This window comes from Ancylobacter polymorphus (assembly GCF_022836935.1).
GTDB classification, from domain to species: Bacteria; Pseudomonadota; Alphaproteobacteria; order Rhizobiales; family Xanthobacteraceae; genus Ancylobacter; species Ancylobacter polymorphus_A.
Genome location: NZ_CP083239.1, coordinates 1,861,806 through 1,919,232, shown reverse-complemented (window position 1 = coordinate 1,919,232; position 57,427 = coordinate 1,861,806). Strand labels below are relative to the sequence as shown.

Below are 57,427 nucleotides of genomic sequence, written 5' to 3'. Positions count from 1 at the left end.
GACCGGTGGACCGGCGGCCCTGACCACGGGCAGCGACACCACCGGCGTGACCTACACCACGCTTGGCCTGCGGAGCTCGACCAGCTTCGCGCTCGGCTCGGCGCTGGCGACCGCCAAGGGCATGTTCGGCTGGCGCCACGCCTTCGGTGACGTTACCCCGCTTGCCACCTATGCCGTCGCCGCGGGCAGCGACCTGTTCACCGTGGCGGGTCTACCCATCGCCGAGAATTCCTTCCTCGTAGATCTTGGCCTCGATGTTGCGGTCTCCGACGGCGTGACGCTGGGCCTCGCCTATGGTGGCCAGTTCGGCGATGACTCGCAGGACCAGAGCGTGCGTGGCACGCTCGACTGGAAGTTCTAACCCGCACTCCGTCCGGCGGCCACTTTTTTCTCGGTCGCCTGCCAGGGCTAGAGTGGATTTGCCAGGGCTCGACTGGCCATATGTTCTTGAGACAGGCCTCCGCCAGCTTCGCGCTGCGGCGGCCTCGTTTTCAGCATCTTTTCTTTTCGTTAGCTCAGGGAATCTTATTTTTAATATCTGAAGCATTCAAAATTTAGTTTTGGCGCAGCACTATCTGAAAGACATATTTTACATTATTGAATAGAGCGAAAAAATCGAAAAACAATCACATCTACAAAATAGGATTCAAATATTTGTCTTCAGATTCTAAATATTGTCCACTGGCATAATACATCAAAGCATGGGACCGAAAAATGCGAATTAAATACCATTTGCGATGGCTGCGGCATTGCGGAAAACGCGGGTAGATCATTAACCGACGCGGTCCGGATCTCCGCCTGATGCGGCGGGCAGCGCGCCTGGGACCCCAGGCTTCACTCCATCGGCAGCGCCTGGGCGTGCTTTACCTGGCTCAGCGCGAAGCTCGATTCGATCGAGGCGACGCCGTCCAACCGGGTGAGGGTGCGCTTGAGGAAGGCCTCATAAGCCGGCAGGTCCTTGACCACGATGCGCAGCAGATAATCCCTCTGGCCGGTCATCAGATAGCACTCGACGATTTCCGGCCAGCGGGCGATGGCCTTGGCGAAACGGTCGAGTTCGTCCTCGCGCTGGCGCTCCAGCCGGATGGAGGCGAAGACGCTGACCGGCAGGCCGGCCTTGTCCTGGTCGACCACCGCGACATAGCGCTTGATAACGCCTGACGCTTCGAGGTTGCGCACCCGCCGGGCGCAGGGCGAAGGCGAAAGCCCCACCGCCGCCGCCAGCTTCTCCATCGTGGTGTGTGCGTCCTGCTGGAGGATGGCGAGGATTTTTCGATCGATGGTATCGATTCTGACTTCTGGCATGAAACACCACGGACTGAGCCTAAATCGGCGATTTCAGCCATGATAGGCGGGGCGGGCGATGGTGAATAGCTGCAAACGCCCCTCGCCCGTGCCTAGGCTTCTGCCGTGGGTGAGCCCGGAGCGCCGACCATGGTCAAGATTGCCGCGAACAGTGCCGACGACATCGCCATCCTGCGGGAGCTGGAGCGCAAGATTCTCTGGCTGGCGACGTGGACGATCCACAACGCCAATCATGTCCGCCCCAATGTCGACGGGCTGAAGGTGGGCGGCCATCAGGCCTCCTCCGCCTCCATGGCGACCATCATGACCGCGCTCTACCTCAAGGCGCTGCGGCCGCAGGACCGGGTGGCGGTGAAACCGCATGCGAGCCCGATCTTCCACGCCATCCAGTATCTCTCCGGCAAGCAGACGCGGGAAAAGCTGGAGAATTTCCGCGGCTTTGGCGGTGCGCAGTCCTACCCTTCCCGCACCAAGGACATTGACGACGTCGATTTCTCCACCGGCTCGGTCGGCCTCGGCGTGGCGCAGACCTTGTTCGCCTCGCTGGTGCAGGACTATCTCGCCGCCAAGGGGCTGGGGAAAGGTCCCGAGGGCAAGATGATCGCCCTCGTCGGCGATGCGGAGATGGACGAGGGCAACATCTTCGAGGCGCTGCTTGAGGGGTGGAAGCACGGCCTGCGCAATACGTGGTGGATCGTAGACTATAACCGCCAGAGCCTCGACGCCGTGGTGCGCGAGGGGCTGTGGGAACGGTTCGAATCCATCTTCCGCAGCTTCGGCTGGGATGTGGTGATCCTGAAATATGGCCAGTTGCAGGAGGCGGCGTTCCAGGAGCCGGGCGGGCAGGCGCTCAAGCGCTGGATCGACACCTGCCCCAACCCGCTCTATTCGGCGCTGACCTTCCAGGGCGGCAGGGCGTGGCGCAAAAGGCTGATGGACGATATCGGCGACCAGGGCGAGGTCGCCGCGCTGATCGAGCGGCGCTCGGACGCGGAACTCGCCGCGCTGATGGGCAATCTCGGCGGGCATGATTTGCCCTCGCTGATCGAGGCTTTCGAGCAGGCGCGCGCGCATGACCGCCCGGTGTGCTTCATCGCCTACACCATCAAGGGCTTCGGCCTGCCGCTCGCGGGCCACAAGGACAACCATGCCGGGCTGATGACGCCGGGGCAGCTGGAGGGCCTGCGCGCCAGCCATGGCGTGCGCGAGGGGCATGAGTGGGATCGTTTCGAGGGCCTCACCACCCCACCGGCCCAATTGCAGGCCTTTCTCGACGCGGTGCCGTTCTGCCAGCGAAGCACGCGGCGACACCAGCCGCCAAGGATCGAGGTGCCGGCCACGCTCGACGTGCCGTTGCAGCCCGCCATGTCCACCCAGCAGGGCTTCGGCCTCCTGCTGAACGAGATCGGCAAGCGCGAGGATGATTTCGCCCGCCGCGTCGTCACCACCTCTCCCGACGTGACCGTCTCGACCAATCTCGGCGCCTGGGTCAACCGGCGCAAGCTGTTCGCGCGCGAGGAACTGGCCGACACCTTCAAGAAGGAGCGCATTCCCTCGACCTATAATTGGGAATTCGGCCCCGCCGGCCAGCACCTGGAGCTCGGCATCGCCGAGATGAACCTGTTCACGATGCTCTCGGCGCTCGGCCTGTCGCATTCCCTGTTCGGCGAGCGGCTGCTGCCCATCGGCACGCTGTACGATCCCTTCATCGAGCGCGGACTCGATGCGCTGAACTATGCCTGCTACCAGGACGCCCGCTTCATCCTCGCCGCCACCCCTTCCGGGGTGACGCTGGCGCCGGAAGGCGGCGCGCACCAGTCGATCGCCACGCCGCTGATCGGCATGGCGCAGGACGGGCTGGCGAGCTTCGAGCCGGCCTTTGTCGACGAGCTCGCGGTGATTCTGCGCTTCGCCTTCCAGCATGCGCAGGCGGAAGATGGCGGCTCGACCTATCTGCGCCTCTCTACCCGCACCATCGACCAGCCGCGCCGGACCATGGACGCGGCGCTGGCCAGCGACATCGTGGCCGGCGGCTACTGGCTGCGCCGGCCGGGGCCGAACGCGCAAGTGGTGATCGCCTATACCGGTGCGCTGGCGCCGGAAGCCATCGAGGCGGTGGGGCTGATCGCCGAGGACCGGCGCGATGTCGGCCTGCTCGCCGTCACCTCCGCCGACCGGCTGCATGCCGGCTGGACGGCGGCGCAGCGCGCCCGCGAAGGCGGCGACAGCGCGGCCCGCGCTCCTGTCGAAATGCTGCTCGACGCCGTGCCGCCGGGCTGCGCCCTCATCTCCGCCGTGGACGGCCACCCCGCGACGTTGGGCTGGCTGGGTTCCGTGCACGGCCACCGCGCCCGGGCGCTCGGCGTCGAGCATTTCGGCCAGACCGGCACCATCGCCGATCTCTACCGGCATGTCGGCATCGACGCGCAAGGCATGGTGCGCGCGGCGCAGGCGATGGTGCCGGGCCGGCCGATCCGCCATCTGCGCGCGGTGGGCTGAGGCTCGAAAGATCGGACGGCATTGGATACCGCCCGCCAATCACACAGCGCGAATCCGCCCCAGGACGAGGTAAGCGCCGACGCTTGCAGCTTTTATTGACGCAAGCGGCCTGCTACCCTCCGGAAGACGCAGTGCAACATGTGCCGGGGGGGGGAGCAGGTGGCAAAAGTGCGGGTGGCTTTATTGGTGCTTGATGTTGCCGTTGTAGCGGCAGCAGCGTGCGCCTCCGTGATGCTCCGCGACCCGCCGGATCAGTGGGCACATCGGTTTCTCGATCTGCGCCCCTATCTTGTCTTCTCGCTCATAGCCGCAGCCATCGTTCTTCCGGTCGCAGGAACGAGCCGCGATCTCTGGCGTTACGCGTCTTTCAACGATTTCTTGCGTATCATGCTGGCGGCCGTCGTCATCGTGCTGGCCGCCTCCAGCGGCACCTTCGCCTACAACCGGCTGGTGGGACTAGCGCGTACGATTCCGTTGATCCACGTCCTGCTCATTATCGGCTTCATGTGCGGGATACGGGTCGCCGCCCGGCTGCTCCATGGTTTCAAGTCGAGACCGAGTACAGCCGCACGGATTGGGGACAACCCTACCACCGAGAGCGTGCTTTTGGTCGGGGACAACGCGGTGGCTGAGCTGTTCATCCGCGCCGCGCGCGAACTTGGCCACGGGCCCATTCACGTGGCCGGCGTTCTCTCGACGAGCGGCCGCCACAAGGGACGCCGGCTTCAGGAAGTCGAGATTATGGGCGAGGCGGAGGAGCTTCCGGAGATCCTGCGCCGCCTCGAAATCCACGGGGTCGACGTGACGCGGATCGCGGTTGCCGTTCCCGCCGCACAGCTCTCGCCCGAGGCGCGCGAACTCCTGCAGGACCTAGAGGGCCGAATCGGCATACTGGTCGACTATCTCGCCGAGCGCCTGGGCTTCACCGCCACCCCCGGCAAGGTGCAGGATTGGCCGCCCGCCAACAGCGAGCTGGACCGCCTGCCCGCGCTCCGGGATGTGGTGGTCTGCGCGGAACTCCAGCGGGGGTACTGGCCGGTTAAACGCCTGTTCGACTTCGTCGTTGTTCTGGCGATCCTTGTCGTTGCAGTCCCGCTCATGCTGATTGTCGCGGTACTGGTCGCACTCGATGTCGGCAACCCCGTGCTTTTCTGGCAGGAGCGCTGGGGGCGCTTCGGCCGGCGCCTCCGGCTGTACAAGTTCCGCACCATGCGGCCAGCCCACGACACTGACGGTTCGCGCATCGAAGAGGCCCGTCGCACCTCGCGGATCGGTAATTTTCTGCGCAAGACCCGGCTGGACGAGTTGCCGCAACTCTTTCACATCCTGCTTGGAGAGATGTCCTTCGTCGGCCCGCGGCCGCTGCTCGCAAGCGAACAATCCTCCGCCTTCACCGGGCGCCTCGCCGTGCGGCCGGGACTGACGGGCTGGGCGCAGGTCCATGGCGGCCGGCTGATCTCGGTCGACGACAAGGCGGCAATGGATCTTTGGTACATCCGCAATGCCAGCTTCCAACTCGATTTCGTGATTGCGCTCAAGACCGTGCGGATGGTCCTCAATGGCGACCGTACCGAAGACAGCGTTGTTGTCACGGCTTGGCGGGAGGTGGCGGACTGGAAGGCCGAGCTTCAGGCCAATCGGCGGGTGCATCCGGTGCCGAGGGCCGGCTCCATATAGATCTGGATAGCCTCACTCACATGACCGTGCCTCGCCTGCGCCGGATCGGCGTGCCTGTCCGCGTCACGCATGGATAGAGTCGCCTTCCGTAGCCGCGAGGAGCGCCCGCCGTGCATCCTGGGTCAGTGGAAGGAAGAGCGTCTTGCACATCCTCATGACGGTCAACGCGGCCTGGAACATCTGGAACTTCCGCCGCCCCGTCGTCCAGGCCCTGCTCGCCGACGGCCACCTTCTGACTGTGCTGGCGCCGCCCGACGAGAGCGTGGCCGAACTCGAGAGGCTCGGATGCCGCGTCCTGCCGCTCGCAATGAACGCGAAAGGGCTCAACCCCGCCGAGGGCCTGCAGCTTCTGCGCCGCTTCAAGCAGGTTTTCCGCACCGAGCGCCCGGATATAGTGCTGAGCTTCACGATCAAGAACAACATCTTCGGCGCAATGGCGGCGCAGACGGTGGGCGTGCCCTTCCTGCCGAACGTCACCGGCCTCGGCACTGCCTTCCTTTCCGGCGGCCTTCTGCAGGTCATTGCCGAAGTGCTCTACCGGCGGGCCTTTGGCCGCCTTCCCATCATCTACTTCCAGAATAGCGACGACCGCGATCTTTTCCTGCAGCGCCATCTGGTCAAGGCCGCTCAGGCCCGCATCCTGCCGGGATCGGGCATCGACCTTGTCCGTTTCACCGCGGCGGAGATGCCGTCGCCCGAGGCGCCACCGGTCTTTCTGATGATCGCGCGCCTGTTGCGGGACAAGGGAGTACACGAATTCGTCGAGGCGGCGCGACAGGTCCGGGCACGCCATCCAACCGTGCGCTTCCAGCTTCTCGGCGCCGCCGGCTCCGAGAACCGCTCCTCCATCGACGCGCCGACCTTGCAGAAATGGGTGGCGGAGGGAGCCGTCGAGTATCTCGGCACGACGCAGGATGTGCGCCCCCACATTGCCGCCGCGAGCTGCGTCGTGCTGCCTTCCTACCGCGAGGGGGCGCCGCGCACCCTTATCGAGGCCGCCGCCATGGCTCGACCGCTGATCGCCACAGATGTGCCGGGGTGCCGTGCGGTGATCGACAGGGACATCAGCGGCTATTTGTGCGATGTCCGAAGCGCAGCAAGTCTTGCCGCGGCGATCGAGCGCTTTCTGGGCCTCTCCGAGGAGGCCCGCCGCGCGATGGGCCGCGCCGGGCGGGCCAAGATGGAGCGCGACTTCGACGAGGCGCTCGTCGTTGCCGCCTATCGCCGGGCCATCGCCCAGCTGGCCGGAGGGAGTTGATCGGATGGCAAGGAATTTTCGGTTGCGCCCACCTTTCGCCGCGCACCAGACTTTCCGCCGGCGGGCCTGCGTCGCCCGCCATTCAACCGTGCTGCGCGCACATCCATCGGATAGAACCGGAACCGCCAAGCGATGATGCCCGCTCCGTCCGATCGTCCCGCCGCCAGGCTGGACAGCCTCCAGCTTGGGCGAGCCCTCGCGGCGGCTGCCGTTGTCGCGCACCATGCCGCCCTGGCGAGCGACGCCTTCACTTCCGAGAGCTGGGGTCTTCTCCGCGAACTTGGATCCTATGGCGTAGATTATTTTTTCGTTCTAAGCGGATTCATCATATATTATGTACACGGGAGCGATCCAAAGAACGCCTATTATGCGTTTATATTTATGGAAAAGCGCATAATACGCGTTTATGTGCCTTATCTTCCTATATCTATTGCAATGATTATTCTCTACATTGCCCTTCCGACGATATCACAAGGAGGGCGAGACTGGGGATTGGTCAGCTCCCTGACTCTTCTTCCAATGGACTCGCCGCCGGCACTTAACGTCGCTTGGACGCTCGTATTTGAGATGATTTTTTACGTCATATTTGCCCTTTCATACTATACTAATTGTTTTCTTTTTGCCTCTTTGGTATGGCCTGCTCTGACTTTGGCAATAAACATAATTGGTTTCTACAGTGAAATTACATCTCCCCTTTGGACGCATGTCTTCAATTTGTTGATTCTCGAATTCGTCGCCGGCGTTCTGATGTCTTTCCTCTTCCTGCGCCTGCCAACCGCTTTCTGGCCTGTTCCGACAGTCGCGGGCGTGATTCTGTCGGCGATCTACTTCATCGTCCCGCCGACGCACCACATACCGTTCGGCCTGGCTCTCGCTCCGCTCGTCCTGGGTCTGGCGCAGATGGAGACGCATTATTCGCTGCGCCTGCCCGGCCCGATCCTGCTTCTCGGCGCGGCCTCTTATGCGATGTATCTCGTTCACTCGCCGCTTCAGTCGCTGCTGGCGCGCGTTCTCCAGCCGCTGGACAGCTGGATACTGACATTCACGGCCTGCAGCGTGTTCGGTATCGTTGCGGGAATTGCCTATCATCTCCTGTTCGAGCGGCCCATGCTGCGCCGCTTGTCGCGACGAACAGGGTCCCGCTCCGCCTGAGCGCCGGACACCGCGGAAACCCTAAATGCGAACGACTTCGATATGCCGTCGCCCCCTGCTCGCCGGAGCCGGCCTTCTGCTCGTAGCCGCACTGGGACTGGGAGGTACCCCTCCGCTGCGGGCCGCCTTGCGTGATGTAGGCGAGGTGCCCAGCCTTTCGGTCCTCTGATCTGGCAGTAGTGCCAGCAGCGGTGCTGGAGAAGGACGGTGGACGCAGAAGAGACCTATGTACGGCGTCGGCGCTGGAGTTGGGCCGAGAAGCGAGCGGTCGTTGAAGAGGCGGCCGCGAGCGGCAACGTCATCGAGACGGCGAAGCGCCATGGCATCCAGGCGCAGCAGATTTATCGATGGCGCGAACGCCTTTCCGAACGGATGGAACCTGCAGGGTTTGCGGCAGTGTCAGTTATTGATCCACCGAAGGCTCTTCCAGCACCGATGCCGGGTATGGATCGTCTGGAGGGATGTTCCACATCCAGCACTGCCCACACCGACACTCGGATCGAGATCGCGTCGGCTGGAGGTGTGACGGTTAGCCTGCCTGTCGGGTCCTCAGCGGAGTTCGTGGTGGCGATTGCTGGCGGGCTATCGCGAGGCCGGCGATGATCCCAGTTCCAAGCGGGGTTCGGGTGTGGCTGGCGACGGGCCACACGGATATGAGGAAGGGCTTCGCGGGTCTGGCATTGCAGGTCCAGGAAGTTCTACGGCGCGATCCCCATTGCGGGCACCTGTTCGTATTCCGGGGCAAGCGCGGCGATCTGGTGAAGGTGATCTGGCATGACGGCCAGGGCGCCTGCCTGTTCTCGAAGCGGCTGGAGCGGGGTGGTTTTCTGTGGCCGTCTCCGGCCGACGGCATGGTGACGATCACCCCTGCGCAGCTCGGCTATCTGCTGGAAGGCATAGACTGGCGGCATCCGCAGAGGACGTGGCGACCGGGCGCATCGGGGTAATTTGGGCGTGGCACAGGAGCGGCGGATATGATTCCATCGCCCTATGTCGAGCCCGATGGATCCTTTGCCGAGCGACCTTGCCGCGGCCCACGCCATGATCCTGGCGGAGCGTAGCGCGCGGCTGGAAGCCGAGGCGACCGTCGCCCGGGAGCGCGCTGCGAACAGCAGCACGGATGCCCTCATCGCGCGGCTGAAGCTGGAGATCGAGAAGCTCCGGCGCGAGCTTTACGGCACGCGCTCGGAGCGCAAGGCACGGCTGCTCGACCAGCTGGAGATGCAGCTCGAGGACCTGGAGGCTGACGCCACCGAAGACGAACTGGCCGCGGAAGCCGCAGCACAAACGGCCAATGTGGCGTCCTTCGAGCGCAAGCGGCCGGCACGCAAGCCGTTCCCTGATCATCTCCCGCGTGAGCGCGTCATCGTCGCCGCACCCGAGAGCTGCCCGTGCTGCGGATCCGGCAGACTGGTGAAGCTCGGGGAAGATATCACCGAGACGCTGGAGGTGATCCCGCGCCAGTGGAAGGTGATCCAGACGGTGCGCGAGCGCTTCTCCTGCCGGGCCTGCGAGGCGGTGACCCAGGCGCCGGCGCCGTTCCACGTCATCCCGCGCGGCCATGTCGGGCCGAACCTGCTGGCTATGGTGCTGTTCGAGAAGTTCGGCCAGCACCAGCCTCTGAACCGGCAGAGCGAGCGCTATGCTCGCGAGGGCATCGATCTGCCGCTGTCGACGCTGGCCGATCATGTCGGCGCCTGCGCCGCAGCGCTGCACCCGTTGCACGTGCTGCTCGAGCGCCATGTCATGGCGGCAGATCGCCTGCATGGCGACGACACGCCGGTGCCGATCCTGGCGAAGGGCACGACCGACACCGGTCGAGCCTGGGTGTATGTGCGCGACGATCGGCCCTTCGGCGGCGCCGATCCGCCGGCGGTGTTGTTCCGGGCATCACGCGACCGCTCGGGCGAACACCCGCAAGAGCATCTGACGCACTTCACCGGCAGCCTGCAGGCCGACGCCTATGCCGGTTACAATCGCCTGCTCGCTCCCGACCGCCAGCCGGGGCCGATCGTCGAGGCCCTGTGCTGGGCTCATGCACGCCGCAAGTTATTCGAGCTCGCCGACATCGCGGCGAACCGCCGGCGTGGGCGTAACGCCGCACCGATCTCACCGATTGCCTTCGAGGCCGTCGCCCGCATCGACGCGCTGTTCGACATGGAGCGTGAGATCAATGGCCTGAGTGCCGATCAGCGCCGAGCCGTTCGCCAGGAGCGCAGCGCTCCTCTCGTCGCCGAGCTTGAGGTTTGGATGCGCGAGCATCGCGCCAGGCTCTCCCGCCATGCACCTGTCGCCCAGGCCATGGACTACATGCTGCGGCGCTGGGACGCCTTCGCCCGCTTCCTCGATGACGGACACGTCTGCCTCACGAACAATGCGGCAGAACGGGCGCTGCGCGGCATCGCCCTCGGCCGCAAGGCCTGGCTGTTCGCCGGTTCCGACCGCGGCGCCGAGCGCGCCGCCGTCATGTACAGCCTGATCGGGACCGCCCGGCTCAACGACATCGATCCGCAGGCCTGGCTCGCTGACGTGCTCGCTCGCATCGCAGACATGCCGCAGAACCGGCTCGCCGAGCTGCTGCCCTGGAACTGGCATGCGGCGCGAGAGCCCGGGAGTCTCGCGGCATGAGCCATGTCGATCGGATCGCTCGCCTGAAGATCGAACTGGATGACTGGCAGCCCACCATCTGGCGCCGTGTCGAGGTGCCGCTCACCTCGTCGCTCAAGGCCTTGCACGACGTCATCCAGGCCGTCATGCCGTTCGAGGACACTCACCTGTTCGAGTTCCGCGCCGGCGGGCAGCGCTTTGCCATCCCCGATCCAGAATGGGACAGCCTGCGCGACAGGACCTATTCCGCCAAGACGTTGAGGCTCGGCGCTCTCATCGACCGCAGCATCACCGAGTTCAGCTACACCTATGACTTCGGCGACGACTGGCGGCACACGATCACGATCGAGGCGACCACCGCAGCCGATCCCGCCACGGATTATCCCCGTTACCTCGATGGTGCCCACCGTGCACCACCCGAGGATGTCGGCGGCATCCCCGGCTTCAAGCTCTTCCTCGAAGCCATCGCCGATCCAACCCACGAGGAGCATGACGAGCTCATGCGCTGGTACGGGGCGCCGTTCGATCCGGCTCTCATCGACGAGGACCTCATCCGCGCCCGCATCGCAAGGCTCGCCCGACGCCGCGCAATCGGCAAAGCCGCGTTCGCCAAGAGCCGTGGTCAAATCAACTGATCAGGCCGATAACCCCCGTGGCCCTCGCCGGGGGGTTACACTGGGAGGCCTCTATGTGAGCTTCCTTTGGAGAAGCTGGTCCACCCTTGGTGAAACCCCCATGGCACCCACGGCGATCGTCTTCACAGGTCAGCCAGACCGGATAGAACGCGCGCTTGAACTGATGGAAGAAGGCCGGGTGGCGCGGATTCTCGTCTCCGGCGCCAATCGCCCGGGCGGCGTCGATCCCACCCGGTTCGCCCGACAGTTCCGCCTCTCGCCGCGGCTGGTTTCCGCCCTGTCGGCCGGGGATATCGTCCTTGCCACCGAGGCGAACTCAACGCTTGAAAACGCGATCGAGACCTCGTGCTGGCTGAGCCGCCATCCGGAGATCGACGAGGTGACGCTGATCACCTCTTCAACGCACATGGCCCGCGCGTCGCTGGCACTGGAGCGAGCACTTCACGGAAGGGTCGAGGTCAGGCGCCTGACCTCCGATCGAAATTGCCCCACCTGCGAGGGTCCCAAACGGCTACCTCTCGCCGAATTCGGCACCTTCCTCGCCACCTGGCTGATAACCCTGTTGCCACAGGCGAGATGGACGCCTGATCCTCCGCGCCTTGGCGGCGCGGCGTCGCTACCAGAAGAACGCATCGTATTTCAAGGAGTCGAGAGGGCCGAAGAGCCAGCTCCGATATGGCACATAGCAGAGCGAGAAAATGACCGAACGGCTCACCCAGGCAAACAGTAACAATAGAAGGGCGACATAGGGCACAATTATATAGAATGTCCGGTGTGCCCGAAGCGGCAGATAAGGCACGCGAGCGAAGATCATGGCCTGGATGGGCACCAGATAGTAGGCCAGCCGGTCGCCGATGACGGAGGACACGGGCACTATGAACATGGTGACAATCATCGCCCCGGCCCCCAGAGCCGCCAACTTGTAGTCGCGCGGAAACACGTTTGCCCATTTGCGGCGCAGAATGACGAAGAAAAACAGCGCAGTAAGAGCCAAAAGGCCGACGCGGAAGGCCGCGCCGGCGGCATCGACGCCTGTATTGACATAGCGGCCGGTGGCGACCGCGGCGTTGTCCGAAGACATCAGGGCGAGGCCGCCCGGAACGGCCATAAGGCCGGCGAGGGCAAGACGGTCCCAGGAATACTGGCCGCGCACCAGTGGCACCAGCAGCAGGAACACCAGCGCGCTGGAATGCACGCCGCCGGCGAGCAAAATAAGTAACACGAAGCGCGTGAGGCGTTGATCGATGAAGGCCCCGAACGCCAGACACATGACGCCGATCGCCACCCCCTGCCGGATGCCCGACATGGGCATGTTGATAATCAGGACCGGGAAGAGAAGCACCAGAAACGCCAGGGGATTGGGCTGGCGCTTCGCCAGGGAGTGAACGCCGAGGAAGAAAACTGCCGACGAAAAAACATTGATCCACGGATAGGGCAGACCAACAGCATGCTGGATGAAAAAGACAAGACCCCACAACGGCTCTCTTTTTGAAAATATCTCATTAATAGAGTCAGAACCAAGAACGTTATATTGATTAAAATAACCCATCCAATCACAACCAACCTCAAAACGAAAGGCCGATAAAATGAAAAGAAGGAATAATAAAACTGAATACAGCTTTCTTGTTTTTACGAATCTCGCGATGATCAAGCCTATGAAAACGACGACGTAGAACATCAGACGACTCGACCCGCCACGCCGGCCAGCAGCGCCGCGAGGCGCGGGCCCCAGACCTGCAGGCTATACGCTTCTTCTACCTTCCGTCTGCCAGCAGCCCCCATGCGCCGCCGCAGGTCGGGATCGCGAAGCAGCGTCGTCAGGGCGGCGTTCCATTCTTGATGCGTCGTCGCCAGGAAGCCGTTCACGCCATGCTCGACGATCTCGGCATTGACGCCGACGGGCGAGGCGACGACGGGAAGGCCGCAGGCCATGTACTGGATCAGTTTGTAGCCGCACTTGCCCCGCGCCCAGGGAGAATCATCAAGCGGCATGACGCCGATGTCCATCTCGTGAATTCGCGTGACCTCGGACTCCTCTGTCCATGTCAGATTGTCGAGCAGGGGATGCGCCGCGGCTGCGCGGCCTGCGCCGACGGCAATTATCCGCGCACCGGCTGACTGGGCCGCCTGTGTCAGAAGCGGCATCATCGGCGCCATGTATTCGGTCCAGGTGCTGGGCGTGCCGATCCATCCAATCTTTGGAGCGCTTTTTGAGACGGTTTTGAGACTTTGGGTATAGGCTGTCAGATCAACAATTGTCGGAACGATCTCGACACGGGGACAAAAGGGGCGCGCATAATTTGCGAGATAGGCGTTTCCTGCAATTACCAGCTTTGCCCCACCTATCGTTTTCTGAATTTTTTGGCCGAGAAAGCGCCGGACAATACCGCTCCTGTGTTGGTCATAGTTGTGGAAGATAGCGTCGTCGTAGTCAAAAATGATCGGCTTACCCGGATAGCCTGCAAGGCGTTCGACCACCCCCGGAAGAAAGGGGAACAGTTCGCAATGGAGCCAGATGAGATCGGTGTCGGGCCTGGATAGAAGCCACATCAAGCGGTCAAAATAACGAGCAAAAATGTGGATATTATCGCGCCTGCGGCCTTCATAGAGGTGACGCAGATAATCATCGTCGAGGAGAGGGCGATGAATTAGTTCGAAGCCATCGCTTTCTAGAAACGAGCTATACTGATGAAATCGCTGCCGAGTACTAGCCGCGAGATCACCATATTTTGTGAGAAGCGCAATTTTCATCACACAGCCGGAGGCTTTCGACCCACCGCACACCAGAAGGGGAAAGACTCTGAAAATCGGACATCGAGAAGACCAGCGTCATGCATCATTTCGGTAATTTCCCGACGGGTAAAGCGCTGTTCCAGCGGCGTGCCAAACCTATCACGTGAGTCTGTCCGCATGGTGTAAAGACTGGTCTGACGATAGCTGGACAATAGCCAGCGATCAATATTGAACCCGAAGCGTTCACCGACTAAGGCTAAGCGCGCGAGGGGGAAGTAAACCAGCACTGCAATCAGGTCCGTCACCAGAGACTTGATCCTCGACGGCAGGACAGAAATGATCCGGCGCATGATATCAGAGATTCTCCAGATAAAGACAAACCATCGCGGTCGGTTATCAAACCTATAGTACAGATAGACTAAAAAGGGCGCGCCGGGCTTAAGTAGACGAACACAATCTCGTAATGCTGAGGCGGTGTCGGGCACATGATGCAGAACGCCAAGCGAGTAACCGAAATCCTGGCTTTCAGGCGGTAGTGCCTGATCTGAGACACTTGCGTTGACGAATCGGACGTTAGACAGGTGAGAAAGCTTTCGCTGAGCTACCGCTAGCGCTTCAGGAGAGGGGTCGATGCAAGTGAGCTTGCCTACTTTTGGCGCCACGAGGATCGCCCAGCGGCCTGATCCGCAGCCCATATCAAAGCCCAGCGCGCGATCAGGCAAACTTTCCCACGGGAAAATGCCGAAATAGGTGTCGAAAAGAAAGTCGTGTTCCGCTGCATCCAGCCCATCTTGATCGAAGCGGGACCATTCATCACCAAAAGAGGAAACTGTCTTTGAATCAATGTTTTTCATTTTTGACTACTTCTCCACGCCATCAGCATCAGAATAATCCAAAGCTGCGCCGAACGGTCGACACGGCCTGACAGATGCTCAGTCCACAGATCCCGGATCGGCTGTGGGTTTAATAGTCCATCGCTTGCCAATGCAGAGGGTGACAGCAGGTCTTCGGCCCATCCGCGCAACGGACCGCGCAGCCAAGAGGCAAGAGGGACAGAAAAACCCGCTTTGGGCCTCTCAATCAGACTGCGCGGCACGTGGCGATAGAGAACTTGCCGCAAGATCCATTTTCCCTGTCCATCACGAATCTTCATCCCGACGGGGATCCGGGCCGCCAAGGCGATCACCGCAGGGTCGAGGAAGGGGACACGCGTTTCAAGGCCGATGCCCATTGCGGCACGATCGACCTTGCACAGGATATCGTCCGGCAGGTAACCGCGCATGTCCAGCGCCATCATGCGCCCTGCGGCATCAGCATCGAGACACGGTGGCAGGGGATCGGTGGCAATCGCCCCCGGGCTTGAGCCGTCGGAATGGCCACCTTCGAGCGCCAGCTGGGGCGTGGGAGCAGGCCAGACGCTTATGATATCCCGGTAAAGTGCGTCGACCGACTGCGCGCGGCGAAGACGTTCGGCTATCCGATGCACCTTCTGACCCATGGCTGAGATTCCGCCGGCCGATGGGCGCATGGCGTTGTGCAACTGCCCCAGCCTGTCCCATGCGTGCTCTGGCAGGGCTAGAGCCGCCGCGGCAATCCAGCGCCGCAATGCAAAGGGCATCGGCGCGATGCGATTCCAAAGGCGTGGGCCGAAAACGTGGCGATTGTAGCCCCCGAACAATTCGTCTCCGGCATCGCCCGACAGGGCAACGGTCACGCCGCTCCGTGCGGCGCGGCAGACGAGATGCGTAGGAATCTGCGATGAATCGGCGAAAGGTTCGTCATAAAGCTCAGGTAGCAGAGGGATGACCTCGCGCGCTTCGGCCTCGGTGACATGGATCGCCGTATGGTTGGTACCCAGATGTCCGGCCACGGCGGCGGCGTGAGGACTCTCGTCAAACTCCTTGGCCCCGAAGCCGACCGTATATGTTTGTATCGGTTGACGCGACTGCCGCTGCATGAGCGCGACGATCAGCGAACTGTCGATACCACCCGACAGGAAGGCGCCAAGTGGCACATCCGCCACCATCTGGCGTCCAACGGCCGCGGCAAGCGTGGCCTCAACCATGTCGACTGCCGACGCCTCGTCGGTTAGGGGCTGCTCTGCGCCCGCCTGAATCACGCTGTCGAGCGACCAGAAGCGGCGGATATTCAACCCGCCCGAACTGTCGCCTGGGCGCAGGGGGCGTGGGGGCGCCGCCGCCGGTAAGCCCGCTGCATCCACCTCGAGCAGACAGCCCGGTTCCAGCTTGTACAGCCCTGGATGGATGCTGCGTGGCGAGGGCACATACCCCAGCGAGAGATACTGTGCCAGCGCCTCACGGCAAACCGAGGAGGGACAGTGCGGATGTGCCCGCAAGGCCTTGAGTTCCGACCCGAAGATGAGATCAGTGCCCGCCCAGCCCCAATAAAGCGGCTTCTCCCCCATGCGATCGCGGGCCAGCGTCAGTCGCTGCTCTTTCCGGTCCCACAGCGCCATGGCGAACATGCCTGACGCCTGTCGCAGGGTTTGCTCTATCCCCCAGTGCGCGATGCCCGCCAGCAGGGTTTCCGTGTCCGAGTGCCCTCGCCATTCTGGCTCGATGCCTGAAACACTCAGCTCCTGGCGAAGGTCAAGATGATTGTAAATCTCGCCATTAAAGGCAATTACGTACCGTCCACAGGGCGAATGCATCGGCTGCGCGCCGGCCGAACTGAGGTCGACAATCGATAGACGCCGGTGACCAAGGCCGACAGCATCCTCTGTCCAAATCCCCTCGGCATCAGGACCGCGGTGGCTGAGGGTTGAGGTCATCTTCTGGACCAGTCGCCCGAAACCACCGTTCCGGTGACCGCGAGGTGCAAGGATTCCGGTCAGTCCGCACATGGGCCGTCTCCGTTGATCAGTCCGGCATAGATACGGCCATAGGCCCGCGTGCCCGCCGAGAGCGAAAAGATCCGCTCCGCCGTCCGCCGGCAACGGGCGGAAAGATCGGGATCGGCGAGGAGAGCCTCTAGCGCCTCCCACGCCGCTTCCATCTGATGGGGAGCCGGCCCCTCGGCGAGGACGCCGACACGATGCTCGCGAATGATGGCGGCGACATCGCCGACGCCGTCATTGGCGACGACCGGCATGCCGCAGCCGAGAATCTCCGCCATCCGGGTCGGGGAGCGGCCGAGTTCAGACACTTCGCCGCCAGCATAGAACATCACCGAGACGAACTGGCCCTGCAGCACCTCCTGGACCCGGTCTGCCGGGCAGGGGGCCACATCCAGCCGGGACCACACCGCCGGGTCGGCGGCCACCAGCGCCCGCACCTGCTCGGGATCATCACGGGTGGTGATTTCAAATAGGACGCCTGGGTCGCGACGGGCGGCGACCGCCAGGAAGGAGGCCAGCCAGTCCATCCGGAACCAGCCGCTCAGCACCGTGCCGAGGCAGCCGACGACACGGGTTCCGGGCTTGCCTAGCGGTGGCACATAGCGATCGAGATCGGCGCAGGTCGGAATCACCACCACAGTCCGGCCCGCCATCTCCTTCGGATAGAGGCGGTTCAGGTACTCGGCCGCGGCATGGGTCAGCGACACCACGGCCGCCGCCCGCCGCAGGCACGCGCGCTCGGCCGCGACGATCGCCCGATGCAGCAGCGAGCCGCGCCTCACCCGCCCCGCCGTGATCAGCTCCTCCGGCCAGAGCGCGCGCATATCGAAGATGAACGGCACGCCGGTCATCCGCCCCACCACCAGCGCCACGGCGGCGGGGATATAAGAGCGGGCATGGATCAGCCTCACCCCCCGCCGGCGTACCTCGCGCCGCACCAGCCAGGCCATTCGGAGCATCGACAGCGCCGGGGCGATCACCTTGGGTTGGGGCCGGAACTTTTGTGGCAGCCAGCGAATGCCGAGCGCCTCGCATTCCGCCCGTGCCGAAGCCATCCGCGCCTCGTCCGCTCGGTCCTCGTTCTTCTCGTAAGTGATCAGGGTGATCCGATACTCCCGCGATAGCCCTCGTAGATAGGCGAGTACTTGGCTCTGGCCAAGCGGTTCCAGTAGGCCGTTACGGGTGAGGTAGAGGGTAGCCCTCATTTATTTATTGCCGTTGCCAAAAAGAAGTTCGGAGAATTTTTTCTCGGAGTTCTTGTCCGCGAACCGACCGTGGCCCGATTCAGGGCAGTGCGTGAGTTCGCCAACGTAATATCGATCTTCATCTATGAAAAAATCAACACGCACAAATTCGAATGGCTCTGATAGTTGGCGAGCAGTGTTTAGCATCTGCGCAAGCTGCGATGGTGCTTCTTCCCAAGGACCAATCGGGAAATTGTAGGTTAGGCTTACCGGCTCCCATTCTGATGTGTATATATTCCGCTTGTGCTGGTGTTGCCGATCACTGTCGACCTGTACGAGGCGTGGCTGTCCTTGAAAGCAAAAAAACTTGTAGTCTTTCGTCTTTATGCCAGATGGCAGCATGGGTTCACAAATGAGACGACGGCGAAGGAAAGCATAGTTCCTCTCCCGCGCACTCTCATATGGTGATGTTCGCAACGCTGCACGCAGGCTGTCGCGCTCACGGTCTGTCAAAGTACATCTGCCTTCATTGAGGAACACGACTGACCCGCTACCGTGCGCCGGCTTTACAACACAGGGTTTTGGCAGAATGTTTCCTTCGAGTTCGAGCACTGACCCGAACACGCCTAATGTCTTGAGCGTCAGTCCATCGCCGCACTTCTCGCGCACGTAGCTTTTGACCAAGACCTTGTCGGACGTCATCTGGCGAAGAACATCAAGAATTTCCTGAGAGGTTTTAAGCTGATACAGATAGTCATTGAACAATCTACTCTTTTTGCGTGGTAGCCGACGGTGCGCATAAACAAACATAAGAAAACAAAAGAGACGATCACCGAGCGGGCTGTAAGGGAGCCTGTCCAGAAAACCATGAGCGTAGGGCGCTAGCTTCAATTCTGATCTCCTGTGAGCAGTCGCAGGTATTGTGCTGCCTTGTCGGGCGGACGAAATGACCGCGCGCGCGCTTTGAGTAGGTCCGGTGGCATGGGTGCATCGAGCATCCTAGCGATTGCGCGTGAAAGCGCCATCGCGTCAGCGGGTGGGACAAGATGTCCGTAACGTCCATTATCGAGGATTTCCGCTGGCCCCGAGGGACAGTCGGTCGAGACGATCGCGACGCCGGCGGCCAATGCCTCGACGATTACGTTGCCGAACCCCTCCCAGTTCGAGGACATTACAAAGACATCCGCATGCTGCAGGAAAGTGCCGGGATTGGCGCGGAAGCCAGGCATCCAGACGCCGTCGGCGATGCCTAGGTTGACCGCCAACCGCTCCAGTTCGTCCCGTAACTGCCCCTCGCCAAGAATCAGCAGCCGCGCGTCTTGCCTCTTACGTAGATCGGCGAGCGCGCGCAGGAGGACGTCGTATCCTTTTTGGCGCTTTAGTGTGCCGATTGCGATGAGCCGCATGCCCCCCTCCAGCCATCCGGCAAGGTGACGTCGGTCCTCTGCTGTCATTAGGCCCGGCGGCAAGGGGCGAACCGGGTTGTGGATCACGGTCAAGCGCTCAACGGAAAGACCGGCAACCTCCTGCAGGCTGTCCGCTACCCCCTGAGAAACCGCGACGACACTGTGGCACGGGGCGTAAAGCTGCTGTCCGAACCGCTTCAGCGCCCATCTTTCCGATTGCCTAAGGGATGGCGTATGTCGAAAGTCGACGTGCTCACTGGAAACGAGGCGGATGTCCCGACCCGCGAGACGCGTGGCGACACCTGCGATCCCGGTCAGCGGCCACATCGCGGCTAGGAGGGAGACGGGGCGTCGGCGGCGCAGATAGCGAGTTAAAGCGAGGGGGAGGTGGCGGGCGCGGGGGGTTGCGAGATCGACCAGAGAAAAGCTTTGCCGCGCCTCTCCGAGAAACTCGCCTCTCGCCTGCATGCACACGAATTCCACTTCGTGTCCAGCCCGGACGAATTCATGCGCAAGATCGAGCATCACCCGCTCAGCTCCCCCGCAGCGCAGGTCAGGGAGGAGGATGGAGATAATCATCTTAGATTCACTGGTTGGACGGGACAGGCAGCCCAAAGGGCGTTGAGGTCAATCTCTACCCGATAACTATGAAACCGGTCCTCCAATTCGGAGCGTTCAGTGTTTGCATCCACGATTATGGGCTCGCAATCTGACCGTCCGACCGAGGAGAAATAATCCCTGAATTTAAACCCGTCGCCCTTGGGCTTGTTAGACGCGTGTAGCCAAATCGCCGGCACGCCATAGGCGTCCGCACAGATTATCCCATGCAGCGAGGATGAAATCACGCGGTCGCACGCAACGATCTGCTCGATCACATCTTCGATTCCCCCACTGATGTTGATGACGCGCGCATCCTCCCAATCGCGTGTCCTGCAATAGAAATCCTCTTCCCACTCGTAGCAATGCGGGATCACGCCTAAAGATCGCTGCTCCAAGTTTCGTTTAGGTTCGTATAGCCTTGGAAGCAAGAGAGCAGCATCACCGACAACATCCGGCGCCGGTAGCCCCTCTTTCCTAAGACGCTCGTTCGACAACCACCCGCGGACGGCGTGGATCTCGTGTGGACGCCCGTTGATCGGGACATTGGCAGAAATGAAGCCAGCACCCCAGACCATGGCGTTCGGATCGCTGCAAGCCGTCGCAAGATGGCTCCCGATCCAGTAGTGCACGGGCCGAGGTGGGATTTGATAGACATCGGCCCGATGGATCACCCTTCGGCCACTGATGCGTTCAGCCATATAGGGGTTCAGCTTGTCGCCCCAGTTTTGCGCGACAACGCCCTCTGTCGCCCATCGCATTACAATAGCATCCTCCTCCCGCCACAAGCGGCTGGTCGTTGCAAGTTTCCTCGGTATTGCACGGATCCGATCAAGCATCGGCCTTCGCCCTTTTCCCAGTAAGAATGCGTTCCATCGCTCCGAGCACCCGGGCATCATGTGCCTCTGACGAAAAACTCTCGCGAATTCGGGCACCGTTTCTTTGCAGTTCCACAGGTGCAAGCTGCAGCAATGATCGCAGGCGTATCAGCCATTGCTTCGCATCAAACCCATCCACCCGGAACTGAGGGTCCAGAACGGTCTCCGGCAAGCCGCCGGTTCCCGCAACCAAAACAGCGCGATCTGCTGCCTGTGCTTCGATCGAAACGCGGCCAAACGGCTCAGCCCAGCGCGACGGCACCAGCCAGAGCCGAGCCGAGGCAAACATCGCATCCCGGTCAGACGCCCAGCCCTGCCAATAGACATTTTCAGGCACAAAGTCAGGACGATCTCGGTCATGCCCATAGATCAGATAGCGCAGATCCGGCGAACGGCGGGCGAGATCAAGAACGAATACTAAACCCTTTTCAGGCCCGCGAGTGACAAAGCCGATGGTTCTAGGTGGCGCGGCAGATACCCCGGCATTAACATCGCAGGCCTGCAGTAACACATGAATGCGCCCCGGCTCCAACCCGAACCGATCGGAGATTGCGGTTCGCATGAAGCTGCTGTTGGTCAGAACCGCATCGGCGCTACGCATGAGCCGCGGATCCTGAAACCGACGCACCGCCGCCAACTTGCCCAGATTGATGCGCTGGCGCGCCGGAACCCACGGGCAGCGCAGACCAAAATTCTCATATGCCCGAACAAGCGCGACGCGGGCGGTGTCCGGCGGGCAAACATCGAAGGCAGCAAGCGTGGAGGTTGTAGCGATGACGGCTTCCGGTGGAGTGGTGTTTTCGATCCTCGAGCGGGTTTTTGTTCGCACGAAGTCCAACCAATGGCGAAACAGATCTGGTGCGCGCCAGGCAGGCGCGGGGTGGGAGAAAACACGAAAAGATTCCCCTGCGAACATATCCTCGTGCGTGCTGGGATCAAAAGACAAGACCGTAACAGCATAACGCTGCGCAAGAACACGAAGCATATTGAGATTGCTGATCGTTCCCCCTGTGTTTCCAATGGCGTTTGGAGCAGGGAAGAATTGTGAAATGAAGAGGATCTGCATCAAAAAGCTCCTAAGAACGAGACAAAACAAGCTTCTTGAACGCAAAAAGCTTTTTATAAGAATCAAAAACGAAATGCGAGCATATTTACCAAATTGAATTCCTATGCCTCGCAGCGGAATAAAAAGCTACCCCACAGTTCTAGCATTTAATCACCGCTAACAAATTCGCTCCACCGGCAGTGCCACCCTCCATTCTATGACAGCTAAAAGTCCTGCCATCAGCTACCATTTCGACCCATGTTTCCCAACTTTCAGGACTCCAGAATTGGATATGCCCCTTGTACTGGTCAAGACGACCATCGGGCACCGTGAACACCACTATTCCTCCATCAGCAGTTCCACGCACAAGGTTGTAAGCTGCTCGTTCTGGATGCTGAAGATGTTCAAGTGTTTGCGAGCAAACAGTAATGTGGTGCTTGCGGGGTAAGGGATCGTATATATTATGCTTTTCGAATACAACTTCAGAGCAACGCAACTTAGCGGCCTCTAGGCCGACAGATGAAAAATCGTATCCAAAGTAATTCACGTTCTGAAACCTCCTCTGCGCTTCCTCTAGGAGATGCCCAAGACCGCACCCAACATCAGCAAAAAACTCAGCATCTTCGATTCTTCGAGATTCGTCAATTAAGTTGAGTGTGTATTCATTGAGTCGTTTTCGTGCCGGCGATAAATACTGACCAGTAATTCCTGGATTACCAAACTTTTCATCCCATCCGTACTGAGAATTGTGCTTAATGGCGGCACCTTGTACAAATCGCTCGCTTGAGCTTTGTGTCCTTACGATTCTCCATGGCGTTTTAGAAATCATCCATTTTATCGTACTTTTGATCATATCTCTTCCCCTCGTTTCATTTGATCCCTACGATTTCCTCTTATCTGCTTTAATCGCTTCACCAGCCACTCAAAAAGCGGAGCCTCGTGAAGGCCCAAAAAGGCGTAAACGAAAGAAATACGATCTATAAGTTTCCGCTTGCCGGGAAAGCGAAGGAGGCGAAAAAACAAAAAAGCTCTCTCAATGAGGCCATAATGGCCAATTTCAGGCAGAATAAATTTACTTAGATTCGAATAAAGATTCGCATACTTTTTCTCCAAGCTCCTGCATTCCGCGGCAACTTTCGAATCTGCGCTTTGTGCGAATGCACTTAAGTCTCGGCTTGAAGTCCTCAATGAGACCATTTTGCTATGAATGAAATTATTCCAACGGCTCGGATTAGAAATACAGTAGCCGGCCCCACCTGATTCTTTACTTTTTCGTACATGAACCAGTGCATCACCAATTGAAATAAATACACCTGACAGTACTGTTCGGGAGTTCATGACGCCGTCTTCGATGATACTGCCACCAATCATTGGCGGAAAGCGTTTGAATAGGTCCGATGTGTAGGCACATGTGGGTGCCCAAAAATACTGCTGACGATCTTTTGCATATTCCGACAACTCGATCCTCTTCACTCCACGCGACCGCGGCCCAATTTCGCTCTGTTTTTTGCTAGGGTCACCGTCGCCGAAAAGATACATGCCGCTATGCAGCGTGCCTGTCGGACAAGAGTGTGAGTTCCAACACTCAACGATGCTTTTCGTTCGGGTGGGCACGGAGATGTCATCACCCGCGGCAACAACCAAGAGGCTCCCGTTGGTGTTCCTTCCGACCACGCAAACATGTACCGCCGTGCCAAGATTGACTTCACTTTGCCGGACCCTTACCAGATGCGGCCCTTGATATTTCCGCGCCATCTCCTCCATGATCTTGAACGTCCGGTCCGAGGAGCAGTCGTCCGAGAGGATGATCTCGAGCGGCGAATAGGTTTGGGAAAACGCTCCCTCCACCGCTTCCTGGATATATTTCTCCTGATTGTAGGCGAATAACGCGAAGGTCACGAGGGGGCGGTCCCGCGTGCCCTCGGGCAGGTTCGTATTGCCATAGGAGCGTATCACTGCCTGATCATCCATCCCTTCACCCTATCCCCAAATCCCGCGATGCGGCCCAGGCGGCCGCCTGCTCCGGCCTTCGACGAAAGGCGCATGAGCGCCCAGAGGCCAAGCCCAGCCGCCAGCCCCAGGCCCAGAACCGCGCCCAGCGGATCGGACCAGCGCGCCGCGATGTCCACCACCACAGCCGCGCCAATCATCGCGAGCGCCTGCGCCTTGACCGCGCGGGTCCAGCGGAATCCGATCATACGCCGACCGAACCACCAAACGATCGGCAGGTACGCAACGTAAAGCGCGAGAAACGCCCCCCCCGTAGCCGTGACGCCGATCAGCGGCAGGCCGACGAAGACACCTAGGACGAAGACGCCCATGCCCAGCGACTCGGTCAGGACATAGGTCTTGCCCGCCCCGGCCGCAAGGATGACAAAACCGAGCGGCCAGCTCATCACCTTGAGGATGTCACCCAAGAGCTGCCAGCGCAGAATCTCTACCGCAGGGCCGAATTCGGCGGAGTAGAGCAGGTGGATGACCCATGGCACAAGGCCGAGCATCGCCAGCAGCGCCGGCGCGCAGAGAAGTAGCGCGACCTCGGTCTGTTCGTTGACAAGGCGGGTGGCGGTGGCGTTGTCGCGGATCGCGGCCGTCAGGCGGGGGTAGTAGTCCTTTCCCATCGCGCCCAGCACGACCCCCAGATAGGTCATCCCGATCGCCCAAGCGGCCTGGAACTGGCCCAGCGCCTCGGCCCCAAGCTCCCGCTGCACCAAGGTCCGCGCGGCTAGGTGACCGAGCGTAGTGACAAGCCCGCTCAGCATGAAGGCAAAGCCCAGAGTCGCCATGACCCGCCATTCGCGAAACATCTCGAGCAGGAGGATCGGGGGCCCCGCAGGTGGGCCAAGGCGCGCGACGTAAAGGTGCCCGAGCAGGAAGGTAGCGACCGGCGCGATCAGGACCATGGCGATCAGTCCCTGCGCGCCCCAGAGCCACAGCGCCAGCACGCCGAGAGCGGCCCCGATGATCCCGGCGCCCACATTGATCCGGGCCAGATCGCCGATCCGGCGCAGGCCGGTCAGCAGCGCGCCCTGTGACCCGGCGGCGACCGTGAGCGCCACGCCCAGTGACAGCCAGGCCACATCTGTGGCGCGGCTCTCGTCCGCTAGGATCACCCGCGCGATCCAGCTGCTGGCCAGCCAGAAAAACGCTGCCCCGATCAGAGCCAGGCCCATCGTGCCCCAGAACAAGGCGCGGCGCGTGCGGCCTACAGCCTCTTCCCCCCCATGAGCGTGGGCAGCCGCGATCTGGCGGGTGCCGACATTGCCGATGCCAAGTGCCGCGATCGAGGACGCGGTCTGGACCAGACTCAGGTACAACCCGATCAACCCCACCCCCGCGGGCCCCAGCAGCACTGCCACGGCCTTCATCTTTACAAGGCTCACGGCGATGTTGATCACCTGCGCCCCCCCGATGATCGAGGAGGATCGCAGGATCGTTCGATAGGACGTTCCGCTCAAACCGCTGCCCTTACCGCATCGATCACCTGCACCGCATCCGCCGGCGGCAATTGCGGCCCCATCGGGAGGCTAAACACTTCGCCCGCCAGATCGCGCGCCAGCGGCAGGGCATCGGGGGCAAGACTCAGATCCGCATAGGCCTCCTGCATGTGCGGCGGGATCGGGTAGTGGATCAGGCTGCCGACCCCTGCCCCGGCCAGTCGCTTCTGCAACCCGTCGCGGTCGGGCGAGCGGACGACGTAGAGGTGCCAGACCGGTTCGGCCCAGTCGGGGACATGCGGCAGGATCAGACCGCTGTCCCGCAACCCTTCGGCATAGGCACCCGCAATCGCGCGGCGCCGGTCGTTCCAGGCGTCAAGATGCGGTAACTTGGCCTGCAGGACGGCGGCTTGGATCGGGTCGAGCCGCGAATTCACGCCCTGCAACTCATTCACGTATTTCACCCGGCTGCCATAGTTGCGCAGCACGCGGATGCGGTCGGCCAGATCGGCGCGGTTCGTCGTCACTGCCCCGCCATCACCAAGGGCGCCCAGGTTCTTGCCGGGATAAAAGCTCCAGCACACCACATCGCCATGCGCGCCAATGCGCCGCCCCTTATAGCACGCGCCATGGGCTTGGGCGGCATCCTCGATCACCGAAAGGCTATGTTGGCGGGCCAGCGCAAGGATCGGGTCAAGATCGGCAGGCTGGCCATAAAGATGAACGGGCAACAGCGCCCGTGTCGCCGGGGTAATCGCGGCGGCAATGCGGGCAGGGTCGATGTTGTGCGTGGCGGGGTCTGGTTCCACCGGAACGGGCCGCGCACCGACCGCCGTTACCGCCAGCCAGGTTGCGATATAGGTGTTCGAGGGCACGATCACTTCGTCCCCCGCGCCGATGTCGAGCGCCCGGAGTGCGAGTATCAGCGCGTCAAGCCCGTTGGCCAGACCCACCGCATGATCGGCCTCGCAATAGGCCGCCCATTCGGCCTCGAACGCGTCCACCTCAGACCCGAGGATGTACCAACCCGAGTCGAGGACTCGGTGGATCGCCGCGTCGATTTCGGTCCTGAGCTCGCGGTACGCGGCAGCAAGGTCGAGGAAGGGGATCATTCGATTTGTTTCCCTAACGCCTTCACAAACTCATCATAGTCCCTGAAATAGTCCGCCTCGTCAAAGCGATGCGAGGCGAGGACCATGCAGACGGCGCCCTGGCTGAAGGCGTCCATTTCGCGCCAGACCATCCTGCTGATGTAAAGGCCCTTGCGGGGATCGCGCAGCCAATACTCGGATCGCGTGGATCCATCGTCTATCTTCATGCGGAAGCTGCCGGATAAGGCAAAAACGATCTGTTCTAGTTGCTTGTGCGCATGCCCCCCACGCTCCGCATCCACCGGCACGTTGTACAGGTAATAAACCCGGGCGATCTGGAACGGGATGTGATTGCCACCCTCGACAAAGGTTAGATCGCCCCTTGGATCGTGGATCTGGGGAAGCTGGACTTCCCGGACAAAGCCATGGGGCCGCGTCATCCCGCACACTCCGCTTCTAGGATCGCCAGATATCCGGCACGGTCAGCCTCGAACCGGCCCCGTGCATACACGAGATAGATATCCTGATCGTCTCGCCTTACTTCGGTCATGCCGAGCCGACGATAGATCGCGACTGCCCGGTCGTTATTGATTCGAACATCAACCAAGGCTTTCGGCCGCCCCAGCCGTTCAAAACCTATGCCGAAAGACAAAACCACACTCTCCAGCGCCGCCTTCCGGGTCTTGTTGTGGTCGAGTATCCAGCTACCCCAGGTAAACTCTTCCGCACGGATATCGTAGAGCCTGACGGTGCCGCACGGGGTGCCGTCCCTGCGTTCTATGATATAGTATAATTCTCGCAGATCAGCCTCGCGCGCTTTGTAGCTTTCGATCCAGCGGCGCTGGTCCTCAGCCGTACCGCGCACCTCGGACAGGTGCCGGTTGTAGGCGGCGTCAGTGCGCAGGGCGAAGATATAATCGGCGTCCGCCGGCCGGATCAGCCGCAGAACAAGGTTCGGGCCCTCAACGCGGGTCAGAATGTCATGAACCATCACAGCCTCAGATCGCTCTCATCGGGGCCGAAGATGCTCTTCAGGTCGCAAAACACGTGCGGCTCGCGGCAGAGCGCCCGCACCGCCGGCGCACCCATGTCGCGGAAGGCGGTGTGGGCCACGGCGAGGATCACCCCGTCATAGCTGCCCGCCAGCGGGGCGGCGATGAGGTCCATGCCATATTCGTGCCGCGCCTCCTGCGCGTAGACCCAGGGATCGTGGATATCGACCTCCACGCCGTATTCCCTCAGTTCGGCCACCACGTCGACGACACGTGTGTTGCGCAGGTCCGGGCAGTTTTCCTTGAAGGCCAGCCCCAGCACCAGCACGCGGGCGCCGTCGATCTGGATGCGCTTCTTCAGCATCGCCTTGACCATCTGGCCGCCGACATAGGCGCCCATGCCGTCATTGATGCGCCGGCCGGCGAGGATGACCTGGGGATGATAGCCTAGCGATTCGGCCTTGTGGGTGAGATAGTAGGGATCGACACCGATGCAGTGGCCGCCGACGAGGCCCGGACGGAAAGGGAGGAAATTCCACTTCGTCGCCGCCGCCTTGAGCACGGCGTCGGTATCGATGCCCATCCGGTTGAAGATGATGGCGAGCTCGTTGACCAATGCGATGTTGAGGTCGCGCTGCGTGTTCTCGATCACCTTTGCAGCCTCGGCGACGCGGATGCTGCCCGCCTTGTAGGTTCCGGCGGTGACGATGGACGCGTAGAGCGCGTCGACCCTGTCGGCCACCTCGGGCGTCGAGCCGGAGGTCACCTTGCGGATCGTGGCCAGGCGGTGCGCCTTGTCGCCCGGATTGACGCGCTCGGGGCTGTAGCCGCAGAAGAAATCGACATTGAAGCGCAGGCCCGAGACCCGTTCGAGCACCGGCACACAGTCCTCTTCCGTGGCGCCGGGATAGACCGTGCTCTCATAGATGACGATGTCGCCGCGCTTGAGCACGCTTCCCACCGTCTCGGAGGCCCGCAGCAGCGGCGTCAGGTCCGGCCGCTTATGGGCGTCGATGGGGGTGGGGACCGTGACGATGTAAATCCGCGCCGCGCGCAGGTCCTCCCGATCGAAGGAACAGCGCAGCAGATGCGCCTCGGCAAGCTCGGCCGCCGTCACCTCCAGCGTGCGGTCATGGCCGACGGCCAGTTCGGCGATGCGCCCCTGATTGATGTCGAAGCCGACGACCGGCCGGACCTTGCCGAACTCCACCGCCAGCGGCAGGCCGACATAGCCGAGACCGATGACGGCGAGGATGTCTTGCGCGCCGTGCGCTGCCTGAACGGTCATTTGCCGTAATACTCTCTGAACCACTCCACGAAACGCGCAATGCCGTGGCGGAAATCGGTCTGTGGGCGGTAGCCTGTCAGGCTCTGCAGAAGCTCGGCATTCGCCCAGGTCGCCGGCACGTCGCCCATCTGCATCGGCATGTAGTTGCGGATCGCCTTGCGGCCGAGGCACTCCTCGATCGCGTCGACGAAATCCAGCAAACGCACCTTGTCGGAATTGCCGATATTCACGATCCGAAATGGCGCGACAGGGGAAAGGCTGTCGCCGAGCTCGATCGCCTCCCTTGTGGCGGGACGTACCGGCGGCGTGTCGATCAGCAGCCGGATGCCGCGCACCAGATCGTCGACATAGGTGAAGTCGCGGTACATGTCGCCGTGATTGTAGATGTCGATCGGCCGGTCTTCGAGAATGGCATCAACGAATTTGTAGAGCGCGAGATCGGGCCGCCCCCAGGGGCCGTAGACGGTGAAGAACCGGAACATGGTGGTGGGCAGGTCCCACAGATGGGCATAGGCGTGCCCCATGCTCTCAGTGGCCTTCTTCGTCGCGGCGTAGATGGTGAGCTGGGTGTCGGCCTTCTCGGTCTCGATGAAGGGCATGTCCTCATTGGCGCCATAGACGGAGGAGGTCGAGGCCATCAACAGGTGCCCGACCTTCAACCGTCGCGCCGCCTCCATTACGTTAAAGGTGCCGATCACGTTGGAATCGAGATAGGCGCGCGGGTTTTCGAGGCTGTAGCGCACCCCCGCCTGGGCGGCGAGGTGGACGATCACCTCGGGCTGGAAGTCGTCGGCAAGGGCGTCGAACCGCACCTGGTCCTCCAGCATCCCCTCCACCGCCGAGAAATGCGGATTCTGCAGCAGCATGGCGTGACGGCGCTGCTTGAGCCGGACGTCGTAATAATCCGTCATGCCGTCATAGCCCTGGACACGGAAACCTTCCGCCAGGAGCAGCCGTGCCAGGTGAAAGCCGATGAAGCCGGCCGTCCCGGTGATCAGTACGCGAGGGAGAGAAACAGACTGGGTCACTTGACTCCCCTAACGCGACCTTGGATGTACTGGACTAAAGTGGGTGATACCATTGTCGGCTTTCGGCAGCACCAGCATCGGCCGTTTGCACTTCAAAAACACCGTCGTTCGCAAATGAACGCAGAAGCTCGACCAGTTTCGGTAACGCCTCCGCAAGTTGCAGCAACGGATAAGTTACAAAGTTGTCCCGCTCCGTCGGCGCGAACCTCAGATGACGCAGCACGGCGCCGGTATCAACACCTGGATCGACCAGATGAATGGTGACGCCGAAATTCGCGTCATCCTTTGACCAGCGCGCCCAATACCCGCCATGGACGCCGCGATATCGCGGAATAATTCCTGCATGTATATTTACGAACGGACTGGCGACCGATTTGAGGATCGTCGACTTGATGATCCTCGTACCGTGCACAAGCACCAGCTCCGGCTGGCGAGCCTGCAAAAGTTCCGCGACGATCGGCGCGTTAATGGTCGCCACGCGATGGCCGGCATCGGCAAGCGGCGTATCGCGAAGGCCGTAAAGACGCATGATCTCCGTGGCGCGCCCCCGGGAGAGCCGGCGCAGAAGCGGAGGGATGCAGAGCTGGAACAGCACTTGCCCCGCCACGGATCGCCATCCCAGCTTGCGGTAGCGATGCAACAGCGTTTCCTCGCGGGGAACGGGGGCTTCCAGAACGATCTCCACATCGCTGACGCCGTGATCGAGCAGATAGTTGCGCAAGATCGCCGTTGATTGAGACTCCGCGGCGAGAAGGGTCAAACGCACGGCGCAACTCCCATCGAGCACGAGGCCATGCCGTACCCGTCCCGCAATTCGACAAAATGACTGATGAGGGTCGAAAGACCCTGCATGTTCCCCTGAACGTCGCCGCCGAAATTATGCGGGTGCCACCACAGATGGTAGCCCGCCCCGGCCCTGACCGTAGCCGTCATGCCGCGCTTGATAGTGGCGATGTGCAGCGGGTGCAGCCGCGCCAGCCGGCCCGCGCAGGGACGCAGGAAGCGGCTCGCCGGCACGTTTGCCGGGCTGCCGCCGGCCGGGGCGAAGCTGTGGGCGCCGAGAACGCCGCTATAGGCATCGACGAGCCGCAGCGCGCGGCGCGAATAGGTCTGCTCCTCGCCCTTGGCGGCCTGATAGGCCCAGCCCGGCGGATTTCCGCGATAGGTCGAAATGCCCAGCCTTGCGCATATATCGAGATGCGCCGCCGCAAACTGGTTGCGTGGGAAGACGATCGAGCCGAGCGTGATGCCGCGGCGCGAAGCCAGGCGGAGCGCCCCCTTCAGATCCGCCTCAAAGGCCTCAGCTGTCGCACCGTCCTCGAGGCAATAGAAATGCGACAGCGTATACGTGCCGATCTCCTGGCCCGGCGTCTGCGCGATCTGATCGATCAGCGAAGGCGCGAAATAATACGGGTCGGTCCTCTCGTCGCGGCCGATCTCGTCGAAATAGCCATAATTGGAAAAGCGCGCATTGGTGTAGGCGGGCATCACCTCGGGCACGCAGTCGAGCAGCTCCTCCTTATTCTCGCAAAAGAGAAACCCGACAATGGCCCAGGTCGCCCGAATATCGTTAGCGGCGAACAGGTCGAGCATCCGAGGAATGGCCGTACGGGCCCCGAGAATATTCGCGCCATAGCTCCTGCGGTCGGCGTGATCACGCACGCCCCAGAGAAGTTCGAAATCGAGCGAAATGACAAACCGGCCGCTCATTAAAGGCCACCTTTCACGGGAGCTCCTGCCCGTTGTAACGATTCGCAAAGGCAGGGGCCATCCGCAGGTTCCTTCACCGCCGCACCGCCCCGAGCCCGCCCGGCGCAGGCTCCTCGCCGATCTCGTCGCGCAATGCGTCGATTTCTGCCTTTAACGCCTCATACTCGTCGATCTTCCTCCTGAGAACCCGCCGCGCGATCGCCGCCTTCGCGGCAATCCCCTTCGGCGTCAGGATATAGGCATAGCGTCGCTTGTCCTTGGCGGCAGTGAAATTGCCGAGCTTCACCAGGCCTTTTTCGATCAGCGCGCTCAGCACGTAATGGACGCCGCCGACGCTGATCCCAACCGCTTCGGCGAGCTCCCGCTGCGACATTTCCGCGTTTTCCTGAAGCAGGTGAAGCACGCGGAGCCTCGCATCGTCCTGCAGCCTATCGCGTCGCCCCGCCATCCCCAACCTTTCAAACTATCGCACGAAGGGAGCCTTACCGTGCCTCGGCGGAGCGCCGGAGTGGAGCGAGATCGAATCCGGTATATCGTTCATTTCTGAACGGTATCACAGGAACCCGCCGGCAGAAAGGCGTAGCCCCCCGATCAATTGTGGCTGCGGCTCCCGCACCCATCGCCTGAATTCGTCCGGCACTCAACGTTGGATGTGAATCTGGCAGCCGCGGCCCCGCGTCAGGCGGGTCGGCCGCCATTCCTCGACGCCAGCGACCCCGCCCGCTGGGTGCCGCTCTTCAGCACCGGCCGCCGGGGCGCCGAAGGGGAGTACCGGACGGGCGACGGCATAGCTTCGGGACGCTCCGCGGCCGCGTCGGCCACCCTCCCGCCGTCGGGTCCAGGCGTCATAAAGGCACAGCACAGCGCGAAATACGCCATCATCGCCGCCGTGCGCAGCGGATAATCGACGAAGGAATGGAGCAGAAGCGTGAGCACGGCGACCGACGCGCAGTGCTGCAGAAGCCTCTTCTGCGGACTGCTGCCGGAGGTCGGGACGAGCCAGATACGGTAGAGCCGTTCGCCGAACCACACGAGGAAAAGCGCGATCAGAACAAGGCCCGGCATGCCCGTCTCGAGGAAGAATTCCAGCCAGTCGTCATGGGCGCGGTTCACATATTGCGGTGTCAGCCCGTCCGTGGGCTCATAGACTGGGAAGACGGCGGTGAAGGTCGCGAGCCCCGTACCGAAGGGCAGCGCGTCGATCGCTGCGCGCCAGGTCACCTCGTTGAACATGGCGCGCAGCTGATCCGCCAAGCCTTGCTCGAAACGGACTAGAAAGCGCTCGGCGCCGAGTTGGCCCACCAGCAGCACCAACCCGGCGAGCACGACGATGAGAGGTCCCCGCACCCGCCCCGACCGTACCTCGCGGCCTCTCAGGCAGACCGAAATGGTCGGCGCCATGCCGACGATAGCGGCGAGAGCGACCAACAGCAGAAGGATGCCCGCGCGCGACCGCGCCAGCGCAAGGCCGGCCATGACGAAAACCGCCATGGCACAGGCGCCGGCAAGCCAGAGGGCCTGGCTGGACATCGGCGCCCTGCGGAGAAAGATCTTCCCTCCCCGCCCGACGAACCAGGCCACGCCCATGAGAAAGGTCACATAGAGCTGCGCGGCGAAATGGTTGCGGTTGGCGAAGAAGCCGACCGATTCCGAGCGATTGCTAATCTCGAAGAAACGCAGCGCGCTGGCCGGCCCCTGCATCACCTGCAGAACGCCGAGGAACAGGGCCAGGAGGCCGAACACCAGCCCCCAGCCGCAAAAACGCAGGCGGCGCTCCTCGTCGAGCAGGGCGATCAGAAGAAACAGCGCCAGCGGCGGCAGCACGGCGGGGAGCGCGGCGAGGCTGGCCGCCGGATCGACGGAGGAACTGCCCGTCCAGGCGACGCCCGCCACCCCCTGCCCGCCTGCGGCGACAAGGCGGGCGGATACACCGCCCCAGCCCGGCGCGCCGAACAGCGGCAAGAGCTGCGCCAGCGCGATGAGCAGGCCGACCACCGCGATCGCGGCGCCGCAGGCAAGATTGAAGCTGAACCGCGCCGGGCGCGGGGGGATCGTCAGACGATCAAGCCAGAGCCACGCCGCCAGAACGAGAAAAGGCAGAGAAAAGAACTGCAGCAGAACGTCGGCGAGATAGCCCGCGCGTGTGGCCCCGCCGAGCACGATATTCGCGAACAGCAGAAGGACCGACGCACCATACGTCGCCCCCCCGTCGCCATGTGGCTTCAGAAACAGGGCCAATTGCCTCTTTCACATGCTGCGTTCGTCGCCGCGATCATGGACTGACGGGGAAGATGATCCCATTCTTGCTGCCTTCGTTGGAGAGGGCAATGGCCGCCGCGATACCGCCGCCGACCGCGACAGTGCCAATCACCAGGCCGGTCGAATCATCGAGCGCCAGCCCGCAGCCGGGCACGCGCAGCGTTTCCGTGGTGGAGGACGGGACGGTCACGGTGCGCTCATTGCCGAAATCGATCACGGCGCTGCCGGGGCCCTGCACCGCCACCTTGTCGCCGCTCTTGAGCGAAGCGCCGACGACGCCCGGGGCAAAGCCCTGGCCCTTGTCGACCAGCACCGTACCCACCGCCTCGGCAAGCGTGCCCGTGGTCTGGCAGGCATCCGCCGCCGCCGAACCGATCATGCCGAGCGAGACGAGCCCCGCCACCGACACATACGCCACACAACGCTTCATTTTGCCCCGCCTTACGAAACGTAATCTCTGGCCCGCGAACCTTGCTGAATGTTACAGGGTTCGCTCCCTGAAATCAAAACCGCAGGGAAGACGTGGTTTCGAAATTGTCTCTTATCCCGCTTCTGCGCGCGAGGAATGCTGAGATTCCCTTACAAACGCAGGATCTTCGCCCCAGCTTCGCCGCTACCGCCCCATGTGTGCAAGAGCGCCGCCAACACAGGTTCGCGTGTCTGCAAAAGCGCGCCGAGCGCCCGCGCTCCTTGCTGAGCCCCCTCCCCCGCCCTATCTGCACACCTGTGACACGGCGGCGCCGGCCGTTCGCCTGGCGTGCGGGGTGCGGCCGATTGACCGCCCGCAAGGACGCTCCCGCTGGCTGCATGCACAGATGGGCCCCATGATCGACCTGCACAATCATATCCTGCCCGGCATCGACGACGGCGCGGCCGATTACGCCGTCTCGCTCGAAATGGCGCGGCTGCATGTCGCGCAAGGGGTGGAGATCGTCGCCTGCACCCCGCACATCCTGCCGGGCGTCTATCATAATGAGGGTCCCCAGATTCGCCGGGCGGTGGACGATCTTCAGCGCGTGCTGGACGAGGCGGGGGTGCCGCTCATCCTCATTCCCGGTGCCGACAACCATATCGTGCCCGATTTCGCCGGCGAGTTGCGGCGCGGACGGCTGCTGACGCTGGGGGATACGCGCTACGTGCTGGTCGAGCCGCCGCACAATGTCGCCCCGGCGCGGCTGGACGAATTGGTCTTTACCATTCTTTTGGCAAATTATGTGCCTATCGTGACCCATCCCGAGCGGATGAAGTGGATCGAGGAGAAATACGATCTCATCGAGCGCATGGCGGCGCGGGGGGTGTGGATGCAGATTACCTCGGGATCTCTGACCGGCCGTTTCGGGCGCCGACCGACATACTGGGCGGAGAAGATGGTCAGCGAGGGCAAGGCGCATATCCTCGCCAGCGACGCGCATGATACGATGAAGCGCCCGCCGGACCTGGCCGAGGGCCGTCGGGCGGCGGAACGCCTTGTCGGCATGGCGGAGGCCGCGCGCATGACCGTGCAATGCCCGCGCGACATCATTTTGGACAGGGCGCCGGCAGAATGCGCGGCGACAGGGGTGGCAGGGTTCAATGAAGCTGGGCGGAAGAATAGCGACGATCCCCGCGCGCATCGCGGCGGTCGCGGTGGCGGCGATCTTCTTGGCCGGCTGCGTCGCTTCTTCGGGCGATAGCCCCTCGCCCTCCACCTCGGCGGGGAGCTATGTGAATTCGGGTGAGCAGGCGCCGTCCTCCGCCGCCCGCACCGCGACGGTGACTTCGCCAGCGACGGCGCGGCCTGCGGTCGCCGCAAGCACGGTGCCGGTGGCGGCGCAGCCCGAAGCTCCCGCCAGCGAGGTCGCGGCGGTGACGGCAGTCGGCACGCCGGGATCATCGGGCTATCGCGTCGGTCCGCTCGACATGCTCAACATCACCGTCTTCAAGGTCCCGGAACTGTCACAGACGGTGCAGATATCGGAGAGCGGCAAGTTCAGCTTTCCGCTGATCGGAGAAGTACAGGGTGCGGGTCTGACAGTGAGCGAGATCGAAAGGGATGTTGCCAGCAAGCTCGGCGGGAATTACGTCCGCAATCCGCAGGTCACGGTGCTCGTCAAGGAATATAACAGCCATCGCATCACGGTCGACGGCGCGGTGGCCAAGCCCGGCGTCTTCCCCATGCAGGGGCCGGTATCCCTCCTCCAGGCGATCGCGATGGCCGGCGGCGCACAGGAAGTTTCCGATGGCACCATCCTGGTTTTCCGCCGCGTCGACGGCAAGAGCAGCGTAGCCAAATTCAATTTGAGCGACCTGCGCTCCCAGAAGGTGAGCGATCCGGATCTCCGGGCGGGGGATATCGTGACGGTGCCCTCGTCCGACGTGAAGGTCGGCCTCCAGTACATTTTGCGGTCGCTTCCGCTATTCAACACATTCATGATGCTATAGCCAGCCGATCGGTTAGCGCCAGATGCCCCAGGGGGACAAAGACACGATGGTGAACGAAGGGGGAGACGGCGCCCGGGCCGGCGGAGACGGGAAAAGCCTGCTCGCCACCATCGAGACTCGCGCATTGACCTCGACGCGGGACGGCTATGGATATGGCGTGAGCGCCTATCCCACCTATAACTCGGCCGAAGCTTCAGGCGACGACATCGATCTCGTGGCGCTTGCCCGGCAGATGATGGCGATCGCCTGGAAATGGCGGCACCTCATCCTGGGCACATCGGCCGTCTCCCTGGTCCTAGGGCTGGTCTATTGTTTCCTGGCGACACCGCTTTACACCTCGACGGTGCGCATCCAGATCGACCGCCAAGCCAGCAAAATTGTCGATGATGGCTCCACCGCACCCGACGAATCCGGCGGCAGCGACTTCCAGAAGACCCATCTGGAGCTCCTCAAGACGCGCGCCATGGCCGAGCGTACCGTGGCCGCGCTTGGGCTCGACCGGGACGACGGCTTCACGGCCTCCTCGCCCGGCTTGATCCGCGGCATCTTCAATCTTGTCTCGGGCCCGTCGGAAGACTTAGATCCGGTCGCGCAGGCGGAGAGGAATCTCGCCGTCGCCACCGGCCGGGTTCAGGGGAGCGTCGATGTCAATGCCGTGACCACCTCCCGCCTAGTGGACATCCATTACACCGACACGTCGCCCACGCGCGCGGCCGCCATCGCCAACGCCTATGCGGACGCCTATGTCACCGCCAATCTCGACAAGCGTTTCGCGGCCAATTCCTACGCGAAGGTCTTCTTGGAAGACCAGATCAAACAGCTAAAACTGCGGCTGGAGGAGTCCGAGCAGGCATTGATCGCCTTTTCCGAACGCGAGGACATGATCCAGACCAATGACAAGGTCTCGATCGCCGAAAACAATCTGGCGGCAGCTAATGCCGCCCTTGGCCAGCTGATCTCCAACCGCATCCGCGACGAGGAGACATGGAAGCAGGTGGAGGCGAGTTCGGCAATCAATCTGCCCCAGCTCCTGTCCAACGGCGTCATCGACGGGCTTCGCGCCCAGCGCAATTCGCTGAGGCGGGACTATGAGGAGAAGCTGGAAACCTTCAAGCCGGGCTACCCGGCGATGGTGGAAATCTCCAACAAGATTGCCGAGATCGACCGCCAGCTCGCCACTGAAGTCTCGACGATACGAAACGCTTTGAAGGCGACCTACGAGTCTTCCGCCAGCCAGGAAGCCCAGATGCGCGAGCGCATTGAGGAATTGCGAGGCGAGGTTCTGGAACTGCAGAAGAAGAGCGTGCGCTACGGAATCCTCCAGCGCGAGGTCGATTCGAACCGGAACCTCTATAACAGCCTGCTTCAGCGTTATAAGGAAGTGGACGTCGCCAGCGGCGTGGGTACCAACAACGTGTTCATCGTCGATCGTGCGATGCCCGGCTGGCGCTCGCACCCAAAGACGACGATGGTCCTGGCCGGATCGCTGCTTTTCGGCCTGCTCGCAGGTTTCGGCGCGGGTCTCCTGATCGAGCTCTTTGATGACCGCATCCACTCGCCCGAGGACGCGGAAAAGGCCACCGGCCTGCCGATCCTCGGCATCGTTCCGCGCGCCGAGTTCCCCAATGGCATCGTCGCCGAGCTCAGCGACCCACGCTCGGCCGTCGCCGAGGCCTATCGCTCGCTGGCGACCTCGCTGCAATTCGCCACCGAAACCGGGCTGCCGCGCACGCTGGTGGTCACCAGCGCCGGCGCAGCCGAGGGCAAGTCGAGCACCGCCATCGCGCTGGCGCGGCACTACGCCATCACGGGCAAGCGCGTGCTGCTGATCGACGCCGATCTGCGCCGCCCCTCGGTGCACAGCAAGCTCGGCTATGACAATTCGGTGGGGCTGAGCAATTGCCTCACCGGCATGTCGACTTTGCACGACGTGGTGCAGGCGACCGATCTCGACACGCTCGATTTCCTCGCCTCCGGCCCGCTGCCGCCCAATGCGGCGGAAATTCTTGGCGGCACCCATGTGTTCTCGCTGATCTCGGTCGGGCTTGAGATTTACGACCTGCTGATCTTCGACAGCCCGCCCATGCTCAGCATCGCCGACGCCCAGCTGCTCGGCGCCGCCGCGCAGGCGACCATCTTCGTCACCGGCTCCGGCGACGGGCGCCGTGCCATTGCCCGCAACGCGCTGCGCCGGCTGCAGATCGCCCGCGCCGCTACCATCGGCGTCGTGCTGACCAAGTTCGACACCCGCAGCGCCCATTACGGCTATGGCTATGGTTATGGCTACGGCTACGGCTATGGCTACGAATATGGGCAGGGCACCGACACCGGCAGCCCCAGCCCCGGCACGCGCGGGCTCGACAGCGTGAAGGCGCTGCTGCCGAAATTCGGCCGCCGCGACGCCAAGACCGACCATTCCGAAGCGGCCTGACCCATGGCGGAGCCCGACGCGCTCGACGCCGCGCTCGCCTTGTTCAAGGACCCGGTGAGGGCCCGCGGCCTGCCAGGCCGGCCGCTGCCGCCGGATGTCGGCCGGCTGCTCGCCATCGCCGTCGGCGAGGAAGAGGCGCTCGCCGCCGCCAGCCGCCGCAGCGGCTTCAGCCGGCAGCCCCTGCAGGAGGCCGCTGGCTTCTTCATCGAGCAGGCGCTGCTCTGCCGCGACGCCGACAGCTACCGCGTGCTCGGCGGCGGGCCGCAGTCCACCCATGAGGAGCTGCGGCACAATATGGCGCTGCTGATGCGCTGGCTGCATCCCGACCTGCAGGCGCAGCGCAGCGGGCCCCTCGACCGCGAAGTGTTCGCCGCCCGCGTCTCCCGCGCCTGGGAGGACCTGAAGACGCCGGAACGGCGCGAGGCCTATGAGCTGCGCCGCCCGCCCACACCGAGCGCCGGCACGCGTGCCGGAGCGAGCCGCGCCTCGGCGTCGACCGGCGCCCGTCCCAATGGCGCCGTGCCGGGAAGCGGCAAGCCGGGCAGCGCAAGGCCCAATGCGAGCAAAGCGCCTTCCGGCAAGACACGGTCGTCGAAGGCCGGGATGCGCGCGCCGAATGGCAGCGGGGCGGGCACGAACGGCTCCCGTTCCGGCGGCACCGGCGCGGGCAGCGGCCTTTCGCGCCGGCCGCTGCCGCTCAGCGTTCACCGCCTTGAGGAACCCTCGCTGTGGGTACGGCTCTGGGGCCTTCTCTGGGGTCGCCGATGAGCACGCCGAAACACCGGCGCCGGCCCTCGCCGCGCCCGCGATCTTCTTGGCTACGCGTCTCATGGCTGCAGTTCTCATGGCCTCGCTTCACCGGGCTGCGGAATGCGCGCCTCGCCATGGCGGTGCATCCCGTGCGCAGCGCGGCACTCGCCGCCGGGCTCGTGGCTCTCGCCGTGCTCATCGCCACCACCTCGCTGCCCATGGCGCTGGCCGAGCGCCACCCGCAGCTGGCGCTGTGGCTCTATCCCGACCATCCGCAGGCCCTGCTGACCTTGGCGCGGCAGGAACGCGCGCGGCTCGCCGCAGCCACGACGCGGGCGCAGGAAGAAGCGGCGGCTCAGGAAGCGGCCGCCCAGCAAGCCGCGGCGCAGGCGGAGCAGGACGGCAAGACCGCCCAGGAGAACCCCGACCGCGATGGCGAAGCCGCCCCCGTGGATGAGGCTCCCCCGGCCGAAAGCGCGCCGGCCGAGGACGCGCTGGCGCAGGCGGAGCGCGAGCACGCCGCCTCGCTCGCCGCACCGGCACGCACTGACGCCGAGGACGCACCGGACGAGGAAGCTGTCCCGGCCCTACCGCCCGCGGCCGCGGAACTGCCCGCCATCCGCGCCGGCCTGCGCGATCTCGCCGCCCGCATTGCCGCCGCCGCGCCGCTGGAGCCCTCGGCCCGTCGGCTGCTCGGCGACACCACCGACGATCTCGACGCCAGCCGCCAGGCGATGCTGGACGCAGTCGCCCGCTCGCGCCGCGAGACCGTGGCCGCCTTCTGGCTGATGCACCAGGATTACGAGCGCAAGGATTATCAAGGCGTGGTGGCTCTGGCCGCGGTGCTCATCCAGACCCGGCCGGCGCTCAATGAATACACGCTGAGCTATCTCAATTCGCTGGCGCTGGAGCCGGAAGGGCGCGCGGCGCTGGTGGCGGCGCTGGTGCATAACCCCGGCTGGCGCCCGCTGTTCCTCCGCAGCATGGGTGCGAAGCTCGCCGCCTCGGACGCGCCGCTGGCACTGATCCAGGCGCTGAAGGAGGCCGGCAGCCCGCCGAGCGAGGCCGAGCTGATCCCGCTGCTGCGGGCGCGGATGGCGGCGGAGAAGCGGGCCGAGGGCGCCTATAATATCTGGCTGCAAATGCTGCCGGCACAGGAGGTGCTGCAGGTCCGGCCGGTGAACAATCTCGATTTCGCCCGCGATCCCAGCGGCCTGCCCTTCAACTGGAACCTGCCGCGGCCGATGAACGCCTTCATCGATCTGCAGGCGCGCAACGACACGGTGGACGGGCGCGTGCTGCGCATCCGCTTCGGCGTGGGACGCATCCGGCTGGGAGCAATCGAGCAGGTAACCTTCCTGCGACCCGGCCGCTACCAGTTCTCCGGCGAGCAGAAAGGGCTGATGTCCTCCAAGCGCGGCATGGTCTGGCAGGTGCTGTGCTATCCCGGAGGCCCGGTGGCGGGCCAGTCGAGCCAGCTTATGGGCGCGCCGCGCGTGTGGCGGCCGTTCTCCTTCGACATCACCATTCCCAATAATGGCCGCTGCGATGCCCAGCGGCTGCGGCTTTTCCACGATTCGCGCTCGACCTCGGAGCAGTTCGCCTCCGGCGAAATCCAGTTCCAGTCGCTGCAGATCACGCCGGTGGAACCGGCGACATCCGGCGGCTGAGCCACGGCCGCTGGCCCCTTGCCTAAGATCAAAGCCCGGGGCAGCGCAGCGTCTAAGGTATGCTCGTAGGGCCGGCGCCGTTCTGGCGACGCCGGGCATTATCCGTGCGGGACAGCCCCCATGAGCAAAACGAGCGACGAAACGCCCGCCCCTCTCTCCCGCAAGGTGTATGAGCGCGAACTCAAGCGCCTGCATGGCGAACTGGTCGCGCTGCAGGAATGGACCAAGGCGACCGGCGCCAAGATCTGCATCCTGTTCGAGGGCCGCGACGGCGCCGGCAAGGGCGGCGTCATCAAGGCCATCACCGAGCGGGTGAGCCCGCGCGTGTTCCGCGTCGTCGCCCTGCCGGCACCGAGCGAGCGCGAGAAATCGCAGATGTATGCCCAGCGCTACCTGCCGCATCTGCCGGCGGCGGGCGAGATCGTGATCTTCGACCGCTCCTGGTACAACCGCGCCGGCGTCGAGCGGGTGATGGGCTTCTGCACCGAGGCGGAGGCGGAGAAGTTCCTCGACACCATTTCCGCCGTCGAGCGCGTCGTCGTCGAATCTGGCGTGATCCTCTTGAAATACTGGCTGGAAGTGAGCCCGGAGGAACAAACCCGCCGGATCGAGCAGCGCATCCACGACCCGCGCAAGATCTGGAAGCTCTCGCCGATGGACCTCGAATCCTATGGCCGCTGGTACGACTATTCCCGCGCCCGCGACGCCATGTTCACCGCTTCCGACAGCGCCTGGGCGCCCTGGTATGTGGCGCGCTCCGACGACAAGAAGCGCACGCGGCTCAACGTCATCAGCCATTTGCTGTCCAAGCTGCCCTATGAGGCACCCAAGCGCGACAAGATCACCCTGCCGAAGCGGCAGAAGCCCAAGGGCTATGTCGAGCCGGAGGATACGCGCCACCACGTCCCGGCGATTTTCTGAACGCCCATCCGCCGCCGGCACCAAAAATCAGAGGAGCGAAACGATGACCGACCCCACCGGGACGCACGACAAGCTCGGCGACGAGAGCTTCATGTCCGCCGCCGATCTGCGCGGCTATATGGACAAGATCGCGCTGGCGAAGATGAACGAGGCGGTGGAGGCGATGGACCATGCCCGCCACGCCAAGGAGGAGCTTGCCAAGCGGCTCGCCGAGCCCATCGAGCTGACGCCCCAGAAGCTGCACGAACTGGCCGAGACGCTGCTGGTCAAGCTGCGCGCCGCCGCCGAGCGCGGCGAGACCGAAATCATGGTGATGCGCTTTCCCAATTCGCTATGCACCGACCATGGGCGGGCGATCAACAATGCCGAGCCCGGCTGGCCGGACACGCTGACCGGACGCCCGCGCCAGGCCTATGAAATCTGGCGCGACCATCTGAAAAGCGCCGGCTACGGGCTTTCCGCCCTCATCGTGGAATGGCCCAACGACATGCCCGGCGATGTCGGCATGTATCTGACCTGGGGTAAGCGATAGATCATTTCACTGTTTCACGGAAACAGTGAAATGATCTAATTCTTTGTTTTGTCGCGTTTTCTTCGCGCGAACCGGTATCCACTTCGCTCGAAAACGTTCCAGCGCCGGCCGGGCCGTCGGCGCAGGGGCCTACTCCGCGTCGGCGACGATCAGTTCCACCCCGGCCTCGGTGAGGGCGCGCCTCATCGCCTCGGAGGGTGGGAGATCGGTCACCAGCCGGTCGATGCGCGCCAGCGGCGCGACCTCGAACACCGCGCCGCGCTCGAACTTGCTGTGGTCGGCCAGCACGGTGACGCGGTCGGCGCGCTCGATCATCGCCTTCGCCACCTCGGCCTCCTGCAGGTCGAAATCCATCACCGCATGGGCGTCGATGGCGCCGATGGTGAGCACGGCGTGGCGGGTGCGGAACTTGCCGATCTGCTCCAGCGCCAGCGGGCCGAGGCTCTCCCCGGCATCGGCGCCATAGGCGCCGCCGAGCAGGAACACCTTGTGGGTATGGGGTGCCGCCAGCGTCGCGGCGATGCGCGGCGCATTAGTGATGGCGACCAGCGCCGGCCGCGTCGCCAGCGCCTCGGCGAAGGCGATGGTGGTGCTGCCGGTGTCGATGAACAGCGAATCCTCCGGCCCGAACAGGTCCCGAGCCGCCAGGGCGATGCGCTTCTTGCCGGCCGCGTTCTGCACCATGCGTTGGGCGAAGGGGCGCTCCTCGTCGGGTTCGGCGCCCGGCGCGGCGAGCGCGCGCGCCCCGCCATGGTAGCGGCGCAGATGGCCGGTGGATTCAAGGCGCGCGAGATCGCGCCGCACCGTCTCGCGCGAGACGCCGAGGCGGTCGGAAAGCGCCTCCACGGTCAATTCGCCCGCAGCGGCGACCAGCGCGACGATGTCCTGATGGCGCGAGGAAAGTGCCAAGCCTGTCTCCCAAAGAGCCGCGCCGCGCGCCGCCCCATGCCGCCCCTGCCCGTTCGGGCGATCTAGGCATGCGAGATCGGTTATGCCAGAGCGGAAAGGCGGTCAATACGGCCAATCTTGACCGAAGAACGGGCGACACTCCAGAGGATTCCGCGCATAACGTCGATTTGGTCAACAAATCTGGGCCGCAACCGACCGTTCGGACTTCCTGTTCACAAATTCAGCGACCGAACGGGCAATTAGGTCAAAAATCGGGCTTCCCTTTGCGCTCCGTTACGTTAGAGTGATCGCAAGCGCGAAAAAATCAAGCAAGCACAACATTAGTGCAATGCAGCGCGAGGGGACTGAATTGAACCGGGCAGCACCTGCCGGGCCCGCGCCCGGCCGACGGCGGCAGCGCCGCACCCCGCATCGCCCTGCGCTGGCGCCAGCCGGCGCGGCGCGGCTGCGGGTGCGCGTCCTGCCGCCCGGCAAGGGGCGCCCGGCCAGCCATGGAGACACCGCGTGCAGGTGGAAGGCGTGAAGCGGAGCGGGGGCGGCTGGCGGCTGATCGCCGCCTATGTCCGCGTGACGGACAAGCTCTCGGACTATGTCGGCTATCTCGCCGCGTCGCTGGTCTTCGCCATGGGCGGGGTGCTGATGTTCGATGCGGTGACCCGCAATCTCATCAAGATGCCGGTGCACTGGGCGGTGGAACTCACCCAGTTCATGCTCGCCGCCTATTATTTCATGGGTGGCCCGTTCACGCTCAAGAACAATGAGCATGTGCGGATGGACCTCTGGTATTCGACCCTGTCGGAGCGCGGCAAGGCGAAGATGGACCTCGCCACCGTCTGGTGCCTGATCTTCTATCTCGGCGTTCTGCTCGTCGGCTCCATTTCCAGCCTGCAATACGCCATTGCCACCAATGAGAAGCGCTTCTCGATCTGGAATCCCTCGGTGATTCCGATCAAGGCGCTGCTCACCGTCTGTCTCGTGCTGATGCTGATGCAGGCCTTCGCGCTGGTGTTCAAGCATATCGCCACCCTGCGCGGGGAGAAGCTCTGATGTCCTATGAGACGATCGCGCTCCTGATGTTCGCGTCGATGGTGCTGGCGCTGATCAGCGGCCAGCTGGTCTTCGCCGGCATCGGCTTCGTCGCCTCCGCCGCCGCGCTGCTGCTCTATGGCCCCGGCGCCATGGACCTGCCGTTCAACCAGGTGTTCAAGCTGTTCAACTGGTACGCGATGCTGACCCTGCCCATGTTCATCTATATGGGCTACGTCCTCGCGGAATCCGGCATCGCGGAGGATCTGTACCGAGCGCTGCATGTCTGGTTCGGCCGCTTCACCGGCGGCCTCGCCATCGGCACCATCTTCCTCATGGTCATCATCTCGGCGATGAACGGGCTTTCCGTCGCCGGCATGGCCATCGGCGCCACCATCGCTTTGCCGGAAATGATCCGCCGCGGCTATGACAAGGTGCTGATCTCGGGCGTCATCCAGGGCGGCTCCTCGCTCGGCATCCTCATCCCGCCCTCGGTGGTGCTGGTGCTCTACGGCATGATCGCCCGCCAGCCGGTCTCGAAGCTCTGGTTCGCCGGCGTCGGGCCGGGCCTTTTGATGGCCGCACTGTTCATTCTCTACATCTATGTCCGGGTGAAGCTGAACCCGAAGCTGGCGCCCAAGCTCACCGACGACGAGCTGAACATGCCGCTGCGCGAAAAGCTGGCGCTGGCGCGGGCGGGCATCATTCCCTTCGCCATCTTCTTCTTCATGACCGGCCTGTTCGTCTTCGGCGTCACCAGCCTGGTGGAAAGCTCGGCGGTCGGCGCCACGGCGGCGACGCTGGCGGCGCTGGCCAAGCGCCGGCTGAACTGGCCGGTGCTGCGCGACACCGCGCTGAAGACGCTGAACGTCTCCTGCATGTTCATGTGGCTGATCCTGGCCGCGCTCGCCTTCGGCACCGTGTTCGACGGGCTCGGCGCGGTGAAGGCGATCGAGTTCCTGTTCGTCAAGCAGTGGGATCTCAATCCCTGGACCATCATCATCATGATGCAGCTGAGCTTCATCGTCATGGGGATGTTCCTCGACGACACCGCGATGCTGGTCATCGTCGCGCCGCTGTACATCCCGCTGGTGAAGGCGCTCGATCTCGGCTTCGACAACCAGCTGATCTGGTACGGCATCCTCTACACGATTACCTGCCAGATCGCCTACATCACCCCACCCTTCGGCTATAATCTGTTCCTGATGCGCTCGCTGGCGCCGAAGGAAATCTCGCTGGTCGACATCTACAAGTCGATCTGGCCCTTCGCAGCGATCATGCTGTTCACCATCGTCATTCTGATGGTCTTCCCGCAGATCGCGCTCTGGCTTCCCGAACACATGAAGGTCAAAGGCTGATCAACAGCCTTGTCCACGGTTTCCCCCTTCCAGAGGAGAACAAGATGACTGACGAGACCAAGAAGCCCTTCCCGAAAAAGGTCGATCCCGCCGCCGACGCCATTCTCGCCACCCGCCGCAGCTTCCTCGGCAAGGCGGCGCTCGGCACCGGCGCGGCGCTCGCCGGCTCGACGCTCGCCGCCCCCGCCGTCATCGCCCAGGCCGGCACCATCAAGTGGCGCCTGCAGACCTATTCCGGCGCCCCGCTCGGCGCCCATGTCATCAAGCCGCAGATCGACGCCTTCAACGCCGCCGCCAATGGCGCGATGGAGATCGAGCTCTATTACGCCGACCAGCTGGTGCCGACCTCCGACCTGTTCCGCGCGCTGCAGACCGGCACGCTCGACGCGGTGCAGTCGGACGAGGCGACCATGGCCTCGCCGGTCGATATCGCCGTCTTCGGCGGCTACTTCCCCTTCGCCACCCGCTACAGCCTCGATGTGCCGGCGCTGTTCCGCTATTACGGCCTCAAGGAAATCTGGGCCGAGGCCTATGCCGAGGTGCCGAACGTCACCTGGCTGTCGACCGGCGCCTGGGACCCGCTGCACATCTTCACCGTCAACAAGCCGATCAAGAGCCTCGCCGACATGGCCGGCCTGCGCGTGTTCGGCGTGCCGACCGCCGGCAAGTTCCTGTCCAAATACGGCCTCGTGCCGGTGACCATCCCGTGGGACAACGTCGAAGTGGCGCTGCAGACCGGCGAACTCGACGGCGTGGCCTGGTGCGGCTTCACCGAGGCCTATGAGGTGGGCTGGGCGGATGTGTGCAACTACGCGCTGACCAATTCGGTCACCGGCGCCTGGTTCGGCAGCTACTTCGCCAACACGCCGAGCTGGGAGAAGGTGCCGCCGCATCTCAAGGAGCTGTTCCTGATGAGCATCGACCAGTCGCACTATTACCGCGATGTCTGGTACTGGGGCGGCGAGGCCAAGCTGCGCGTCGAGGGCCAGAAGATGGAGCTGACCTCGCTGCCGCCGGCCGAATGGGCGCAGGTCGTCGCCGATTCCAAGGGCTTCTGGGACGAAGTCGCCTCCTCCAGCCCGCGCGCGGGCAAGGTGGTCGCCGCCTTCAAGAAGTACGACGAGACCATGCAGAAGGCCGGCTACCCCTATCGCTGAGCCTCCCTCCCGCCCCTCGCCCCGCCGCCCGCGCGGCGGCGGGGCCCCGAGCGCCCGCCCCCCAGCGCTCACTGTCACCTGCCAGCCGGGCCCGACCGCCCCGCTGCGGCCGTGCCGACCAGGAAAGGAGCCGCATGCTCCCCGCAACCGCCCCCACCCTCTCACCCCCCGGCCGCGAGACCTTCGACGTTGCCGTCATCGGCGCCGGCGTGGTCGGCTGCGCCGTGGTGCGCCGCCTTGCGCTCGCCGGCGCCAAGGTGGTGCTGATCGAGAAGGGCAGCGATATCCTTTCCGGCGCCTCCAAGGCCAACAGCGCCATTCTGCACACCGGCTTCGACGCCCCGCCCGGCAGCCTGGAGCTGGAGCTGATCAAGGCAGGCCGCGCGGAATATCTCGCCATCGCCGGTTCACTCGGCCTCTCCGTGGTCAAGACCGGCGCGCTGGTCTGCGCCTGGAACGACAATGAGGCGGAAAAGCTGGAGGCCATCGCCGCGCAGGGACGCGAAAATGGCATCGCGGCGCTGGAACTGCTCTCCGGCAGCAAGGCCCGCGCCACCATGCCCGGCCTCTCCGAGCGGCTGGTCGCGGCACTGGAAGTCGCGGACGAGCACATCATCGACCCCTGGACGGCGCCGCTCTCCTATCTGACGCAGGGCGTGAAGCTCGGCGCGCGCTTGCTACGCCAAGCCGAGCTGACCGAGGGCCGCTATGACGGCACATGGCATCTTTCCACCACCGCCGGCGACGTGCGCGCCCGCGCTGTGGTCAACACCGCCGGGCTCTATGGCGACATCGTCGATGCGCGGCTGGGCTTTACCCCGGAATTTGAAATCCGCCCGCGCAAGGGCCAGTTCGTGGTGCTGGACAAGGCCGCCGCTGCGCATGTGCCGCGCATCGTGCTGCCCGTGCCGACCGACATCACCAAGGGCGTGGTCGTCTGCCCCACCGCCTTCGGCAATGTGCTGGTCGGCCCCACCGCCGAGGAACAGGACGACCGCGTGCGTGCCACCGTGGAAACCGCAAACTTGGAGAGCCTGCTGGCGCGCGGGGCGGAGATCGTGCCGACGCTGGCGGGCATTCCGGTCACCGCCGTCTATGCCGGCCTGCGCCCGGCGAGCGAGAGCAAGGCCTATCGCGTCTTCTGCCGGCCGGAGAGCCGCGCCGTCACGCTCGGCGGCATCCGCTCCACCGGGCTCAGCGCCGCGCTCGGCCTGGCGCAGCACGCGCTCTCGCTGATCGAGGGCTTCGGCCTCGGCCTCGCGCCGGTGGAAAGCGCGCCGCCGGTGCGCCTGCCCAACCTCACCGAGACGCTGCCGCGCGACTGGCAGCAGCCGGGCCATGGCGAGATCGTCTGCCATTGCGAACTGGTGACCAAGCGCGAGATCGAGGCGGCGCTCGCCTCCGACGTGCCGCCGGGCGATTTCGGCGGGCTGCGGCGGCGCACCCGCGCCGGCATGGGCCGCTGCCAGGGCTTCTACTGCAATGCCCGCCTCGCCGAGATGACGCGTGGCCATCTGGCCGAACCGCTGGCCGTGGAGGGCGCCGCATCATGAGCGAAGCGGATGTCCTCATCGTCGGCGGCGGGCCAGCCGGGGTCGCGGCGGCGCTGGAGCTGCGCCGCCAGGGCGTCGCTCGCGTCGTGCTGTTGGAACGCGAGCCGCATCTCGGCGGCGCCACCCGCCATTGCAGCCATTCGCCCTTCGGCATGCGCGAATTCGGCCGGGTCTATCTCGGCGCCGCCTATGGCAGGCGGCTGGAAGCGGAGATCGCCCGCGCCGGGGTCGAACTGCGCACTGGCCATTCCGTGGTGCGGATCGAGCCGGGCGGCCAGCTCCAGGTCACCTCGCCGCGCGGGGTGGAGACGCTCGCGGCAAAGCGCCTGCTCATCGCCACCGGCACGCGCGAGACGCCACGTTCCGCCCGCCTCGTTTCCGGCGACCGGCCGGTGGGCGTGGTCACGACCGGCGCGCTACAGGCCTATGTCGCCTTTCACGGGCTGATGCCGTTCCGCCGTCCGCTCATTGTCGGCTCGGAGCTGGTCAGCCTTTCCGCCGTGCTGACCTGCACGAGCCATGGCGCGCGGCCGGTGGCGATGATCGAGCCCGGTCCGCACCCGCTCGCCCCGGCGCCGCTGATGGCGTTTCCCCGGCTGATGGGCGTGCCCTTCCATGCCGGGGCGGAACTCGTCGACATCCGCGGGACGACGCGGGTGGAAGAGGCGACGGTGCGGCTCGCCGATGGCACGGCGCGCGTTTTCGCCTGCGACGGCGTGCTGTTTACCGGCCGCTTTACCCCGGAATCGGCGCTGCTGCGGCAGTCCACGATTGGGGTCGACGCGGGCAGTTCCGGGCCGGCCATCGACCCGTTCGGCCGCACCGCCGACCCGCATGTCTTCGCCGCCGGCAATCTGTTGCGGGCGGTCGAGACCGGCGGCTGGTCGTTCCGCGAGGGTCGTGCCGTCGGCCGCGCCATGGCCGAGGATCTGGCGGAAGAGCGGGCGGGCGGCAGCGCGCCGGGCGACCTCATCCCCGTCACCTTCGACCCGCCGATCAAGCTGGTGGTCCCCGGCCTGATCCGGCGCGGTGCGGGCGCGACGCCCGCCTTGCCCGATTTCCAACTGCGGTTCCTGCGCCGCGCGCGCGGCCGGCTGGTGCTGCTCATTGACGGGCGCGAGACGTGGTCGGCGCGGGGGACCTGGATGCCCGAGCGGCGCATCCTCGTGCCGATCCCGCGCGACGCGCACACCGCCGATGCCGTGCATCTCCGCTTCGAGGAGGCCGCCTGATGCGTGTCGCCGCCATCGACCAGGGCACCACCTCCACACGCTGCCTCTTGGTCGAGGCGGATGGTACGGCGCGGGTGGCCGGCAGCCTGACCCATGCTCAGCGCCACCCGGCGCCGGGCTGGGTGGAGCATGACCCGGCCGAACTGCTGCGCAACATCCGCGCCCTCATTGCGGCCGCCGGCGCGGTGGACGCCATCGCCCTCGCCAATCAGGGCGAGAGTTGCCTCGCCTGGGACGCGGTGAGCGGGGATGCGCTCTCCCCCGTGATCGTCTGGCAGGATGCGCGCACGGCGGACAGCCTGGCCGCCCGTCCGGCAAAGCAGGCGGCGCGCGCCACGGCGATCAGCGGTCTGCCGCTCGACCCGTATTTCTCCGCCTCCAAGCTCGGCTGGCTGATGGAGAACGTGCCCGCCGTCGCCACCGCGCGGGCGACCGGGCGGCTGCGCCTCGGCAACACCGACGCCTATTTTCTCGACCGCCTCACGGGCACCTTCGCCACCGACCTCGCCACCGCCTCGCGCACCGGCCTGCTGGACCTTTCCACCGGGCGCTGGAGCGCGGAACTGTGCGATCTCCACGGCGTGCCGCTGGAATTCCTGCCGCCGATCCGTGCCGTCGATGCCGGCTTCGGGACGATCGACGGCGTGCCGCTGCGCGTGTCCATCGTCGACCAGCAGGCGGCGCTCTATGGCCATGGCTGCCGGGCACCGGGGGATGCCAAGATCACCTTCGGCACCGGCGCCTTCCTGCTCGTCCTCGCCGGCGCGGAGCGGCCGGCGCCGCAGGGGCTGCTGCCGACCATCGGCTGGCAGCGCACCGGCGAGGCGCCGGTCTTCGCCATTGAGGGCGGGGTCTATGACGCCGGCGCGGCGCTGGAATGGCTGCGCCGGCTCGGTCTCTACAGCGACACGGCCGAACTCGACGGCTTCACCGGGCCCTCCGCGCTCAGCCGCGGGCTGGTGTTCGTGCCGGCGCTGTCCGGCCTTGCCGCGCCCTATTGGGACCGCAAGGCGGCGCCACTGTTCATCGGCATGGAGGCGGCGACCGACCGGCGCGACATGGTGCGGGCGGCGCTGGAAGGCATCGCTCTGCTCACCGTCGGGCTGATCGCGGCGGCGGAGCGTGCCGGGGCGCCGATCACCGCGATTTCCATCGATGGCGGCCTGTCGCAGAGCGCCTATTTCGCCCGCTTCCTCGCTGCCGCCAGCGGCCGGGTGGTGAAGGTGCCGGCGCAGCATGAAATGACCGCGCTCGGCCTCGCCGCGCTGTGCGGCGTCGATATCAGTGCCGCGCGCGGCGGTGATCGCCATTTCGCCCCGGACGGTTCGGTGAGCCCGCAGGACCATGCCCGGTTTGCCGAGGCGGTGGCGAAAAGCCGGGGCTGGCGGGCGTAACGCCCCCTCAGAACACGAAATCCACCGAGGTGAGCAGCCAGCAGCCGCGCGCCCATTCAATGCGGTTGCCGGACGCGTCAGTGTTGATGGAGCTGGTGCGGAAAACCGGCGTGCCCGGCGTCAGCGCCAGAAGATTCGCCTCTTCCGCCGTGGCGAAGCCGCCGCTGATGCGGGTCTCGACGCGGCGGTATTTCTGGATGCCATGGGCGATGAACACATCCGTCACCGACTGGCGGCGGGAATAGACGGTGGCGAAGTCCGGCAACAAAGCGGCGGGAAATACCTTGGTGCTGATATAGATCGGCTGCCCGTCGGCCGCGCGCACGCGGCGCAGCCGCACCACCGGCGCACCGGGCGGCAGATGCAGTTGCTCGGCGGCCGCGGCGTCGGCGAATTCCTCTTCCAGCAGCGTCGTGGTGGTGGTGACCATCTTGCCGTCGGCGCGAAGGCTCTCGGCGAAGCGGCTGCCGTCGCGCACCACCAGCGCCGAGGGTAGGCTGCGCACGAACGCCCCCACCCCCTTGCGCGCGGTGAGGTGGCCTTCCTGCTGCAATTGCTGCAGCGCCCGGCGCAGGGTGATGCGGGTGACGCCGAGCTTTTCCGCCAGATGCACCTCGCCCGGCAGCTGGCTGCCCGGCCGCAAATAGCCGCTCTCGATCAGCGAGAGGATGTAGTCGTAAATCTGCTGCCAGATCGGGGTGTCGCGGCGCGGGCGGAACACCAGCCCATCAAAGCCGGACACATCGCTCGCCCCCCCGGCCTGTGCCTTCACGCTTCGGTTCACGCCCTCACTCCGCCGCCTGCGCCACGCCCGCGATCGGCCGATGCTCCACCGCCCGGCGCGCATAGACGATACGCCCTTCGACCAGCGTCGCCACCACTTCTGGATGCGCCATGTCGGAGGCATCGACAAGGATCAGGTCCGCCCGCTGCCCCGGCGCCAGCCGGCCGCGATCCTCCAGACGGGCGACGCGGGCGGGATTGGCGGAGATGAGCGGCCAGTGGCGCGCCAGCGCGTCGCGATTCCCCGCCGCCAGGGTGAAGGCCGCATAGAGCGGCGAGGGGTAATGATAGTCGCTGGTCAGCACGGTGCAGCGCCCGGCGGCCACCGCCTCGCCCGCGCTCTGCGCGCCATTATGGCTGCCGCCGCGCACCACATTCGGCGCGCCGAGGATCACATCCTCGCCGGCGTCGCGGGCGGCTTGCGCGGTCTCGGGGTTCATCGGGAATTCGGACGCCACCGCGCCCAGCGCGCGGAAGCGGGCGCGCTCGTCCGGCGAATTCTCGTCATGGGCGAGCAGCACATTGCCATTGGCCCGTGCGCTGGCGGCGAGGCTCTCAATGGCGGCGGGCACGGCCTCGCGCGCACCCCACACGCGGTCCAGCAACGCGCGGTAATCGTCCTGGCTGAGGCCGGAGCGCTCCGCCATCTGGCCGATCTTGCGGGCGATGGTGCCCTTCAGCACCGAGCCGGTCGTGTGGTCGTTGAAGGCGAGGATCGGCGTGGGGGCGAGCGCCAGCCAGCCGCGCACCTCTTCCATCGCCTCCAGCGCGAAGGTCTCCCAGCGCAGATGCAGGCGGGTGTCGCAGGCGAGGCCGCCGCGAAGGGCCATCAGCGTGGCGACGAAGGCGCGCGCCGCTTCCACCGAGCGCAGGCCCGGCTCCCAGGAAATGGTGACGCCGTGAAAGGCGGTGGTGATGCCGTTGGCCACCAGCTGCCGGTCGGTGTCGCGCAAGGCGAGCGTGGTGTCGAAACGCACGCCCGGGCGCGGCATGATGTGGCGCTCGAAGGCGTCGCCGTGAATGTCGACGATCCCCGGCAGCACCAGCAGGCCCGACGCGTCGATCACCCGTGTGGGCACTCCGCCGGCGGCGTCATCGGCCAGAAGCGCGGCGCGCAGCACCAGCGGCTCGTCGCTCCACCGGCCGTCCACCAGCGCCAGCCCGTTCTCGATACGCACGCTCATTCTTGCCTCGCCGCCTCTGGGTCACTGTCACGTATGCGTCATACGCTGTCTATACAGATAATCGCAGTCCACAGTTCCTGTCTATACAGCAAAGGGCACAAAATGTTTCGCAGGCTTGTTTCCGCTCTCGCCATCACCGTGGTGACCGCCTTCGCCGCAAGCGCCGAACCCGTGCGTTTCGCCGTGACCGACATTGAAGGGCTGGAGGCGCTGCAGCAGGAGTTCGGTGGCTTCCAGAAGGAGCTGTCGAAGCTCACCGGGCTCGACATCGAGCTGATCCCGGTCAGTTCGCGCACCGCCGCCGTCGAGGCGATGAATTCCGGCCATGTCGAGCTCGTGCTCACCGGCCCGGCCGAATATGTCGTCATGAAGCAGCTCAGCGACCCGCGCATCGTCGTCGCCTGGCAGCGGCCGGACTATTTCGCGCAAATCGCGGTGCTGGCCAACGGGCCGATCCGCTCCATCGACGACCTCAAGGGCAAGAAGGTCTCCTTCGGCTCGGTCGGCTCCACCTCGCAGCATCTCGGCCCGGCGCAGGTGCTCGCCGATTTCGGCATCATGTACGGCAAGGATTATGAGGGCGTCATCATCTCCCGCAACGTCGCGGCGGAAGCGCTGATCCGCGGCGACATCGCCGCCATCGGCCTGAACTATGGCCATCTCAACTCCATCCGCAAGGCGTTCCCCAACGCCGCCTTCGCCGTCGTCGCCCGTGGCCGCGACCTGCCGAACGACATCCTCGTCGCCCGCAAGGACATTCCCGAGGAGGTGTTCGTGAAGGTGCGCGAAGCCTTCCTCAAGCATGGCAACGAGCTGATGAACGCCGTGCTCAAGGGCGAGGACAATCAGAAGTTCAAGGGCGGCGTCTTCATCACCGACGTGACGGACAGCGATTACGACTATGTCCGCTCGATGTACCGCACCATCGGCATCGAGAGCTTCGGCAGCTTCATCAACTGACGCCCGCCCCGACGCGCCGGGCGGGCCCTGCCCCGTCCGGCGCTTCTCTGTTTTCCGCGATGGAGGCCGCCATGGAGCGCGTTCCGATCGAGCCCGTTTCCGTGCCACATCTCGCTGGCCTCAGCCCGGCCGACACCGGCAATCCGCCGATCGGCCCGCTGGTGAAGGCGCCAGCGCCGGTGCTCGCCCCGCAGATCATCGGCGCGCGCGGCCTCGCCAAGACCTATCCCAACGGGCAGCGCGTGTTCGCCGGGGTCGATCTCGACATCCGCGCCGACCAGCGCGTCGCGCTCATCGGCTCCAATGGCGCGGGCAAATCCACCCTGCTCAAATGCCTGATCGGCCTTTTGCCGACGACACTCGGCGAGATCACCACGCTGGGCGAGCGCTTCCTGGCCGCCCCCAGCGCCGCGCAGCTCGCCCGCCTGCGCCGGCAGATCGGCTTCGTGTTCCAGAATCACGGGCTGGTCGGGCGGCAGAGCGTGCTCACCAATGTCATTCAGGGCAAGCTCGGCCTGCCCGGCAGCTGGCGCGCCTTCCACCATGCGCTCGCCCCGCAGCACTGGCGCGAAGAGGCGATGGCGGTGCTGGCCGAGGTGCGCCTCGCCGACAAGGCCGGCGCCCGCGCCGATCAATTGTCCGGCGGGCAGGCGCAGCGCGTCGCCATCGCCCGCGCGCTGATCCGCCGGCCGCGCCTGCTGATCGCCGACGAGCCCGCCGCCAGCCTCGACCCGGCGGTGGGGCGGGACATCATGCGCATCTTCTCCGATCTCGCCCGCGATCACGGCATCACCCTCGTCTACACCACGCACGACATGCAGCACGCGCTCGACTATTCCGACCGCATCGTCGCCCTCAAGGATGGCAAGGTGCATTTCGACCGGCCCACCGCGCGGGTGACCGCGCGCGACATGGAGGGCGTGTTCCATGGCTGACGCCGCCACCGCCCCGCGCGCCCTGCCGCCCTCGCGGCTTCCCTCGATGTCGCCGCTGACCTTTACCCTCATCGTCGTCGTCGCGGCCCTCTTTCTCGCCTCGATGGGGCAGGTCGCGCCCTCGCCGGAAAAGCTCGCCAACGGCCTGCCGCGCATGGCCGACCTGGTCGGCCGCATGCTGCCGCCCAACACCGACCCCGGCTTTCTCCAGCGCATGGGCTGGCGGATTCTGGAGACGCTGCAGATCGCCCTCGTCGGCACCGTGTTCGGCGTGCTCATCAGCCTGCCCATGGGCTGGCTGGCCGCGCGCGGCATTTCCCCGCTCGGCGCGCTGCGGCATTTCCCGCGCGCGCTGGTGTCGCTGTTCCGCACCGTGCCCGATCTCGTCTGGGCGCTGCTCTTCGTCTCGACGCTCGGCCTCGGCGCGGTGGCGGGTACCATGACCATCGTCGTCGACACGATCGGCTTTTGCGGCCGCTTCTTCGCCGAGGCGATGGAGGAGGCCGACAAGAAACCGCAGGAGGCGCTGCATGCCATCGGCGCCAACCGCGTCAGCGTGCTTCTGGGGGCGATCCTGCCGGATGTGATGCCGACGCTGATCAACTCCTCGCTCTTCGCGCTGGAAAAGGCGGTGCGGGCCTCGGTGGTGCTCGGCCTCGTCGGCGCCGGCGGCATCGGGCAGGAACTGAAAGTGGCGTTCGACCTGTTCCAGTACCGCAACGCCTCGGCCATCATCCTCGCCATCTTCGTCATCGTGCTGGCGATGGAATTCCTCACCGACCGGCTGCGGGCGAAGTTCCAGTAGACCCGCGCGGAGGGTGCTTTCCGCGGAGCGAGGGGGTAAGTGTCGCGGCTCAAGCGACAGGTGCCCATTCGTGACCTCCTTCCTCCTCCACATGCGCCCCATCTTCTTCGGCACCGTGCTCGGCATTGGCGGCCTCGCCAATGGCTGGCGGGTGGCGAGCCGGCTGTGGGGCGCGCCGGTGCTGATCGGCGAGGCGCTGGCCGTGCTCGCCTTCGGGCTCTGGCTGCTGTGGAGCGTGCTCTACGCGCTGAAATGGCGATTCCACCCCGCCGCCGCGCGTGAGGAAATACGCCACCCCGCGCAGGGCCTCATCGCCGCGCTGGCGCCGGTTTCCACCCTCATCGCCGCCATCGCCATCGGCCCGCATGTGCCGCTGCTCGGCTGGGGCCTGTTCATCGCCGGGGCGGCCGGGGTCGCGCTCTATGCTGCCTGGAGCGTCGGCGGGCTGTGGCAGGGCGGGCGGGCGCCGCAGGAGGTGACGCCGATCCTCTATCTGCCCACCGTCGGCGGCGGGCTGGTCGCCGGCATCGCCAGCGCCACCTTCGGCCAGCCGGCGCTAGGCTGGATGTTCTTCGGCATGGGGGTGTTCTCGTGGCTCTCCATGGAATCGGTGTTCCTCACCCGGCTGTTCCAGCACGGGCTACCGGCCACCGCCCGCGCAAGCCTCGGCATGGAACTGGCGCCGCCAGCGGTGGCCTGCGTCGCCTATCTCTCGCTAGCGCCGGGGCCGGCGGACCGGGCGGCGCTGGCTCTGTTCGGCTATGGCTGCTTTCTCGCGCTGGTAATGCTGCGCCTCGTGCCCTGGCTGCGCCAACAGCCCTTCGGGCCCGGCGCCTGGGGCTACACCTTCGGCGTGGCCAGCCTGCCGCTCGCCGCGCTGAAGCTGGTGGAACAGGGCGCCGGCGCGCCGGTGACGCAGATGGCGCTGGCGCTGTTCGTCGCCGGCAACGCAATCATCGGCTGGATCGCGCTGCGCAGCCTTGTCGGCGTCATCGGCTTCTTTCGCCGCAGGCCGGGCTGAGCCGCGCTCAGCGCGCCGCGCCGCGTTCCGCGATCAGGAACGGCGCATCCGGGCCAAGCGCGTCGAGTACCCGCCAGCCCGGCGCGATGAAGTCGCCCGGCACCTTCGCCTCGCCCACATCGGCCGGCAGGCGCGTCGGCACAACGACGCGCACCGCCTCCTCGCCGCGCCTGCGCTCGAAGCCGAACCAGCCGACGCGGCCGGACGCCATGTCGAGAGGCCGGTAGTCCCCACCCGTCAGAGCGCCATTGCGCTGGCGGAGCGCCAGCAGCGCCCGCGTCAGCCGGAAATACTCGGCGTCGCCGGCCTCCGAAGTGTCCTCGCCGTGCAGCGCCGCCTGCCGCGCCGCCCAGTCGACCGGGCGGCGATTATCCGGATCGACCAGCGAGAAATCGCGGAATTCCGTGCCCTGATAAAGGTCCGGCGTGCCCGGCAGCGTGTGCTGGAGGATGAGCTGGGTGAGGCCGACCAGCCGCCCGGCCGGCGCGATTTCCGCCAGCAGCGCCTCCATTCGCGCGCGGAAGCCGGCCGCCTCCGGCGCCTCGATCAGCCCGGCGGCGAAGGCGAGGCAGGCCTCCTCATAAGGCGCGTTCGGCGTTTCCCAATTGCTGTGGCGCTTGGCCTCGCGCAGCGCCTTGGTGATGTAGCCGGCCATGCGCTCGGCGCTGATCGGCCAGGCCGAGACCAGCGTTTGCAGGATCATATGCGCATCGAGCGGGTCGGGCATCGCCATGCCCGCCTCCTCGC

General features: G+C 64.5%; 54 protein-coding genes (2 of these 54 only partly in view). 27 read left to right on the top strand and 27 right to left on the bottom strand.

Going from position 1 to position 57,427, the window contains the following annotated elements; translation table 11 throughout:
* On the top strand, positions 1–361 hold the 3' portion of the coding sequence (locus K9D25_RS09015; RefSeq protein WP_244450517.1) for an autotransporter domain-containing protein. Its footprint begins 3,380 nt before the window's first position; only the last 361 of its 3,741 coding nucleotides appear in the window; its start codon lies off the left edge, out of view; it ends in the stop codon at positions 359–361.
* 473 nt (positions 362–834) lie between these two features.
* Here the strand turns inward: K9D25_RS09015 and K9D25_RS09010 are convergent, their stop codons facing one another.
* Complete coding sequence (locus tag K9D25_RS09010) at positions 835–1,305, bottom strand: Lrp/AsnC family transcriptional regulator (RefSeq protein ID WP_244450516.1); 471 nt, start codon at positions 1,303–1,305, stop codon at positions 835–837.
* A 129-nt stretch (positions 1,306–1,434) separates the two neighbouring features.
* Here K9D25_RS09010 and K9D25_RS09005 point away from each other — a divergent pair, with 129 nt between their 5' ends.
* From K9D25_RS09005 to K9D25_RS08965, 9 genes are all read left to right on the top strand, one after another.
* Positions 1,435–3,804, top strand: a complete 2,370-nt coding sequence (locus K9D25_RS09005) for a transketolase (protein ID WP_244450515.1) — start codon at positions 1,435–1,437, stop codon at positions 3,802–3,804.
* A 159-nt stretch (positions 3,805–3,963) separates the two neighbouring features.
* Complete coding sequence (locus K9D25_RS09000; RefSeq protein WP_244450514.1) at positions 3,964–5,481, top strand: sugar transferase; 1,518 nt, start codon at positions 3,964–3,966, stop codon at positions 5,479–5,481.
* A 142-nt stretch (positions 5,482–5,623) separates the two neighbouring features.
* Complete coding sequence (locus tag K9D25_RS08995) at positions 5,624–6,739, top strand: glycosyltransferase family 4 protein (protein WP_244450513.1); 1,116 nt, start codon at positions 5,624–5,626, stop codon at positions 6,737–6,739.
* A gap of 132 nt (positions 6,740–6,871) precedes the next feature.
* A complete protein-coding gene (locus K9D25_RS08990) occupies positions 6,872–7,891 on the top strand; it encodes an acyltransferase family protein (protein WP_244450512.1) in 1,020 nt (339 codons plus the stop codon).
* Between the two features lie 207 nt (positions 7,892–8,098).
* Complete coding sequence (locus K9D25_RS08985) at positions 8,099–8,494, top strand: transposase (protein WP_244378650.1); 396 nt, start codon at positions 8,099–8,101, stop codon at positions 8,492–8,494.
* Positions 8,491–8,838 (top strand): IS66 family insertion sequence element accessory protein TnpB, encoded by a 348-nt coding sequence (gene tnpB, locus K9D25_RS08980; RefSeq protein WP_244378641.1) that lies wholly within the window; start codon positions 8,491–8,493, stop codon positions 8,836–8,838. The genes K9D25_RS08985 and tnpB overlap by 4 nt, the downstream gene beginning before the upstream one ends.
* A gap of 55 nt (positions 8,839–8,893) precedes the next feature.
* The gene (gene tnpC / locus K9D25_RS08975) at positions 8,894–10,519 is read left to right on the top strand and encodes an IS66 family transposase (protein WP_432207932.1); all 1,626 of its coding nucleotides are present in this window, start codon (positions 8,894–8,896) and stop codon (positions 10,517–10,519) included.
* Positions 10,516–11,133: a plasmid pRiA4b ORF-3 family protein gene (locus tag K9D25_RS08970; protein WP_244450511.1), complete on the top strand. Its 618-nt coding sequence runs from the start codon at positions 10,516–10,518 to the stop codon at positions 11,131–11,133. The genes tnpC and K9D25_RS08970 overlap by 4 nt, the downstream gene beginning before the upstream one ends.
* Positions 11,134–11,233: 100 nt before the next feature.
* Positions 11,234–11,863 (top strand): YdcF family protein, encoded by a 630-nt coding sequence (locus K9D25_RS08965; protein WP_244450510.1) that lies wholly within the window; start codon positions 11,234–11,236, stop codon positions 11,861–11,863.
* On the opposite strand, the gene K9D25_RS08960 is transcribed toward K9D25_RS08965, so the two are convergent.
* The 22 genes from K9D25_RS08960 to K9D25_RS08855 all read right to left on the bottom strand — a co-directional run bounded on the left by K9D25_RS08960 (position 11,750) and on the right by K9D25_RS08855 (position 34,068).
* Complete coding sequence (locus K9D25_RS08960) at positions 11,750–12,811, bottom strand: EpsG family protein (protein ID WP_244450509.1); 1,062 nt, start codon at positions 12,809–12,811, stop codon at positions 11,750–11,752. The two genes, K9D25_RS08965 and K9D25_RS08960, sit on opposite strands and share 114 nt — an antisense overlap.
* Positions 12,811–13,884: a glycosyltransferase family 4 protein gene (locus tag K9D25_RS08955; RefSeq protein ID WP_244450508.1), complete on the bottom strand. Its 1,074-nt coding sequence runs from the start codon at positions 13,882–13,884 to the stop codon at positions 12,811–12,813. The genes K9D25_RS08960 and K9D25_RS08955 overlap by 1 nt, the downstream gene beginning before the upstream one ends.
* Positions 13,884–14,720: a class I SAM-dependent methyltransferase gene (locus tag K9D25_RS08950; RefSeq protein WP_244450507.1), complete on the bottom strand. Its 837-nt coding sequence runs from the start codon at positions 14,718–14,720 to the stop codon at positions 13,884–13,886. The genes K9D25_RS08955 and K9D25_RS08950 overlap by 1 nt, the downstream gene beginning before the upstream one ends.
* Positions 14,717–16,729 (bottom strand): asparagine synthase (glutamine-hydrolyzing), encoded by a 2,013-nt coding sequence (asnB, locus tag K9D25_RS08945; RefSeq protein WP_244450506.1) that lies wholly within the window; start codon positions 16,727–16,729, stop codon positions 14,717–14,719. Before asnB ends, K9D25_RS08950 begins: the two co-directional genes overlap by 4 nt.
* Positions 16,717–17,928 carry a glycosyltransferase gene (locus tag K9D25_RS08940; RefSeq protein WP_244450505.1) on the bottom strand — a complete coding sequence of 404 codons (1,212 nt, stop codon included), beginning with the start codon at positions 17,926–17,928 and terminating at the stop codon, positions 16,717–16,719. The genes asnB and K9D25_RS08940 overlap by 13 nt, the downstream gene beginning before the upstream one ends.
* A complete protein-coding gene (locus K9D25_RS08935) occupies positions 17,929–18,798 on the bottom strand; it encodes an ATP-grasp fold amidoligase family protein (protein ID WP_244450504.1) in 870 nt (289 codons plus the stop codon). It lies immediately after the preceding gene.
* Positions 18,795–19,892, bottom strand: a complete 1,098-nt coding sequence (locus K9D25_RS08930) for a glycosyltransferase (protein WP_244450503.1) — start codon at positions 19,890–19,892, stop codon at positions 18,795–18,797. The genes K9D25_RS08935 and K9D25_RS08930 overlap by 4 nt, the downstream gene beginning before the upstream one ends.
* Complete coding sequence (locus K9D25_RS08925) at positions 19,889–20,749, bottom strand: polysaccharide pyruvyl transferase family protein (RefSeq protein WP_244450502.1); 861 nt, start codon at positions 20,747–20,749, stop codon at positions 19,889–19,891. Before K9D25_RS08925 ends, K9D25_RS08930 begins: the two co-directional genes overlap by 4 nt.
* Positions 20,742–21,854, bottom strand: a complete 1,113-nt coding sequence (locus K9D25_RS08920; RefSeq protein ID WP_244450501.1) for a glycosyltransferase family 4 protein — start codon at positions 21,852–21,854, stop codon at positions 20,742–20,744. The genes K9D25_RS08925 and K9D25_RS08920 overlap by 8 nt, the downstream gene beginning before the upstream one ends.
* A 139-nt stretch (positions 21,855–21,993) precedes the next feature.
* Positions 21,994–22,686 (bottom strand): class I SAM-dependent methyltransferase, encoded by a 693-nt coding sequence (locus tag K9D25_RS08915; protein ID WP_244450500.1) that lies wholly within the window; start codon positions 22,684–22,686, stop codon positions 21,994–21,996.
* Positions 22,683–23,804, bottom strand: a complete 1,122-nt coding sequence (locus K9D25_RS08910; RefSeq protein ID WP_244450499.1) for a glycosyltransferase family 2 protein — start codon at positions 23,802–23,804, stop codon at positions 22,683–22,685. Before K9D25_RS08910 ends, K9D25_RS08915 begins: the two co-directional genes overlap by 4 nt.
* Positions 23,786–25,291, bottom strand: a complete 1,506-nt coding sequence (locus K9D25_RS08905) for an O-antigen translocase (RefSeq protein ID WP_279613802.1) — start codon at positions 25,289–25,291, stop codon at positions 23,786–23,788. Before K9D25_RS08905 ends, K9D25_RS08910 begins: the two co-directional genes overlap by 19 nt.
* Positions 25,288–26,382 carry a DegT/DnrJ/EryC1/StrS family aminotransferase gene (locus K9D25_RS08900; protein ID WP_244450497.1) on the bottom strand — a complete coding sequence of 365 codons (1,095 nt, stop codon included), beginning with the start codon at positions 26,380–26,382 and terminating at the stop codon, positions 25,288–25,290. Before K9D25_RS08900 ends, K9D25_RS08905 begins: the two co-directional genes overlap by 4 nt.
* A complete protein-coding gene (locus tag K9D25_RS08895; protein WP_244450496.1) occupies positions 26,379–26,801 on the bottom strand; it encodes a sugar 3,4-ketoisomerase in 423 nt (140 codons plus the stop codon). Before K9D25_RS08895 ends, K9D25_RS08900 begins: the two co-directional genes overlap by 4 nt.
* Positions 26,798–27,352, bottom strand: a complete 555-nt coding sequence (locus K9D25_RS08890) for a GNAT family N-acetyltransferase (protein WP_244450495.1) — start codon at positions 27,350–27,352, stop codon at positions 26,798–26,800. Before K9D25_RS08890 ends, K9D25_RS08895 begins: the two co-directional genes overlap by 4 nt.
* Positions 27,352–28,641, bottom strand: a complete 1,290-nt coding sequence (gene tviB / locus K9D25_RS08885) for a Vi polysaccharide biosynthesis UDP-N-acetylglucosamine C-6 dehydrogenase TviB (protein WP_244450494.1) — start codon at positions 28,639–28,641, stop codon at positions 27,352–27,354. The genes K9D25_RS08890 and tviB overlap by 1 nt, the downstream gene beginning before the upstream one ends.
* On the bottom strand, positions 28,638–29,669 hold the full coding sequence (locus K9D25_RS08880) for an NAD-dependent epimerase/dehydratase family protein (protein ID WP_244450493.1): 1,032 nt from the start codon (positions 29,667–29,669) through the stop codon (positions 28,638–28,640). The genes tviB and K9D25_RS08880 overlap by 4 nt, the downstream gene beginning before the upstream one ends.
* A 34-nt stretch (positions 29,670–29,703) precedes the next feature.
* Entirely contained in the window at positions 29,704–30,435 is a 732-nt protein-coding gene (locus K9D25_RS08875) for a formyl transferase (protein WP_244450492.1), read from the bottom strand.
* A complete protein-coding gene (locus tag K9D25_RS08870) occupies positions 30,426–31,427 on the bottom strand; it encodes a polysaccharide deacetylase family protein (RefSeq protein ID WP_244450491.1) in 1,002 nt (333 codons plus the stop codon). The genes K9D25_RS08875 and K9D25_RS08870 overlap by 10 nt, the downstream gene beginning before the upstream one ends.
* Before the next feature lie 25 nt (positions 31,428–31,452).
* Positions 31,453–31,827, bottom strand: a complete 375-nt coding sequence (locus tag K9D25_RS08865; RefSeq protein ID WP_279613801.1) for a MarR family EPS-associated transcriptional regulator — start codon at positions 31,825–31,827, stop codon at positions 31,453–31,455.
* Between the two features lie 230 nt (positions 31,828–32,057).
* The gene (locus K9D25_RS08860; RefSeq protein WP_244450489.1) at positions 32,058–33,617 is read right to left on the bottom strand and encodes an O-antigen ligase family protein; all 1,560 of its coding nucleotides are present in this window, start codon (positions 33,615–33,617) and stop codon (positions 32,058–32,060) included.
* Between the two features lie 34 nt (positions 33,618–33,651).
* Positions 33,652–34,068: a hypothetical protein gene (locus K9D25_RS08855; protein WP_244450488.1), complete on the bottom strand. Its 417-nt coding sequence runs from the start codon at positions 34,066–34,068 to the stop codon at positions 33,652–33,654.
* 394 nt (positions 34,069–34,462) lie between these two features.
* On the opposite strand from K9D25_RS08855, the gene K9D25_RS08850 reads away from it, so the two are divergent.
* The 7 genes from K9D25_RS08850 to K9D25_RS08820 all read left to right on the top strand — a co-directional run bounded on the left by K9D25_RS08850 (position 34,463) and on the right by K9D25_RS08820 (position 42,363).
* Positions 34,463–35,311, top strand: coding sequence for a tyrosine-protein phosphatase (locus tag K9D25_RS08850; RefSeq protein ID WP_244450487.1), 849 nt, complete (start codon positions 34,463–34,465; stop codon positions 35,309–35,311).
* Complete coding sequence (locus K9D25_RS08845) at positions 35,265–36,059, top strand: polysaccharide biosynthesis/export family protein (RefSeq protein WP_244450486.1); 795 nt, start codon at positions 35,265–35,267, stop codon at positions 36,057–36,059. The genes K9D25_RS08850 and K9D25_RS08845 overlap by 47 nt, the downstream gene beginning before the upstream one ends.
* Before the next feature lie 46 nt (positions 36,060–36,105).
* Positions 36,106–38,490 (top strand): GumC family protein, encoded by a 2,385-nt coding sequence (locus K9D25_RS08840; protein WP_244450485.1) that lies wholly within the window; start codon positions 36,106–36,108, stop codon positions 38,488–38,490.
* Between the two features lie 3 nt (positions 38,491–38,493).
* Positions 38,494–39,258 (top strand): hypothetical protein, encoded by a 765-nt coding sequence (locus tag K9D25_RS08835; protein ID WP_244450484.1) that lies wholly within the window; start codon positions 38,494–38,496, stop codon positions 39,256–39,258.
* Between the two features lie 116 nt (positions 39,259–39,374).
* On the top strand, positions 39,375–40,910 hold the full coding sequence (locus K9D25_RS08830) for a hypothetical protein (RefSeq protein WP_244450483.1): 1,536 nt from the start codon (positions 39,375–39,377) through the stop codon (positions 40,908–40,910).
* Positions 40,911–41,030: 120 nt separating this feature from the next.
* Positions 41,031–41,831: a polyphosphate kinase 2 gene (gene ppk2, locus K9D25_RS08825; protein WP_244450482.1), complete on the top strand. Its 801-nt coding sequence runs from the start codon at positions 41,031–41,033 to the stop codon at positions 41,829–41,831.
* 43 nt (positions 41,832–41,874) lie between these two features.
* On the top strand, positions 41,875–42,363 hold the full coding sequence (locus K9D25_RS08820; RefSeq protein WP_244450481.1) for a hypothetical protein: 489 nt from the start codon (positions 41,875–41,877) through the stop codon (positions 42,361–42,363).
* Between the two features lie 129 nt (positions 42,364–42,492).
* Here the strand turns inward: K9D25_RS08820 and K9D25_RS08815 are convergent, their stop codons facing one another.
* Entirely contained in the window at positions 42,493–43,272 is a 780-nt protein-coding gene (locus K9D25_RS08815; protein ID WP_244450480.1) for a DeoR/GlpR family DNA-binding transcription regulator, read from the bottom strand.
* Between the two features lie 504 nt (positions 43,273–43,776).
* On the opposite strand from K9D25_RS08815, the gene K9D25_RS08810 reads away from it, so the two are divergent.
* From K9D25_RS08810 to K9D25_RS08785, 6 genes are all read left to right on the top strand, one after another.
* Positions 43,777–44,319, top strand: coding sequence for a TRAP transporter small permease subunit (locus tag K9D25_RS08810; RefSeq protein ID WP_244450479.1), 543 nt, complete (start codon positions 43,777–43,779; stop codon positions 44,317–44,319).
* Positions 44,319–45,656 carry a TRAP transporter large permease gene (locus K9D25_RS08805; protein WP_244450478.1) on the top strand — a complete coding sequence of 446 codons (1,338 nt, stop codon included), beginning with the start codon at positions 44,319–44,321 and terminating at the stop codon, positions 45,654–45,656. The genes K9D25_RS08810 and K9D25_RS08805 overlap by 1 nt, the downstream gene beginning before the upstream one ends.
* A gap of 44 nt (positions 45,657–45,700) precedes the next feature.
* Complete coding sequence (locus K9D25_RS08800; RefSeq protein ID WP_244450477.1) at positions 45,701–46,813, top strand: C4-dicarboxylate ABC transporter; 1,113 nt, start codon at positions 45,701–45,703, stop codon at positions 46,811–46,813.
* A gap of 134 nt (positions 46,814–46,947) precedes the next feature.
* A complete protein-coding gene (locus K9D25_RS08795) occupies positions 46,948–48,366 on the top strand; it encodes an NAD(P)/FAD-dependent oxidoreductase (RefSeq protein ID WP_244450476.1) in 1,419 nt (472 codons plus the stop codon).
* Positions 48,363–49,598 (top strand): NAD(P)/FAD-dependent oxidoreductase, encoded by a 1,236-nt coding sequence (locus K9D25_RS08790; RefSeq protein ID WP_244450475.1) that lies wholly within the window; start codon positions 48,363–48,365, stop codon positions 49,596–49,598. Before K9D25_RS08795 ends, K9D25_RS08790 begins: the two co-directional genes overlap by 4 nt.
* Positions 49,598–50,992 (top strand): FGGY family carbohydrate kinase, encoded by a 1,395-nt coding sequence (locus tag K9D25_RS08785; protein ID WP_244450474.1) that lies wholly within the window; start codon positions 49,598–49,600, stop codon positions 50,990–50,992. The genes K9D25_RS08790 and K9D25_RS08785 overlap by 1 nt, the downstream gene beginning before the upstream one ends.
* A 7-nt stretch (positions 50,993–50,999) precedes the next feature.
* Here the strand turns inward: K9D25_RS08785 and phnF are convergent, their stop codons facing one another.
* The gene (gene phnF, locus K9D25_RS08780; RefSeq protein ID WP_244450473.1) at positions 51,000–51,776 is read right to left on the bottom strand and encodes a phosphonate metabolism transcriptional regulator PhnF; all 777 of its coding nucleotides are present in this window, start codon (positions 51,774–51,776) and stop codon (positions 51,000–51,002) included.
* Positions 51,777–51,780: 4 nt separating this feature from the next.
* Entirely contained in the window at positions 51,781–52,959 is a 1,179-nt protein-coding gene (locus tag K9D25_RS08775) for an alpha-D-ribose 1-methylphosphonate 5-triphosphate diphosphatase (protein ID WP_244450472.1), read from the bottom strand.
* A gap of 102 nt (positions 52,960–53,061) precedes the next feature.
* Between K9D25_RS08775 and K9D25_RS08770 the strand changes: the two genes are divergently transcribed.
* The 4 genes from K9D25_RS08770 to K9D25_RS08755 all read left to right on the top strand — a co-directional run bounded on the left by K9D25_RS08770 (position 53,062) and on the right by K9D25_RS08755 (position 56,680).
* Positions 53,062–53,919 (top strand): PhnD/SsuA/transferrin family substrate-binding protein, encoded by an 858-nt coding sequence (locus tag K9D25_RS08770; protein ID WP_244450471.1) that lies wholly within the window; start codon positions 53,062–53,064, stop codon positions 53,917–53,919.
* A gap of 71 nt (positions 53,920–53,990) precedes the next feature.
* Entirely contained in the window at positions 53,991–54,854 is an 864-nt protein-coding gene (locus K9D25_RS08765) for a phosphonate ABC transporter ATP-binding protein (protein ID WP_244450470.1), read from the top strand.
* Entirely contained in the window at positions 54,847–55,659 is an 813-nt protein-coding gene (gene phnE, locus K9D25_RS08760; RefSeq protein ID WP_244450469.1) for a phosphonate ABC transporter, permease protein PhnE, read from the top strand. Before K9D25_RS08765 ends, phnE begins: the two co-directional genes overlap by 8 nt.
* A 70-nt stretch (positions 55,660–55,729) precedes the next feature.
* The gene (locus K9D25_RS08755) at positions 55,730–56,680 is read left to right on the top strand and encodes a dicarboxylate transporter/tellurite-resistance protein TehA (protein ID WP_244450468.1); all 951 of its coding nucleotides are present in this window, start codon (positions 55,730–55,732) and stop codon (positions 56,678–56,680) included.
* Between the two features lie 7 nt (positions 56,681–56,687).
* On the opposite strand, the gene treY is transcribed toward K9D25_RS08755, so the two are convergent.
* Positions 56,688–57,427: the end of a malto-oligosyltrehalose synthase gene (treY, locus tag K9D25_RS08750; protein ID WP_244450467.1), read on the bottom strand. Its footprint extends 1,777 nt past the window's final position; only the last 740 of its 2,517 coding nucleotides appear in the window; its start codon lies beyond the right edge, outside the window; its stop codon occupies positions 56,688–56,690.

Bases quoted from the DNA above. Each gene is read 5' to 3' on its own strand.
- K9D25_RS09010 (WP_244450516.1), bottom strand. From the start codon at position 1,305: ATGCCAGAAGTCAGAATCGATACCATCGATCGAAAAATCCTCGCCATC.
- K9D25_RS09005 (WP_244450515.1), top strand. From the start codon at position 1,435: ATGGTCAAGATTGCCGCGAACAGTGCCGACGACATCGCCATCCTGCGG.
- K9D25_RS08990 (WP_244450512.1), top strand. From the start codon at position 6,872: ATGATGCCCGCTCCGTCCGATCGTCCCGCCGCCAGGCTGGACAGCCTC.
- tnpB (WP_244378641.1), top strand. From the start codon at position 8,491: ATGATCCCAGTTCCAAGCGGGGTTCGGGTGTGGCTGGCGACGGGCCAC.
- tnpC (WP_432207932.1), top strand. From the start codon at position 8,894: ATGGATCCTTTGCCGAGCGACCTTGCCGCGGCCCACGCCATGATCCTG.
- K9D25_RS08970 (WP_244450511.1), top strand. From the start codon at position 10,516: ATGAGCCATGTCGATCGGATCGCTCGCCTGAAGATCGAACTGGATGAC.
- K9D25_RS08965 (WP_244450510.1), top strand. From the start codon at position 11,234: ATGGCACCCACGGCGATCGTCTTCACAGGTCAGCCAGACCGGATAGAA.
- K9D25_RS08960 (WP_244450509.1), bottom strand. From the start codon at position 12,811: ATGTTCTACGTCGTCGTTTTCATAGGCTTGATCATCGCGAGATTCGTA.
- K9D25_RS08955 (WP_244450508.1), bottom strand. From the start codon at position 13,884: ATGAAAATTGCGCTTCTCACAAAATATGGTGATCTCGCGGCTAGTACT.
- K9D25_RS08950 (WP_244450507.1), bottom strand. From the start codon at position 14,720: ATGAAAAACATTGATTCAAAGACAGTTTCCTCTTTTGGTGATGAATGG.
- asnB (WP_244450506.1), bottom strand. From the start codon at position 16,729: ATGTGCGGACTGACCGGAATCCTTGCACCTCGCGGTCACCGGAACGGT.
- K9D25_RS08940 (WP_244450505.1), bottom strand. From the start codon at position 17,928: ATGAGGGCTACCCTCTACCTCACCCGTAACGGCCTACTGGAACCGCTT.
- K9D25_RS08930 (WP_244450503.1), bottom strand. From the start codon at position 19,892: ATGATTATCTCCATCCTCCTCCCTGACCTGCGCTGCGGGGGAGCTGAG.
- K9D25_RS08925 (WP_244450502.1), bottom strand. From the start codon at position 20,749: ATGCTTGATCGGATCCGTGCAATACCGAGGAAACTTGCAACGACCAGC.
- K9D25_RS08920 (WP_244450501.1), bottom strand. From the start codon at position 21,854: ATGCAGATCCTCTTCATTTCACAATTCTTCCCTGCTCCAAACGCCATT.
- K9D25_RS08915 (WP_244450500.1), bottom strand. From the start codon at position 22,686: ATGATCAAAAGTACGATAAAATGGATGATTTCTAAAACGCCATGGAGA.
- K9D25_RS08910 (WP_244450499.1), bottom strand. From the start codon at position 23,804: ATGGATGATCAGGCAGTGATACGCTCCTATGGCAATACGAACCTGCCC.
- K9D25_RS08900 (WP_244450497.1), bottom strand. From the start codon at position 26,382: ATGATCCCCTTCCTCGACCTTGCTGCCGCGTACCGCGAGCTCAGGACC.
- K9D25_RS08895 (WP_244450496.1), bottom strand. From the start codon at position 26,801: ATGACGCGGCCCCATGGCTTTGTCCGGGAAGTCCAGCTTCCCCAGATC.
- K9D25_RS08890 (WP_244450495.1), bottom strand. From the start codon at position 27,352: ATGGTTCATGACATTCTGACCCGCGTTGAGGGCCCGAACCTTGTTCTG.
- tviB (WP_244450494.1), bottom strand. From the start codon at position 28,641: ATGACCGTTCAGGCAGCGCACGGCGCGCAAGACATCCTCGCCGTCATC.
- K9D25_RS08865 (WP_279613801.1), bottom strand. From the start codon at position 31,827: ATGGCGGGGCGACGCGATAGGCTGCAGGACGATGCGAGGCTCCGCGTG.
- K9D25_RS08855 (WP_244450488.1), bottom strand. From the start codon at position 34,068: ATGAAGCGTTGTGTGGCGTATGTGTCGGTGGCGGGGCTCGTCTCGCTC.
- K9D25_RS08850 (WP_244450487.1), top strand. From the start codon at position 34,463: ATGATCGACCTGCACAATCATATCCTGCCCGGCATCGACGACGGCGCG.
- K9D25_RS08840 (WP_244450485.1), top strand. From the start codon at position 36,106: ATGGTGAACGAAGGGGGAGACGGCGCCCGGGCCGGCGGAGACGGGAAA.
- K9D25_RS08835 (WP_244450484.1), top strand. From the start codon at position 38,494: ATGGCGGAGCCCGACGCGCTCGACGCCGCGCTCGCCTTGTTCAAGGAC.
- K9D25_RS08830 (WP_244450483.1), top strand. From the start codon at position 39,375: ATGGCGGTGCATCCCGTGCGCAGCGCGGCACTCGCCGCCGGGCTCGTG.
- ppk2 (WP_244450482.1), top strand. From the start codon at position 41,031: ATGAGCAAAACGAGCGACGAAACGCCCGCCCCTCTCTCCCGCAAGGTG.
- K9D25_RS08820 (WP_244450481.1), top strand. From the start codon at position 41,875: ATGACCGACCCCACCGGGACGCACGACAAGCTCGGCGACGAGAGCTTC.
- K9D25_RS08805 (WP_244450478.1), top strand. From the start codon at position 44,319: ATGTCCTATGAGACGATCGCGCTCCTGATGTTCGCGTCGATGGTGCTG.
- K9D25_RS08800 (WP_244450477.1), top strand. From the start codon at position 45,701: ATGACTGACGAGACCAAGAAGCCCTTCCCGAAAAAGGTCGATCCCGCC.
- K9D25_RS08795 (WP_244450476.1), top strand. From the start codon at position 46,948: ATGCTCCCCGCAACCGCCCCCACCCTCTCACCCCCCGGCCGCGAGACC.
- K9D25_RS08790 (WP_244450475.1), top strand. From the start codon at position 48,363: ATGAGCGAAGCGGATGTCCTCATCGTCGGCGGCGGGCCAGCCGGGGTC.
- K9D25_RS08785 (WP_244450474.1), top strand. From the start codon at position 49,598: ATGCGTGTCGCCGCCATCGACCAGGGCACCACCTCCACACGCTGCCTC.
- K9D25_RS08775 (WP_244450472.1), bottom strand. From the start codon at position 52,959: ATGAGCGTGCGTATCGAGAACGGGCTGGCGCTGGTGGACGGCCGGTGG.
- K9D25_RS08770 (WP_244450471.1), top strand. From the start codon at position 53,062: ATGTTTCGCAGGCTTGTTTCCGCTCTCGCCATCACCGTGGTGACCGCC.
- K9D25_RS08765 (WP_244450470.1), top strand. From the start codon at position 53,991: ATGGAGCGCGTTCCGATCGAGCCCGTTTCCGTGCCACATCTCGCTGGC.
- phnE (WP_244450469.1), top strand. From the start codon at position 54,847: ATGGCTGACGCCGCCACCGCCCCGCGCGCCCTGCCGCCCTCGCGGCTT.